The organism is Caulobacter sp. GW821-FHT10A10 (assembly GCF_059415745.1).
In genome coordinates, this window is the sequence record NZ_JBWKNV010000007.1 from 225,298 (window position 1) to 279,797 (window position 54,500).

The 54,500-nt window shown below is 69.1% G+C and carries 54 protein-coding genes, 3 tRNA genes and 1 pseudogene (2 of these 58 only partly in view); 29 read left to right on the top strand and 29 right to left on the bottom strand.

Translation table 11 applies throughout. The features are described from left to right. Positions 1–41: transfer RNA gene (locus AC07NS_RS20065), tRNA-Asn, on the bottom strand; it reaches 134 nt to the left of the window's first position. A gap of 165 nt (positions 42–206) precedes the next feature. Further along, positions 207–281, bottom strand: a tRNA-Asn gene (locus tag AC07NS_RS20070). Positions 282–617: 336 nt separating this feature from the next. Between AC07NS_RS20070 and AC07NS_RS20075 the strand changes: the two genes are divergently transcribed. Continuing rightward, positions 618–1,028 (top strand): hypothetical protein, encoded by a 411-nt coding sequence (locus AC07NS_RS20075; protein WP_494606094.1) that lies wholly within the window; start codon positions 618–620, stop codon positions 1,026–1,028. Here AC07NS_RS20075 and AC07NS_RS20080 read toward each other — a convergent pair. Next, positions 1,025–1,828 (bottom strand): hypothetical protein, encoded by an 804-nt coding sequence (locus AC07NS_RS20080; RefSeq protein ID WP_494606096.1) that lies wholly within the window; start codon positions 1,826–1,828, stop codon positions 1,025–1,027. The two genes, AC07NS_RS20075 and AC07NS_RS20080, sit on opposite strands and share 4 nt — an antisense overlap. Positions 1,829–2,067: 239 nt before the next feature. On the opposite strand from AC07NS_RS20080, the gene AC07NS_RS20085 reads away from it, so the two are divergent. Continuing rightward, complete coding sequence (locus AC07NS_RS20085) at positions 2,068–2,553, top strand: hypothetical protein (protein WP_494606098.1); 486 nt, start codon at positions 2,068–2,070, stop codon at positions 2,551–2,553. Between the two features lie 55 nt (positions 2,554–2,608). Beyond that, positions 2,609–3,187 (top strand): NUDIX domain-containing protein, encoded by a 579-nt coding sequence (locus AC07NS_RS20090; protein ID WP_494606099.1) that lies wholly within the window; start codon positions 2,609–2,611, stop codon positions 3,185–3,187. On the opposite strand, the gene AC07NS_RS20095 is transcribed toward AC07NS_RS20090, so the two are convergent. The 5 genes from AC07NS_RS20095 to AC07NS_RS20115 form a co-directional block, all read right to left on the bottom strand. Next, positions 3,184–3,999: an MBL fold metallo-hydrolase gene (locus AC07NS_RS20095; protein ID WP_494606101.1), complete on the bottom strand. Its 816-nt coding sequence runs from the start codon at positions 3,997–3,999 to the stop codon at positions 3,184–3,186. The genes AC07NS_RS20090 and AC07NS_RS20095 overlap by 4 nt on opposite strands. Beyond that, positions 3,996–4,775 carry a TatD family hydrolase gene (locus tag AC07NS_RS20100; RefSeq protein WP_494606103.1) on the bottom strand — a complete coding sequence of 260 codons (780 nt, stop codon included), beginning with the start codon at positions 4,773–4,775 and terminating at the stop codon, positions 3,996–3,998. The genes AC07NS_RS20095 and AC07NS_RS20100 overlap by 4 nt, the downstream gene beginning before the upstream one ends. 4 nt (positions 4,776–4,779) lie before the next feature. Continuing rightward, the gene (locus tag AC07NS_RS20105) at positions 4,780–5,787 is read right to left on the bottom strand and encodes a DNA polymerase III subunit delta' (RefSeq protein ID WP_494606104.1); all 1,008 of its coding nucleotides are present in this window, start codon (positions 5,785–5,787) and stop codon (positions 4,780–4,782) included. After that, a complete protein-coding gene (gene tmk, locus AC07NS_RS20110; protein WP_494606106.1) occupies positions 5,784–6,413 on the bottom strand; it encodes a dTMP kinase in 630 nt (209 codons plus the stop codon). The genes AC07NS_RS20105 and tmk overlap by 4 nt, the downstream gene beginning before the upstream one ends. Positions 6,414–6,588: 175 nt before the next feature. Continuing rightward, complete coding sequence (locus AC07NS_RS20115) at positions 6,589–7,521, bottom strand: septal ring lytic transglycosylase RlpA family protein (protein WP_494606108.1); 933 nt, start codon at positions 7,519–7,521, stop codon at positions 6,589–6,591. Between the two features lie 135 nt (positions 7,522–7,656). Here AC07NS_RS20115 and AC07NS_RS20120 point away from each other — a divergent pair. After that, positions 7,657–7,746, top strand: a tRNA-Ser gene (locus AC07NS_RS20120). A 23-nt stretch (positions 7,747–7,769) separates the two neighbouring features. Here AC07NS_RS20120 and AC07NS_RS20125 read toward each other — a convergent pair. Then, on the bottom strand, positions 7,770–8,321 hold the full coding sequence (locus AC07NS_RS20125; RefSeq protein WP_494606110.1) for a cysteine hydrolase family protein: 552 nt from the start codon (positions 8,319–8,321) through the stop codon (positions 7,770–7,772). Between the two features lie 41 nt (positions 8,322–8,362). Further along, entirely contained in the window at positions 8,363–8,890 is a 528-nt protein-coding gene (locus AC07NS_RS20130; protein ID WP_494606112.1) for a hypothetical protein, read from the bottom strand. Positions 8,891–9,023: 133 nt separating this feature from the next. Between AC07NS_RS20130 and AC07NS_RS20135 the strand changes: the two genes are divergently transcribed. From AC07NS_RS20135 to AC07NS_RS20145, 3 genes are read left to right on the top strand one after another with little or no spacing between them, the layout of a single operon-like run. Then, entirely contained in the window at positions 9,024–9,941 is a 918-nt protein-coding gene (locus AC07NS_RS20135) for a class I SAM-dependent methyltransferase (protein WP_494606114.1), read from the top strand. After that, complete coding sequence (locus AC07NS_RS20140) at positions 9,938–10,672, top strand: pseudouridine synthase (RefSeq protein ID WP_494606116.1); 735 nt, start codon at positions 9,938–9,940, stop codon at positions 10,670–10,672. Before AC07NS_RS20135 ends, AC07NS_RS20140 begins: the two co-directional genes overlap by 4 nt. Then, positions 10,669–10,899 carry a sulfurtransferase TusA family protein gene (locus tag AC07NS_RS20145; protein WP_488881164.1) on the top strand — a complete coding sequence of 77 codons (231 nt, stop codon included), beginning with the start codon at positions 10,669–10,671 and terminating at the stop codon, positions 10,897–10,899. The genes AC07NS_RS20140 and AC07NS_RS20145 overlap by 4 nt, the downstream gene beginning before the upstream one ends. On the opposite strand, the gene AC07NS_RS20150 is transcribed toward AC07NS_RS20145, so the two are convergent. After that, on the bottom strand, positions 10,871–11,821 hold the full coding sequence (locus AC07NS_RS20150) for a YihY/virulence factor BrkB family protein (protein WP_494606118.1): 951 nt from the start codon (positions 11,819–11,821) through the stop codon (positions 10,871–10,873). The genes AC07NS_RS20145 and AC07NS_RS20150 overlap by 29 nt on opposite strands. A 398-nt stretch (positions 11,822–12,219) precedes the next feature. Further along, positions 12,220–13,347: a CaiB/BaiF CoA transferase family protein gene (locus AC07NS_RS20155; protein WP_494606120.1), complete on the bottom strand. Its 1,128-nt coding sequence runs from the start codon at positions 13,345–13,347 to the stop codon at positions 12,220–12,222. 184 nt (positions 13,348–13,531) lie between these two features. Here AC07NS_RS20155 and AC07NS_RS20160 point away from each other — a divergent pair, with 184 nt between their 5' ends. Further along, positions 13,532–14,854: a diguanylate cyclase domain-containing protein gene (locus AC07NS_RS20160; protein ID WP_494606121.1), complete on the top strand. Its 1,323-nt coding sequence runs from the start codon at positions 13,532–13,534 to the stop codon at positions 14,852–14,854. A 69-nt stretch (positions 14,855–14,923) separates the two neighbouring features. Then, entirely contained in the window at positions 14,924–15,559 is a 636-nt protein-coding gene (locus tag AC07NS_RS20165) for a DsbA family oxidoreductase (protein WP_494606123.1), read from the top strand. 166 nt (positions 15,560–15,725) lie between these two features. On the opposite strand, the gene AC07NS_RS20170 is transcribed toward AC07NS_RS20165, so the two are convergent. Next, entirely contained in the window at positions 15,726–16,445 is a 720-nt protein-coding gene (locus AC07NS_RS20170) for an EcsC family protein (protein WP_494606291.1), read from the bottom strand. A 180-nt stretch (positions 16,446–16,625) separates the two neighbouring features. Here AC07NS_RS20170 and AC07NS_RS20175 point away from each other — a divergent pair, with 180 nt between their 5' ends. From AC07NS_RS20175 to AC07NS_RS20195, 5 genes are all read left to right on the top strand, one after another. Then, positions 16,626–17,390: a DUF2806 domain-containing protein gene (locus AC07NS_RS20175; RefSeq protein WP_494606125.1), complete on the top strand. Its 765-nt coding sequence runs from the start codon at positions 16,626–16,628 to the stop codon at positions 17,388–17,390. Positions 17,391–17,577: 187 nt separating this feature from the next. Then, positions 17,578–18,273, top strand: coding sequence for a DnaA regulatory inactivator HdaA (gene hdaA, locus AC07NS_RS20180; protein WP_494606127.1), 696 nt, complete (start codon positions 17,578–17,580; stop codon positions 18,271–18,273). A gap of 93 nt (positions 18,274–18,366) precedes the next feature. Continuing rightward, a complete protein-coding gene (locus AC07NS_RS20185) occupies positions 18,367–20,595 on the top strand; it encodes an RNA degradosome polyphosphate kinase (protein WP_110121258.1) in 2,229 nt (742 codons plus the stop codon). A 96-nt stretch (positions 20,596–20,691) separates the two neighbouring features. Further along, entirely contained in the window at positions 20,692–22,179 is a 1,488-nt protein-coding gene (locus AC07NS_RS20190; RefSeq protein ID WP_494606128.1) for a Ppx/GppA phosphatase family protein, read from the top strand. A 129-nt stretch (positions 22,180–22,308) separates the two neighbouring features. Continuing rightward, positions 22,309–22,578, top strand: a complete 270-nt coding sequence (locus tag AC07NS_RS20195) for a hypothetical protein (protein WP_494606130.1) — start codon at positions 22,309–22,311, stop codon at positions 22,576–22,578. 5 nt (positions 22,579–22,583) lie between these two features. Here AC07NS_RS20195 and AC07NS_RS20200 read toward each other — a convergent pair whose 3' ends face one another. Both AC07NS_RS20200 and rnd read right to left on the bottom strand, forming a co-directional pair. Further along, the gene (locus AC07NS_RS20200; RefSeq protein ID WP_494606132.1) at positions 22,584–24,317 is read right to left on the bottom strand and encodes a response regulator; all 1,734 of its coding nucleotides are present in this window, start codon (positions 24,315–24,317) and stop codon (positions 22,584–22,586) included. Between the two features lie 203 nt (positions 24,318–24,520). Further along, positions 24,521–25,690 carry a ribonuclease D gene (gene rnd, locus AC07NS_RS20205; protein WP_494606134.1) on the bottom strand — a complete coding sequence of 390 codons (1,170 nt, stop codon included), beginning with the start codon at positions 25,688–25,690 and terminating at the stop codon, positions 24,521–24,523. A 125-nt stretch (positions 25,691–25,815) separates the two neighbouring features. Here rnd and purM point away from each other — a divergent pair, with 125 nt between their 5' ends. From purM to AC07NS_RS20225, 4 genes are read left to right on the top strand one after another with little or no spacing between them, the layout of a single operon-like run. Continuing rightward, complete coding sequence (gene purM, locus AC07NS_RS20210) at positions 25,816–26,853, top strand: phosphoribosylformylglycinamidine cyclo-ligase (protein ID WP_494606292.1); 1,038 nt, start codon at positions 25,816–25,818, stop codon at positions 26,851–26,853. Continuing rightward, positions 26,853–27,434, top strand: a complete 582-nt coding sequence (purN, locus tag AC07NS_RS20215; protein ID WP_494606136.1) for a phosphoribosylglycinamide formyltransferase — start codon at positions 26,853–26,855, stop codon at positions 27,432–27,434. The genes purM and purN overlap by 1 nt, the downstream gene beginning before the upstream one ends. A gap of 42 nt (positions 27,435–27,476) precedes the next feature. Next, entirely contained in the window at positions 27,477–27,656 is a 180-nt protein-coding gene (locus AC07NS_RS20220; protein WP_494606138.1) for an antitoxin, read from the top strand. Next, complete coding sequence (locus AC07NS_RS20225; RefSeq protein ID WP_494606140.1) at positions 27,644–27,916, top strand: type II toxin-antitoxin system RelE/ParE family toxin; 273 nt, start codon at positions 27,644–27,646, stop codon at positions 27,914–27,916. The genes AC07NS_RS20220 and AC07NS_RS20225 overlap by 13 nt, the downstream gene beginning before the upstream one ends. 63 nt (positions 27,917–27,979) lie before the next feature. Here AC07NS_RS20225 and ndk read toward each other — a convergent pair whose 3' ends face one another. Beyond that, positions 27,980–28,399, bottom strand: a complete 420-nt coding sequence (ndk, locus tag AC07NS_RS20230; RefSeq protein ID WP_058350417.1) for a nucleoside-diphosphate kinase — start codon at positions 28,397–28,399, stop codon at positions 27,980–27,982. Positions 28,400–28,488: 89 nt separating this feature from the next. Here ndk and AC07NS_RS20235 point away from each other — a divergent pair, with 89 nt between their 5' ends. Together AC07NS_RS20235 and AC07NS_RS20240 are read left to right on the top strand one after the other, a co-directional pair. Next, a complete protein-coding gene (locus tag AC07NS_RS20235) occupies positions 28,489–30,363 on the top strand; it encodes an ABC-F family ATP-binding cassette domain-containing protein (protein WP_494606142.1) in 1,875 nt (624 codons plus the stop codon). A 238-nt stretch (positions 30,364–30,601) separates the two neighbouring features. Then, the gene (locus tag AC07NS_RS20240; protein WP_110121266.1) at positions 30,602–31,012 is read left to right on the top strand and encodes a hypothetical protein; all 411 of its coding nucleotides are present in this window, start codon (positions 30,602–30,604) and stop codon (positions 31,010–31,012) included. Here the strand turns inward: AC07NS_RS20240 and AC07NS_RS20245 are convergent. The 5 genes from AC07NS_RS20245 to AC07NS_RS20265 form a co-directional block, all read right to left on the bottom strand. Beyond that, positions 31,009–31,335 (bottom strand): hypothetical protein, encoded by a 327-nt coding sequence (locus AC07NS_RS20245; RefSeq protein WP_110121267.1) that lies wholly within the window; start codon positions 31,333–31,335, stop codon positions 31,009–31,011. The two genes, AC07NS_RS20240 and AC07NS_RS20245, sit on opposite strands and share 4 nt — an antisense overlap. A gap of 992 nt (positions 31,336–32,327) precedes the next feature. Further along, positions 32,328–34,052: a cellulase family glycosylhydrolase gene (locus AC07NS_RS20250; protein WP_494606144.1), complete on the bottom strand. Its 1,725-nt coding sequence runs from the start codon at positions 34,050–34,052 to the stop codon at positions 32,328–32,330. Between the two features lie 348 nt (positions 34,053–34,400). Beyond that, the gene (locus AC07NS_RS20255) at positions 34,401–34,739 is read right to left on the bottom strand and encodes a peptidase inhibitor I78 (RefSeq protein WP_494606146.1); all 339 of its coding nucleotides are present in this window, start codon (positions 34,737–34,739) and stop codon (positions 34,401–34,403) included. Beyond that, the gene (locus AC07NS_RS20260) at positions 34,736–35,194 is read right to left on the bottom strand and encodes a DNA polymerase III subunit chi (RefSeq protein ID WP_494606148.1); all 459 of its coding nucleotides are present in this window, start codon (positions 35,192–35,194) and stop codon (positions 34,736–34,738) included. The genes AC07NS_RS20255 and AC07NS_RS20260 overlap by 4 nt, the downstream gene beginning before the upstream one ends. Positions 35,195–35,202: 8 nt before the next feature. Next, positions 35,203–36,684 carry a leucyl aminopeptidase gene (locus tag AC07NS_RS20265; protein ID WP_494606150.1) on the bottom strand — a complete coding sequence of 494 codons (1,482 nt, stop codon included), beginning with the start codon at positions 36,682–36,684 and terminating at the stop codon, positions 35,203–35,205. Between the two features lie 249 nt (positions 36,685–36,933). Between AC07NS_RS20265 and lptF the strand changes: the two are divergent. The 8 genes and pseudogenes from lptF to AC07NS_RS20305 all read left to right on the top strand — a co-directional run. Beyond that, a pseudogene (gene lptF, locus AC07NS_RS20270) lies at positions 36,934–38,066 on the top strand (LPS export ABC transporter permease LptF); the annotation flags it as partial. 6 nt (positions 38,067–38,072) lie between these two features. Beyond that, entirely contained in the window at positions 38,073–39,179 is a 1,107-nt protein-coding gene (lptG, locus tag AC07NS_RS20275; protein ID WP_494606294.1) for an LPS export ABC transporter permease LptG, read from the top strand. A 28-nt stretch (positions 39,180–39,207) separates the two neighbouring features. Then, a complete protein-coding gene (locus tag AC07NS_RS20280) occupies positions 39,208–41,619 on the top strand; it encodes an LPS-assembly protein LptD (protein WP_494606151.1) in 2,412 nt (803 codons plus the stop codon). Between the two features lie 158 nt (positions 41,620–41,777). Further along, a complete protein-coding gene (locus AC07NS_RS20285; protein WP_494606152.1) occupies positions 41,778–43,127 on the top strand; it encodes a peptidylprolyl isomerase in 1,350 nt (449 codons plus the stop codon). After that, positions 43,124–44,128, top strand: a complete 1,005-nt coding sequence (gene pdxA, locus AC07NS_RS20290) for a 4-hydroxythreonine-4-phosphate dehydrogenase PdxA (RefSeq protein ID WP_494606154.1) — start codon at positions 43,124–43,126, stop codon at positions 44,126–44,128. Before AC07NS_RS20285 ends, pdxA begins: the two co-directional genes overlap by 4 nt. Positions 44,129–44,160: 32 nt before the next feature. After that, positions 44,161–44,994 carry a 16S rRNA (adenine(1518)-N(6)/adenine(1519)-N(6))-dimethyltransferase RsmA gene (rsmA, locus tag AC07NS_RS20295; protein WP_494606155.1) on the top strand — a complete coding sequence of 278 codons (834 nt, stop codon included), beginning with the start codon at positions 44,161–44,163 and terminating at the stop codon, positions 44,992–44,994. Positions 44,995–45,042: 48 nt separating this feature from the next. Next, a complete protein-coding gene (locus AC07NS_RS20300; RefSeq protein ID WP_110117838.1) occupies positions 45,043–45,447 on the top strand; it encodes a response regulator transcription factor in 405 nt (134 codons plus the stop codon). A gap of 22 nt (positions 45,448–45,469) precedes the next feature. Further along, positions 45,470–45,868, top strand: coding sequence for a response regulator (locus AC07NS_RS20305; protein WP_494606157.1), 399 nt, complete (start codon positions 45,470–45,472; stop codon positions 45,866–45,868). A 108-nt stretch (positions 45,869–45,976) separates the two neighbouring features. On the opposite strand, the gene gmk is transcribed toward AC07NS_RS20305, so the two are convergent. The 7 genes from gmk to fabD all read right to left on the bottom strand — a co-directional run bounded on the left by gmk (position 45,977) and on the right by fabD (position 52,237). Next, positions 45,977–46,633 (bottom strand): guanylate kinase, encoded by a 657-nt coding sequence (gmk, locus tag AC07NS_RS20310; protein WP_487288709.1) that lies wholly within the window; start codon positions 46,631–46,633, stop codon positions 45,977–45,979. Further along, positions 46,623–47,504, bottom strand: a complete 882-nt coding sequence (locus AC07NS_RS20315) for a YicC/YloC family endoribonuclease (RefSeq protein WP_494606159.1) — start codon at positions 47,502–47,504, stop codon at positions 46,623–46,625. The genes gmk and AC07NS_RS20315 overlap by 11 nt, the downstream gene beginning before the upstream one ends. 4 nt (positions 47,505–47,508) lie before the next feature. Then, positions 47,509–48,600: an endolytic transglycosylase MltG gene (mltG, locus tag AC07NS_RS20320; RefSeq protein WP_494606161.1), complete on the bottom strand. Its 1,092-nt coding sequence runs from the start codon at positions 48,598–48,600 to the stop codon at positions 47,509–47,511. A gap of 10 nt (positions 48,601–48,610) precedes the next feature. Then, complete coding sequence (gene fabF, locus AC07NS_RS20325) at positions 48,611–49,891, bottom strand: beta-ketoacyl-ACP synthase II (RefSeq protein ID WP_494606163.1); 1,281 nt, start codon at positions 49,889–49,891, stop codon at positions 48,611–48,613. A 177-nt stretch (positions 49,892–50,068) separates the two neighbouring features. Further along, positions 50,069–50,308, bottom strand: a complete 240-nt coding sequence (locus tag AC07NS_RS20330; protein WP_007672577.1) for an acyl carrier protein — start codon at positions 50,306–50,308, stop codon at positions 50,069–50,071. A 162-nt stretch (positions 50,309–50,470) separates the two neighbouring features. Further along, complete coding sequence (gene fabG / locus AC07NS_RS20335) at positions 50,471–51,211, bottom strand: 3-oxoacyl-[acyl-carrier-protein] reductase (RefSeq protein WP_494606165.1); 741 nt, start codon at positions 51,209–51,211, stop codon at positions 50,471–50,473. An 81-nt stretch (positions 51,212–51,292) separates the two neighbouring features. After that, positions 51,293–52,237, bottom strand: coding sequence for an ACP S-malonyltransferase (fabD, locus tag AC07NS_RS20340; RefSeq protein WP_494606167.1), 945 nt, complete (start codon positions 52,235–52,237; stop codon positions 51,293–51,295). 179 nt (positions 52,238–52,416) lie between these two features. Between fabD and AC07NS_RS20345 the strand changes: the two genes are divergently transcribed. Beyond that, complete coding sequence (locus tag AC07NS_RS20345; RefSeq protein ID WP_494606169.1) at positions 52,417–52,956, top strand: peroxiredoxin; 540 nt, start codon at positions 52,417–52,419, stop codon at positions 52,954–52,956. A 122-nt stretch (positions 52,957–53,078) separates the two neighbouring features. On the opposite strand, the gene AC07NS_RS20350 is transcribed toward AC07NS_RS20345, so the two are convergent. Continuing rightward, on the bottom strand, positions 53,079–54,500 hold the 3' portion of the coding sequence (locus AC07NS_RS20350; protein ID WP_494606170.1) for a TonB-dependent receptor. It continues 741 nt past the right edge of the window; the window shows 1,422 of its 2,163 coding nt (coding positions 742–2,163); its start codon lies off the right edge, out of view; the stop codon is at positions 53,079–53,081.

Here is a 54,500-nt window from a genome sequence, read left to right on the forward strand (position 1 = left end):
CCGGTTAACAGCCGGCTGCTCTACCACTGAGCTACCGCGGAACAGGTCGCTCTCAAGAGAGGGCGGTTGATAGCCGCCCCGGTGACTCGGCGCAAGCCGCACAATCGCGCTGCGGCGAGATGAGCCAGCAAAGCTTGTGGAGGAATTTGCGCACGACGAAACCGTCGCACAACGCAAAACCTGACGATGTCGGGGAAACTAGAGAGTGGCTCCGCGGGTAGGATTCGAACCTACGACCAGCCGGTTAACAGCCGGCTGCTCTACCACTGAGCTACCGCGGAACAGGTCGCTCTCAAGAGAGGGCGGTTGATAGCCGCCTCGGTGACTCGGCGCAAGCGCCTTCGAGATAAAAAACAGCCCGGTTCGAAAACCGGGCTGTGAAAAGTTGAGTGATGGTGGGGCGCCTTCAAAAAGAAGACGCTCACAATCTCACCAATCATGGTTAACCAGATCTTAATTTCGCGCCGCCCAGCCAAAAGGTCGCAGGGGTGAGGCGCAGGCGCCCTGCCCGGCGGCATCGATATGACGCCGCCCAGGCGGCCAAGGCTCGCGGCCATATGTAACAGCGATACGTCGGCATCTTCCCGCAGGCCGACTCGGCGGCTAAAGCGTTCACCATGAACGAACCCGACGACCAGTGGTCGGTCACGCTCCAGCGCGGCGTGGCCAGCCTCGATTTCCAGGTGGCGCGCGACCCGGCCGTGGCCGCGCCCGTCATGACCGGCCTGCTGGGCGACCTGCGCGGCGCGCGGGCGATGGTCCAGGCCGCCGCCATGGCCGCAGCCGAAGCCGACCGCTGGGTGGCCGCCGGGTCGGGCGACATTCCCATTCCCCGCGCCCTGGTGCTGACCCGCCGTGACCTGGCCAAGGCCAAGGCCGCCGAACCGCCCGGCAGCACGACCTCGCCGTTCACGGCCGGCTACGCCGCCGTCTATCGCCTGGAGCTGGCCCGCCTGCTGTGGGACGCGATCTCCGACGCCCCGGCCCGCCGGCTGGAGGAACTGGCCCGCCGGGTCCCCGCGAACTAGAATCGACGCCAAAGAGCCACGACCGCGCCGCGCTCGCGAAGGGCGTTGCGGCCGCTGGCCGTGCCTGTGAGCCCGGCCTGGGCCGACCAGCCGGCCGGCAGGGCGTAGACCGCCGAAAGCTCCAGATTCAGGTAGCGATAGGCCTCGTAGCCGCCCTGCCCGGCCCCGAGCGATGAGACGGCGTAGGCCTGCCCCATCAGCATGAATGACTTCTTGGGCCGCACGCCGAGCGTGGCCTCGAAGCGCCGCTCGTCGGGCGGATCGCCGTCGCGGCGGCGCAGGCCGCCCTGGACATCGGCGAAGACCTCGCGTCCGCCCAGGGTTCCGCTCCACCCCACCAGCAGGCGGCTGTCGTATTCGGCGTTGGGCGAACCCTTTTGCGCCGCGCCCGGATCGGCGTCGCCGCCCGGCAGACTCACCGAGGTCTGGTTCGACATCACCCAGCCGTCGCGCGCCAGCAGGCGATAGCGGATAGCGACCTCGACATGGCCCGGCTCGTCGGCGCGGCCGTTGGCGGTGCGCAGGCGGCGGACCGAGCCCTGGAGGCCAAGGGTGAGCCTGTCGGTCAGTCCGTACTCGGCGAAGGCCTGCAGTTCGGTCTTGCGGTAGTCGACGATGTCGACCGCGCCGCCGTCGGCGTCGAAGCCGTGGGTGCTGTCCTGGGCGCGCAGGCTGACGATCACCTCCCTGCCGCCCTTGGGCTGGGTCCAGGCCGCCGCCTCGGCCTGGCTCCACGACGCGGCCATCGCCACAGCCGCCAGCAGAGCGACGCCCCCGCGCCGCCTCACATCGAAGTCCATGCCGCCTCACCCCCTCCACGACCGGTGAGCGACGATAGAAACACGAACTATCGCTAAGGATGTATATGATTTTATGCGATTGACTCGCAACAACATGAGCCCTAGACCCTGTTGCGAACTAATCGCAAATCGATGTCGGGTTTTCCCTCCCCTCACCCATGACATCGCCTGCGTCCGGCGGGGCTCTCCTCCGCCGGACGCCCTTTGCGCCAAACTCGTCCGCCGACTTGGAGGTCTCAATGAGCTGCGCCTGCGGACTGGAGATGGACTTCGAGGACACCGGCCCCGAGGGCCTGGCGCGGGGCGAGCGCCTGCTGCTGTGGGGCGTGCGAACCTGGGCGGCGCTGCGCCTGCAGGGCCAGCCGGCCGACGCGGCGATCCGCGCGACCTTCGCCCGCAACGCCTCGCCGCGCACGGCGGCGCTGTTCATGCAGACCATGCTGCTGGTCGAGAGCGATCTCGTCAGGCCGTTGCAGATCCAGTGCCCGCACTGCGCCGGCTACGCCATGGACGAGCAGCGTCTGGTGACCGCCTGTGGCCTCGCCGCCGCCGCGCCGGGCCTGGCCGCCCGGCTGCTGGCCCCGCTGGTGACCCGGCCCGAGGTGGCCAGCACGTTCGCCCGCGCCCTCAACCACGCCCTGGCCCTGGACGGCTCGCCCCTGCCCGTGCGGATGGGCGAACCGGTGGAGGAAGCCCCGCCCCTGCGGATGGCGACGGTCCACTAGCGCCGGGCGCCGGAGACGGCTTGGCCGGACGGCGCGGCTCGCCTATCCAGGGTCAATGACCGCTCCCCGCATCGTCGCCCGCGACCTGGCCTATTCCGGCTGGCTGCGCCTGCACCTGCTGACCCTGGAGACCGAGGGCGGCGAGCGCTTCAAGCGCGTGGTCGAGGACCACGGCTCGGCCGTCGCGGTCCTGCCCTACGACCCGGAACGCAAGGTCGCCGTGGTGGTGCGCCTGACACGCGCGCCGCTGCTGATGAAGGGCGCCACGCCGATCATCGAGGCCCCGGCCGGTCTGGTCGACGCCGGCGAGACGGCGATCGAGGCCGCCCGCCGCGAAGCGGTGGAAGAGACCGGCCTCACCCTGCGCGAGATCAGTCCGGCCGGCGAGATCTGGAGCATGCCCGGCGTGTCGACCGAGCGCATGGCGCTGTTCCTGGCCGAGTACGTCGCCGGCGACCGCACCCACGACGGCGGCGGCCTGGCCGAGGAGCACGAGGACATCGAGGTGATCGAGCGCCCGCTCGACGCGCTCTGGGCCGAAACCAACGGTTCGGCACCCGCCGACGCCAAGACCCGGATCCTGTTGCAGGCCCTGCGCCTGAAACGCCCCGACCTCTTCGAAGGCCCGCTCTAGAGCGCGACCTCGAAGCGCATGCCGTCATAGGCCGGCTCGACGCCCGGCGGCAGCTGGCCGGCCAGGGCGTTGTAGTCGAGGTCGATGTGCAGGTTGGTCAGGATCGCCCGCTTGGGCCTGGCCCGCTCGATCCAGCCCAGCGCCCGCTCGACATTGGCGTGGGTGGGATGCGGGGTCCAGCGCAGGGCGTCGACGATCATGACGTCGAGGCCTTGCAAGTCCGGCCAGCTCTCCTCGGGAATCTGCACCACGTCGGGCATGTAGGCGACGCCGCCGATGCGGAAGCCGGCGGCGCGGATCTCGCCGTGATCGAGGTCGAAATTGACCACCGGAATGACGCCGCTGGGCCCCTCGACGCTCCAGGCCTGGCCGTGCGGCGGCAGATGACGCGCCTCGCAGATGGCCGGATAGGCGCCCTTGGTCTCGAAGACATAGCCGAACCGCATCAGCAGGCCGTCATAGGTCGCCGGATCCATGTAGGTCGGGATCCGGAAGCGGTGATTGAGGAAGAACGGCCGCACGTCGTCGATACCGTGGGCCTGGTCGGCGTGGTCGTGGGTGAACAGCACCGCGTCGATGCGGCCGGCGCCGGCCCGGGCGGTCTGCAGGCGCAGGTCCGGCGAGGTGTCGATCAGCACCGTGGTGTCGCCGCGCGGATCGCCGCCCGACAGCCGCCTCACCAGCATCGAGCAGCGGCTGCGGTGATTCTTCGGCTCGGCCGGATCGCAGTCGCCCCAGTTGCCGTCGGCGCGCGGCACCCCTCCGGAGGAACCGCTGCCGAGGATGGTGAACTCGAGCCGGTCGCCGGTCATGGGCGCGGAATCGCGTCGAACAGGGCGAAGAAGGCGTCTTCCGAGCGTTGCTCGGCTTCAGCACGGGTCCAGCCGCGGATCTCGGCCAGCTTGTCGACGATGTGCGGCAGGTGGGCCGGCTCGCAGCGGCGGCCGCGCATCGGCACGGGGGCCAGATAGGGACAGTCGGTCTCGACGATGATGCGGTCGGCCGGCATGTCGCGGATCACGGAACGCACGTCCTCGGCCTGCTTGAAGGTGGCGATGCCCGAGACCGAGAACCAGGCGCCCAGCGCCGCGGCCCGGCGGGCCAGGTCCGCGCCGCTGGTGTAGCAGTGCATCAGGATCTTGAAGGCGCCCTTGGCGTGCTCCTCCTCCAGGATCTGACCCATGACCTGGTCGGCCTCGCGGGTGTGGACCACCAGCGGCAGGCCCGTCTCGCGGGCGGCGGCGACATGTTCCTTGAACACGGCGGCCTGCACGTCGCGAGGCGACAGATCGTAGTGGAAGTCGAGACCCGTCTCGCCGATGCCGACGACCCGGGGCTTGCCGGCCAGCTCGACCAGGTGGGCGGTCGTCAGGTCGACGTGGTCCTTGGCCTCGTGCGGGTGGGCGCCGACCGTGCACCAGATGTCGGACTCCGCCATGGCGATGGCGTGGACGGCCGGGAAGTTGGGGATCTTGTCGCAGATGGTCAGCATCATCTCGATCCCCGCCTCGCGGGCGCGGGAGATGACGGCGTCGCGGTCCTCGGCGAACTGGGGCGCGTGCAGGTTTACATGGCTGTCGATGAGCATGCGGTCAGATGGCGGCCTTGGCGGCGGCGCGCAAGTCCGCAATCGCCGTCCAGAACACGTCGGCGCGGTCGAGGTTCACCGCCTCGGCCTCGATCGGCCAGCGGATCAGCCGCTCCCAGGCGCCGGCCCAGCGGTCGAGGCCCGCCGGAGTGCGATCGCCGGCCATGCCCACGGCCATGGCGTGGATCTGGTCGGCCAGGCGCTCGAACAGCAGTTCGAAGCGGGCCTGGCCCTCGGCGCCCTTGAAGGTGTCGGCCAGGGCCAGCAGCGCGGCCTCGTCGATCTCGGGCAGCTTGCGCAGGATCTCGCCGGCGGTGTCGTCGGCCTCCAGGGCCTTGGCGGCGGCCAGTTGCAGGGCCTTGCCCGGCGCGCCGTGGGCCATGCGGCCCAGGCGCTCGGCCTGGCGGCGATCGAGACCCAGGCGGTGCTCGACCATGTCGGCGGCGCGTTCGACGCCGGGCGCGGGCACGGCCAGGCGCCGGCAGCGCGAGCGGATGGTCGGCAAAAGCTTGCCCGGCGAGTGGCTGATCAACAGGATGATCCCGCGCGCCGGCGGCTCTTCCAGCGTCTTCAGCACGGCGTTGGCGGCGTTGACGTTGAGATCGTCGGCGGCGTCGATGATCGCCACGCGATAAGGCGAGGTCGCCGGCGAATTGGCGAAGAAGCCCGGCAGCAGGCGGGCCTCGTCGACGGGAATCGACTTGCGGGCCTTGCCGTCGTCGGTGGCGCGCTCCAGCACCATCAGGTCGGTATGCGAGCGGGCCGCCACTTGGCGGCTGACGAAATCGGACGGCGCCGAGCCCAGCAGGCCGAACGACGGATCGGGCCGCGCGCCCAGCAGCCGGCGGGCCATGCGGTAGGCCAGGGTCGCCTTGCCGACGCCCTCGGGGCCGGTCAGCAGCCAGGCGTGGTGCAGGCGGCCACGGCCCAAGGCGTCGATGAACGCGGCCTCGGCCTTGTCCTGACCGTCGAGCGAGAAGACGTCGCGCGGATGCGGAGGCGCGTCGCTCATGCCAGGTCCAGCCGCTCGGACACGGCCTCCCAGACGGCCTGAGAGACCTCTTCGATGGTGGCGGTGGCGTCGACCACCGCGCAGCGGTCCCGTTCGCGGCGGGCGATCTCGAGGAAACCGGCCCGCAGGCGCTCATGGAAATCCAAGCCCTTGGATTCGAAGCGCGCCGCCCCGCCCCGCGCCGAGGCGCGCTCCAGGCCGACGCTCGCGGGCAGGTCGAAGACCAGGGTCAGGGTCGGGATCGTGGCGCCCAGCACATGCTCTTCCAGGCTGGCGATCAGCGAGGCCGGCGCATCGCCGCCAGCGCCCTGATAGGCGCGGGTCGAATCGGCGAAGCGGTCGCAGACGACCACCGCACCGCGATCCAGGGCGGGACGGATCACCCGCTCCACGTGGTCGCGGCGGGCGGCGTACATCAGCAGAGTCTCGGTGACCGGCGACCAGCGGTCGGCCGCGCCGTGCACCAGCAGTTCGCGGATCGCCTCGCCGCCGGGGCTGCCGCCAGGCTCACGGGTGACGACGACCTCGTGGCCGAGCGCCTCCAGCCGCTGCGCCAGGAGGCGCACCTGAGTGGATTTGCCGGCGCCTTCGCCGCCTTCGAAGCTGATGAAAATTCCGCGGGTCACCGGCCTCAAATCGGCTGGAACGCGGGGCTTGTCCAGACCTGGTTGGGCGGGTTCCACACCGAACCGTAAAACCCCCGCAAAAGCGGGGGCCTAGGTGTTTTATCGTCGAGCGCCGTGGGTGGCGGAAAAAGCCTGGGTCCCCGCTTTCGCGGGGATTTTACGGGGAGAAGGTTCTCTAGGGCCGCAGCACCGTGGCGTCGTTGAAGCCCAGCGAGGCGACGCGGTCGCGGATCCCCCAGGCTTCGCCCTCGTCGGCGCCGCAGTTGACGACGACGCGGTAGAGCGTGCCGCCGCCGCGATCCATCGGCTCGACGGTGACGCGGCCGGCAGAGGCCAGGCGGTCGGCGGCGCGCTGGGCGTTTTCGCGATTGGCGAAGCTGCCGGCCTGGACGCGATAGGCGCCGCTGGACGGGGCGTCGACCTTCACCACGCGCGACGGGACGGCCGGCTGGTCATAGAGATTTGCAGCCGTCTCACGCGGGATTTCGCGATAGGCCGGCTGCGAGGGCGGCGGGGTGGCCGGAATGGCGGCGAAGCGGCGGGGCTGGTCGACGGCGCTCTTGGGGGCCGGGCCGATATAGCGCACCCGCACCCGGGCCAGGCCCTTGCCCTTGTAGCCCAGTTCATCGGCCGCGGCCTTGGAGAGATCGATCAGGCGGTCGCCGACGAACGGCCCGCGGTCGTTGACCCGAACCTTCATCTTCTTGCCGTTGTCGAGATTGGTCACCTCGACGATGGACGGCAGGGGCAGCGTCTTGTGGGCGGCCGACGGCAGGTCCATGTCGAACAGCTCGCCGTTGGCGGTGCGGCGGTTGTGGAACTGCTCGCCGTACCAGGAGCCGGTCCCGACCACGTCGTAGTCAGGGTCCGCCTTCGGATAGTACCAGATGCCCTTGATCTGATAGGGCTTCTCGGTGCCGCGCAGGCCCTGGCCGTAACCGGGCGGCGGCGGGCCATGATATTCGCGGTCGGGCGAGCTGCTGGCGACCGGCTTGTTGATCGGCAGGCGTGGCGACGGCGTCGCGCAGGCGGCCAGGCCCGCGGCGCCCAGCGCCGTCAGCCCGAGGACCTTCAACGCGCGGATTTCATTCGTGTAGGTGCGCCGCATGCGTCGCCAAAACTCCGGATGGTCGTCCCCCATCGTGGTTTCAGCTTCGTTCAGATGTTTTTAGGCTTGGTTAAGGATGCCTGCGACAGATCGTTCTGGAGCCGAAGCACAAGCGCTGATATAGCCGCCCGCTCCGGACAGGTGGCCGAGTGGTTTAAGGCAGCGGTCTTGAAAACCGCCGTAGGTGGAAGCCTACCGTGGGTTCGAATCCCACCCTGTCCGCCACCCCTTCTTCAGACGCGTCGCTCTCACGACGCCGAGGCCAGCACCTGCGCGGTCGTCGTGACCACCGCGTATTCGCCGTGCAGGTTCGACAGGCTGAAGAGGCTCCAGTCCACGGCAGAGCGCATCCGGCCGTGCAGGTCGGCTTTGTCGAAGGTGAAGCAGGCGTCGCCTGGCACGGTGACGTCGAAGCCCTGGCAGGCTGCGGCGCGGACCGTGGCCTCGACGGAGTTGCTGGTGCTGACTCCCACGATCACCAGCCGGGACAGATCCCGCGCCTTCAACCAGGGCCCCAGTTCCCCGCCGGCGAAGGCGTCAGGGACGGTCTTTTCCAGGCGATGCTCGGACGGCAGGGGCTCGAACCTGGGCTGAAACTCCGATGACGGCTCGCCCCGCTGGAAGGCCCCGTCGGGCGAGCGGCTGAAGTGGCGCACATGCACGACCGGCAAGCCGCGTTCGCGCCAGACGGCCAGCAGACGGGCGATGTTGTCCTCGGCGCCGGGATTGTCCCGGGGGCCGGTGTTCTGCGGCAGCATGGCGCGCTGCAGGTCGATCAGGATCAGGGCCGGCGTGGTCATTCCGCCAGCTTGATGGTCGAGCTCGCCCCCGGCAACAGGCGCTAGTCGCCTCCGGCGGCGCGATAGGCGCGCTTCTCCGCGCTCACCACCGCCTCGACCTTCCTGCGTTCGGCGCGCCAGCGGCGGCGCGCGGCTTCGGACTCCCTGTCGAGGGCGGCCTGGCGTCGGTCGAGTTCGATCTTCTCCTCCCGATGACCAGCTTCGAGCGCCGCCAGATGCGCCTCGGCCGAGTCGAGCGCGGATCGGTCGGGCGGCGGCGGAGGATCGGCCGGCCTCGAAGCCTTGGCCTTGTGGCGTTTCGGCGTGTCCGGCATCTCAGGCAGGTTCGGGGCTTGGCCATAGGCGTCGGTGGAACCGATAGCGCGACGCAGGGGCGTTTCCGGATGGGCCAGGGCGGCTTTCACCGCCGCCTCGTCGGTGGAGACCTTGGCCACGCCCTCGGCGAACAGGTTCTGACGCACGCCCCAGGCGTCGAGGGCCGCCTGCCGGTTGGGCGCGGCGACGACGGAATCATGGAAGCCGAAGCGGGCTTCGAAGACCTTCAGGCGGCGTGCGCGGGCCTTGGCCATGCCGACGTTCTCCCTCCCCCGCCAACCCGCTGGGCGGGGCGCGGTTCCTGAAAGTCTGGCTTCCGAGGCCCCGGCGGGGTAACCAACGCCCCTTTCCGACCTTTCCCCTCCCCAGCCCAAGATCCCCGCTCCTATGACCGATACGACCTCCGCCGCCGTCTATGGCTTTCCCCCGCGCGAGGTGATCGAGACGCCGCGCGGCGCGATCCAGACGGCCCCGACCGTGCCGGGCGCCGAGCCGCTGGAAAGCCTGGCCGACGGTTCGCTGGATGCTTTCGTGGCTCTTGCCCCGGCCGGCGCCGTGGAGCGCCGCTATGTGCTGGCCCAGATGCTGAGGGCGCTGAAACCTGGCGGCCGACTGACCGTGGCCGCGCCCAAGGATCGCGGCGGCCTGCGGCTGAAGAAGGAGCTGGAGGCGTTCGGCTGCAAGATCGGCGAGGACGCCCGCCGTCACCACCGCATCTGCGTGACCCTGCGCCCCGACGCGCCGACGGGCCTGGTCGAAGCCCTGGCCGAGGGCGCGCCGCGCCGCATCGACGGCGAGGGCCTGTGGACCCAGCCCGGCGTGTTCAGCTGGGATCGCCTCGACACCGGCACGGCCCTGCTGATGAGCGCCCTGCCCGCCTTTTCCGGCGTCGGCGCGGATCTGGGCTGCGGCATCGGCGTGCTAGCCCACCAGGTGCTGGCTTCGCCCAAGGTCACGAAGCTGGCCCTCATCGACATCGACCGCCGGGCGCTGGACGCGGCGCGGCGCAATGTCGCCGACGACCGGGTCAGTTTCTCGCACGCCGATGTGCGCCTGGGCCTGCCGGAGCTGTCGGGCTTGGACTTCGTGGTCTCGAACCCGCCGTTCCATGAGGGCGGCGGCGAGGACAAGGCGCTGGGCCAGGCCTTCATCCGCGGCGCGGCGGCCCTGCTGAAGAAGGGCGGCGCGCTGTGGCTCGTGGCCAATCGTCACCTGCCCTACGAGGCGGTGCTGGGCGAGCACTTCGCCCGCGTACGCCCGGTGATCGACCAGAATGGCTTCAAGGTGTTCGAGGCCGTCAAATGAGCAAGCCGCTGATGGCGCGCCTGGATCGGCTGCTGGCCAATCTGGGCTATGGCGCGCGGCGCGAGGTGCAGGCCCTGGTGGCGGCCGGCAAGGTGACCTTCGACGGCGTTCCGCTGAAGGACGCCGGCAAGCGCATCGCAGTCACCGCCGACCTGCCCCAGCACCTGATGATCCGTGGCGTTCCGGTGGATCCGCCGGCGCCGCTGGTGCTGCTGATGAACAAGCCCCTGGGCGTGGTGTGCTCACATCGCGAGGACGGGGCCAAGATCTACGACCTCTTGCCGCGCCGCTGGCAGGTGCGCGATCCGGCGCTGTCGAGCGTCGGGCGGCTGGACAAGGACACCTCGGGCCTGCTGCTGATCACCGACGACGGCGACTTCCTGCACCGAGTGATCTCGCCCAAGCGGCATGTGGCCAAGACCTATCTGGCGCAACTCGACCGGCCGCTGTCGGGCAAGGAGGGTGAGGCCTTCGCCAGCGGGACGCTGATGCTGGAGGGCGAGGAAAAGCCGCTGCTGCCGGCGCAGCTGGACGTGGTCGACGAGACCACCGCGCGCCTGACCATCACCGAGGGTCGGTATCATCAGGTGCGCCGGATGTTCGCGGCCATGGGCAACCATGTCGTGGCCCTGCATCGCGAACGGATCGGCGGGATCACGCTTCCGGCCGAGCTGGACCCCGGCAAGTATCGGATCCTCAGCGCCGAAGAGGCCGAGCAGGTGTTTTCGTGAGCGACATCGAGGTCGACGCCCGGGGCCATCGCTGCCCCGTGCCGACCTTGCGGCTGCGCCGGGCGCTGGAGCACGCGCCGGCCGGGGCGACGGTGCGGCTGCTGGCCGACGACCCGCTGGCGCGCATCGACGTGCCGCATTTCGCTCGCCAACTGGGCGCTACGCTGGAGGGGGTCGAGGACCTGCCTTCCGGTGTAATCAGCTTTCGGGTGACGAAGGCGCCTTGAGGCCGATGGCCTTGGGGCCGTCGAGCAAGGCCTGGGGCCGCTCGTCGAGCGCGATCTCGACCTCGGTGGCCAGGGCCCCGCCAAAGAATACGGCGTTCACGCTCCACGACAGCCAAATGAGAAAGATGATCACGGCCGAGATCGAGCCGTAGGTCGCGCCCAGGTGCGCCACCTTCTCGACGTAGAAGGCGCTGGCCCACGACATGAAGACGCAGAACAGGGCCGCGGCGACGCCGCCGGTGACCGAGGCGCGCCAGCCGACCGGGGCGCGCGACATGGCGTAGCGATAGATCAGGGTCATGCCGACCACGAGGCCGAAGGTCGCCCAGCTCCACTCGCTCTGGATCCATGAGACGCCCTGCAGCGGCCGCAGATCCAGGGTGCTGGAGAGCAGCCGGAAGGTCAGGAAGATACCGGACATGGCGAACAGCAGGCCGAAGGCCGCGATCAGCACGAACAGCGCCATCAGGTTGAAGCCGAAGAAGCCGCGCTGGTCCTCCTCGTCATGGATGAACGACAGGCCGGCCAGCAGGGCCTTGAAGCCGCGATGGGCGGCGTAGACGCCGATGACCAGGATCACGAGGCTCTGCAGCGAGACGGTGTAGACCGGCGCATGGGCCAGGCGCTGCATCTCGCTCTGGAAGATCGGCCGGGCGCCGGTCGGCATCATGAACGCCAGGGCGTCGGCTTGGCGGGCGGCGGTGCTGGGGTCCAGCAGCAGGCTGTAGAGCCCGATCAGGATGGCCAGGCCGGGAAACACCGCCAGCAGGGCGAAGAACGAGACGCCCCCGACATAGAGCATGACGTCGCGCCCCCACAACCGGGACAGGGCCAGGCCGAGGACGCGGAGGATTTCCTGGATCCAGTGGATCGGGTCGAGATCGAGGTCTCGCCAGCGGATGGGGGCCTTGGGGGGCTGCATCCGCCGGAAACTGCCTGCGGCCGCCCGGTGAAGCAACCCTGGAAGGCTCTGCTTGTCGCCAAACAGTCAAAGACGCGCCGCCTCAGGGAAAGCGACGCGTCTCCGCAGGACTTGCCTGAACCGGACGCCACATCGAGGGACGGGTTGGCGCAGCGGCCGGTCACAGTTCGAAATTAGGATTCGCCGCCTGAACCGCATCTGAACGCGGTTGTCAGTTTGGCGGGGGCAGGAATTTCATCGTCTGCCGGGCCGAAAATGACCGATAGTTCCCCGCGAAGGCGGGGACCCAAGCTGACGTCCAGGATAGGACGCAGTCCGAAGCAAGCCCTCAGATGCAGCTTGGATCCCCGCCTGCGCGGGGATGCACGGAGAAGGGGCGGATGTCCGGGTACTGGACCTCAGAGCGCTCCCGAAGCCTCCAACTCCGCGATCGCCCCCGCGTCGAAGCCCCAGTCCGACAGCGCCTGGGCGTTGTCGGCCCCGATCTTCGGCGGCGGACCCTGGATGACGCCCGGGGTGGCCGAAAAGCGCGGCGCGGGCGCGGGCTGGATCACGCCCGCCACCTCGACGAAGGTCTCGCGGGCCTTGTTGTGGGCGTGGGCGGGCGCTTCGTCCATGGAGAGGACCGGAGCGAAGCAGACGTCGGTGGCGTCCATCAGCTCGCACCACGCGTCGCGGGTCTTGGTGGCGATCACGGCGGCCAGCTTCTCGCGCAGGGCCGGCCAGTCGTCGCGGCTCATCTGGGCCTGGAAGTGCGGGTCGGTGATCCCGGTCTTCTCCAGCAGCAGCAGATAGAACTGCGGCTCGATCGAACCGATCGACACCCACTTGCCGTCCGAGCACTGGTAGGTGTCGTAGAAGTGAGCCCCGCCGTCGAGCAGGTTGCCGCGCCGGCCTTCGCGCCACATCCCCATGGCCTTGAAGCCGTAGAACATCGCCATCAGCGAGGCCGCGCCGTCGCTCATGGCGCAGTCGATGACCTGGCCCTGGCCGATCTCGCGCGCATGGATCACGCCCGCCAGCAGGCCGAAGGCCAGATAGAGCGCCCCGCCCCCGAAGTCGCCGACCAGGTTCAGCGGCGGGATCGGCTTGTCTTCCGTCCCGATGGCGTCGAGAGCGCCGGTGATGGCGATGTAGTTCATGTCGTGGCCGGCGGCCTTGGCGTAGGGGCCGGTCTGGCCCCAGCCGGTCATGCGGCCGTAGACGAGCTTGGGATTACGGGCCAGGGCGACGTCGGGGCCTAGGCCCAGCCGCTCCATCACCCCGGGGCGGAAGCCCTCGAACACCGCGTCGGCGGTCTCCATCAGCTTCAGGCAGGTCTCGACGGCGGCGGGCTGCTTGAGGTCCAGCGCCACCGAGCGACGGCCGCGGGCGGTGACGTCGGCGGGCGAGGAGCGGCCCGAGCCCTTGCGGTCGATGCGCACGACGTCGGCGCCGAGGTCCGACAGCAGCATGCCGCAGAACGGCCCCGGGCCGATCCCCGCGAACTCCAGCACCTTCAGCCCCGATAGCGGTCCCTGGCCCATGCGTTCCTCCCGTTTTCTGTTCTGTTGACGCCAGTAGGACCCGGCTGACGCTCGGTCAGGCAAGCCCGGCCGCAAACCACCTGTCGACAAGGTAAAGCCTGCGACCTTGCATCCCTTTGCCGCACCCCCGCCTCTGCTATGTTGGCTCGCGAATCGACGGCCCTGCGCCAGCGGAGAGACGAATTTGGCGGTGAACGCCCGGATCCTGATCGTGGCGCGTGACGACACGCGGGCCGGTCCCCTGTCCGAGGGGCTGGACCGTCTGGGCTGGCGCACCATCACCGCCCGCGGCCCCTATGCGGCCCTGGCGGCGCTGGGCGATCTGCAGATCGAGGCCGTGATCGTCGACATCGACGCCGCCGGTCCCGACAGCCAGACCCTCGCTCGCCGCCTCAAGGCCGCCGTGGCCCCGCGCCGCCTGCCGGTGATCGCCATCGGCGAGCCGGGCACGGACGCCGGCCAGGCCGCCTTCGACCTGACCCTGTCGCCGCCCCTGCACCCGTCGCAGGCGGTGCTGCGCCTGGAATCCCTGGTCCGCACGGCCATCGCCGAGGAAGAGTTCGAGCTTCGCCTGACCACCTTCGGCGATCGCGGCCGTCGCCTTGATCTGCCCGAGCCCACGGCCACGCCCTACCGCGTGCTGGCCATCGGCGAGCCCGCCCCGCAGTTCCTGGCCCTGTCCAACGCCCTGACCCGGGGCGGCGCGGACGTGGTCGGCGCGTTCACGGCTTACACCGCCTTCGACTACCTGCACGAGCGGGCCTTCGACGCGGTGGTGCTGTGGGCCGGCGAGAACCAGCAGGAGGCGATGTCGATCGCCGCCGGCATGCGCCGCAACACCCGGCTCTTCCACATCCCGGCGCTGCTCTACATGAACGCCGAGAGCTACGTGACGATGTCCGAGGCGTTCCATCGCGGCGTGTCGGACGTGGCCTCGCCCCAGACGCCGGAAGGCGACACCGCCCGCCGGGTCATCGAGCTGGCCCGCAACTACCGTCGCGGCGAAGCCATTCGCGGCGCGCTGGAGAAGGCCCGCAGCTCGGGCCTGATGGACGCGGCCACCGGCCTCTTCACCCGCGACCTGTTCGCCGCCCACCTGGCGCGGCTGGCCGGCGCGGCGCGCGAGCGTGGCCGGCCGCTGTCGATCGGCGTGCTGCGCGTCGCCGACAAGCCCGAGGTCGTCTGGGCGCGGCAGAACGGCTGGCTGGACCGGGCCATCCCGCAGATCGGCTCGATGGTCGGCCGCCTGGTGCGCGTCGAGGACACCGCCGCCCGCCTGGCGCCGGAAGTCTTCGCCCTGGCCCTGCCGGCCACGAACCTGGCCGCCGCCAAGGCCGCCGCCGAGCGCATCGCCGCCGTCATCGGCTGCACCGCTTTCGACGCCGGCGAGGACCGCAGCCCGTTCGTCTGCGAGTTCGACATCGGCGTGGCCCAGATCGAGCCGGGCGAAACCGCCATCCACGCGCTGGAACGCGCCGCCTCCCAGGCGCTCCAGAAAGCCGTTTAACAAGACGCGTGACGGGCGCCGAAACCGCCCACACTTTCGGCTGTCACGCTTTAGTCTCAGGAGCTTCCGATGGGTCAGCCGATCACCGTCGACGTCGTCGCCGACGTCGTCTGTCCGTGGTGCTATCTGGGCTGGCGTCGGGTGAAGAGCGCCCTGGCCGCGCGACCGGACCTAGAGCCGATCGTCGTCTGGCGTCCCTACCAGCTGGATCCCAGCCTGCCGGAAGAAGGCGTCGACCGCGCCGCCTACATGGCCGGCAAGTTCAAGGACCCAGTGCGGCTGAAGGCCGTGCACAAGGCGCTGCAGGAAGCCGGGGCCGAGGAAGGCATCGACTTCGCTTTCGACAAGATCGCCCTGTCGCCCAACACCAGCGCCGCCCACCGCCTGATCCGCTGGGCCCGCGGCGCGGCCGTGCAGGACGAGGTGGTCGAGGCTCTTTTCGCGGCCTATTTCGAGCAGGGCCGCGACATCGGCGACCCGGTCGTGCTGGCCGACATCGCCAAGAGCGCCGGCATGGACGAGGTGGCGGTGCTGCAACTGCTGTCGGACGGCGCCGACAAGGACGTGATCGTCCAGCAGCACGCCATGGCCGTGCGCGGCGGCGTCACCGGCGTGCCGGTGGCGATCTTCGCCGGCAAGGTGGCGGTGGTCGGGGCGGAGAGCCCCGAGAACCTGCAGAAGGCGATCGACCAGGCGCTGGCTTAATTCCTTCTCCCCTTGCGGGAGAAGGTGTCGGCGACAGCCGACGGATGAGGGGTCGCGCCGCCGCCGGACGCTTCGTGCGGCTGAACCACCGTCGTGGCGGAGGGTTCTGAGAGACCCCTCACCCGACCTGCTTCGCAGGCCCCCCTCTCCCGCAAGGGGAGAGGGATCAGGTTAGCGCCGGCTGCGCCTCGAGCCGCATCCGGTACGCCATCACCGCCGTGTGGCCGAGCTTCTCCACGAGCCGCCAGTTGACGATGGCCCCGACCGGCGCGCCGACGACGGGCAGGAGCTGGGCGAGTTTCGCCAGGTCGATGTGGTCGCGGTACTGCTGCTGGAAGGCGCGCCAGTCGAAGCCGGAGAGGTCGGTGGGGTGCTGGCGCTGGTCCCAGCCGTCCATGGCCTCGAACACCCGGGCGCGGTGCCCGGAATCCGAAAAGGCCAACTCGAAGATGTGCAGGATGTAGAGCCGCTCGGAGAGCTGCGCCCCGTCGTGACCGAAGGCGGCGGCGATCTCGAACAGGAGCTTGATCTTGAAGCTCATCAAAAGCGGGAAATCGGCGGCGGCCAGAACAAAGCCCCCTGCCCCGGCGATCCCGCCCTCGGCGGCGGCCGCCTTCTTCCAGCCGTCGATCGAAGCCCGCACGCGGTCCAGCCGCTCGTCGAGCGTGGCTTGAACCAGCGGCGCGCCGGTGGCGAAGTCCGAGCCGGTGAGAATGGCCCGGGTCATGCCCTGCATGGCGGCGGTGATCGCCGCATGGACCTTTTCCGGGATGATCTTGTTGACCTTCAGCTGCACGGCACGGGCGGCCAGGCCCAGGGCGCCGGGCGGCTTGGTCATCTCGGCGCGCCAGGCGGCGAGGTCGGTGGTGGCGGCGGTCTGGGCCAGGAGGCTCTCCGGAATGGCGCGAGCCTTGCCTGAAGGTCGCTGAGAATCACGGCGGCGGGCCGATTTGACACGCCGGCCGCCGGATCATGACGCATTCCGCGCGAGGCCAAGAGTCCGTTGTACCTGTCGATTGAAACGCCGACCTCGTCGCCCGTCCGACCAGCCATTCGTCCCGCCATTTTGGGACGCCTCGTCGCCGGCCCCGAGGGCCACGACGCCCCGCCCGCCTTCGCGACCGGCCTGATGGGCGCGGCGACGGCTTCCGACGCCTTGCTGTCGCGCGCGGTCTCGACCCAGCTTCGCGAATTCGCCCGCCGCCAGGCGGCGCGCGAGACGGTGGCCCGCATCGCCGAGCACGCCACGCGCGGCCGGACCCAGGCCACGGTCGATCCGGCCTGGATGAACGCCTTCGTCGATCACGTCGAGCGCGCCCACGGCGACCGGTCCCTGACCCTGTGGGGCATGGTGCTGGCCGGCGAGATGCTGTCGCCCGCCAGCTTCTCGGTGCACGCCATGCGACTGCTGGCCGAACTGCCGTCGCGGACCATCGGCCTCTTCGCCACGGCCGCCGCCCATTCGCTGAACGACGTGGTGTTCCAGGAGGCCTGCGGCTTCAGCAAGCCCGAAGCCGTGGCCCTGGAGGCGGCCGGCCTGATCTCCGGCGGCGGCGACACCTTCAACCTGCCGATGGCGGCCACTTCGCTGGCGACGGTGACGATGGAGGGCGAACACGGTCTGGGCGCCTCGCTGCCCGCCCCGACCTCGTTCGGCGTCTATGTGCTGTCGCCGGTCGGACTGGAGTGGCGGCGGCTGGCCTCGAACGAGCCGGCCCTGACTCGCGCCCGGCGCATCGCTCAGGCGTTGGCGGATCGACGCCCCGAGGCCCGCTTCCACGTGCTGCACGCCGTGGCGCCGGACGGCGCGACGGTGCTGGAAACCATCTGACCACAGCCTTCCACACGGGCGTCCACACAGGCGTCCACCGAACGTCCACACGGGCGTCCACACCCTCGCCCAGCGTCCACACCTATCGCCCGCTCTATCCCCAAGCGCGCCGGTTCGCCGTCTCGCTGTCGGAGTCTCAGCCGCCTATAGCTTGCGAACCCATTCACCATGTGACTTCGCCCCGACCTTGAGCCAGCTGAAATTGCCGTTGGAACGCCCGCCCAGCTTCGAGCGGGACGACTTCGCCGTCTCGCCGGCCAACGAGGACGCCGTGCGCGCCGTCGACGCCTGGCCGGAGTGGCCGAACGGCCGCCTGGCCCTGGTCGGTCCGTCGGGCAGCGGCAAGACGCACCTTGCGCGCGCCTGGGCCGCCCAGGCCGGCGCGGTGATCATCGACGCCGCCGATCCCAACCTCGCGCCGCTGGACCTGCCCGCCCTGCGCGGCCGCCCGATCCTGGTCGAGGACGCCGACCGCCGCGCCCTGGGCGGCGTGGTCTCGGACGAGGACCTGTTCCACCTGCTGAACATGGCCGGGGTGGACGGCGGCAGCCTGCTGCTGACGGCCCAGACCGCGCCGCTGGAATGGCGGACGGTGGTGCCGGACCTGCGCTCGCGCCTCAACGCCCTGACCGCCGCCCTCATCGACGAGCCCGACGACGTGGTGCTGGAGGCCGTGCTGCGCCGCGCCTTCGCCGACCGCCTGATCCGCCCTGCCGACGACGTCTACGCCTTCCTGCTGCGCCGCATCCCGCGCAGCGCGCCCGAGGCCGTGGCCCTGGTGGCGCTGCTGGACGAGGCGGCCTCGGAAAGCGGTCGCGGAATCACCCGCGCCTTCGCCGCCCAGATCCTGGCCTTCGGCGACGAGGAGGGCTTCGAGGACTGAACCGAACGCTTCGATTCACTTGAACAAACGGCGTTTGTCTTGCGGCTGTCATCAGGCTCGGTCACGATACGGACCGTTGCCCTGGAGTAGACGATGACCGACGCCGCCGCCCTCGCGCCCGCCCCTCACAAGGTGGAGACCGCGCCCGAGGATCGCGCGCGCCTCGTGCTCGACGAAGACCTGCTGGCCGCGCCGGAGCGGTTCTTCAACCGGGAACTCTCGTGGCTGGCCTTCAACCAGCGCGTCCTCGAGGAAAGCGCCAACCCGCGCCACCCGCTGCTGGAACGCCTGCGGTTCCTGTCGATCAGCGCCAACAACCTCGACGAATTCTACATGGTCCGCGTGGCCGGCCTGAAGGGCCAGGTTCGTGAAGGCGTGCGCGTGGTCAGCCAGGACGGCCTGACGCCCGGCGAACAGCTGACACGCATCAACGCCTCGGCCTTCGAGCTGATGAGCGAACAGCAGAAGATCTGGCGCGAGGTGCGCGCCGAGCTGTGGGCCGAGGGCCTGAAGCTGCTGGACGCCAAGGACATCGTCGGCGCCGACCGCGAGCGGGCCGAGGAGATCTTCAAGTCGCGCATCTTCCCGGTGCTGACGCCGCTGGCCGTGGATCCGGCCCACCCGTTCCCGTTCATCCCGAACCTGGGCTTCTGCTTGGCGCTGAAGCTGCGCCGGATCTCGGACGACAAGCACCTCTACGCCCTGGCCCCGATCCCCAACCAGGTGCAACGCTTCTGGGAGCTTTCGGCCGGCCCGCTGAAGGGGCGCAAGCGCGAACGCAAGATCGTGGCGCTGGAAAGCTTCATCATCCTGTTCCTCGACCACCTGTTCCCCGGCTACGAGGTCGAGGGCCGCGGCCTGTTCCGCCTGATCCGCGACAGCGACCTGGAGATCGAGGAAGAGGCCGAAGACCTGGTGCGCGAGTTCGAGGCGCGCCTGAAGAAGCGCCGCCTGGGCCGCGTGGTGCGGGTGAAGATCCAGACCACCATGCCCGCCGACCTGCGCGAGTTCATCACCGAGGGCCTGCGCGCCCAGCCCGAGGACGTGGTGCTGGTCGACGGCAAGCTGGGCCTGGCCCAGATGAGCGAGCTGATCCCGCCCGACCGTCCGGACCTGAAGTTCAAGCCCTACAACGCCCGCTTCCCCGAGCGGGTGCGCGACCACGGCGGCGACTGCTTCGCGGCGATCCGCGAGAAGGACATCCTGGTCCACCACCCGTTCGAGAGCTTCGACGTGGTGGTGCAGTTCATCCGCCAGGCCGCCCGCGATCCCAACGTGCTGGCGATCAAGCAGACCCTGTACCGCACCTCCAAGGACAGCCCGATCGTGGCGGCCCTGATCGAGGCGGCCGACAACGGCAAGAACGTCACCGCCCTGGTCGAGATCAAGGCGCGCTTCGACGAGGAAAATAACCTGAAGTGGGCGCGCGACCTGGAACGGGCCGGCGTGCACGTGGTGTTCGGCTTCGTCGACTGGAAGACCCACGCCAAGCTGTCGGTCGTCGTGCGGCGCGAGGGCGAGTCCCTGCGCACCTACTGCCACTTCGGCACCGGCAACTATCACCCGCAGACGGCGAGGGTTTACACCGACCTTTCCCTCTTCACCTGCGATCCGGCCATGGGCCGCGACGGCGGCAAGCTGTTCAACTTCATCACCGGCTACGCCCAGCCCGGCGCGCTGGAGAAGCTGTCGTTCTCGCCCCAGACGCTGAAGCCCGACCTGCTGGCCATGATCGCCGCCGAGGCCGCCAACGCCCGGGCCGGCAAGCCGGCCGGGATCTGGGCCAAGATGAACGCCGTGGTCGATCCGCAGATCATCGACGCCCTCTACGCCGCCAGCCAGGACGGCGTGCAGATCGATCTGGTGGTGCGCGGCATCTGCTGCCTGCGCCCTGGCATCCCGGGGCTTTCGGAGAATATCCGGGTCAAGTCGATCGTCGGCCGCTTCCTGGAGCACAGCCGCGTCGTGGCCTTCGCCAACGGCGCCGACATGCCCAGCGCCCAGACCCGGGCCTTCATCAGCTCGGCCGACTGGATGCCGCGCAACCTCGACCGCCGGGTGGAAAGCCTGGTGCCGGTCGAGACCCCCACCGTGCATCAGCAGGTGCTGAGCCAGATCATGGTCGCCAACCTCAACGACGAGGCCCAGAGCTGGCGCCTCGACAGCGAGGGTCACTACGCCCGCGATCCGGCCTGGGAGAGCAAGGGCGCCTTCTCGGCCCACGAATACTTCATGACCAATCCCAGCCTGTCGGGCCGCGGGCATCACGTGCAGGACCTGCCGCGGGCCTTCGACCACGTGGGCCCCAAGCGCAAGCGCTAGGATCCGGCGCCCAAAACCTGGGGAGCGACGGCTTTCGTGACGGTTTCGTCCAAGGCCGCCGCTTCCCCTGAGCGCCGAATGCGTTAAACCAGCCTCATGCCCCTCCCGGCGCCGCGCGACGCGGCCGTGATCGATATCGGCTCGAACTCGGTGCGCCTGGTGGTGTACCGGCTGGAAGGCCGCGCCATCTGGACCGTGTTCAACGAGAAGGTGCTCGCCGGCCTCGGCCGTGAGCTCGGCTCCAAGAACCGCCTGGCCCCCGAAGGCGTCACCCAGACCCTGGCGGCGCTGAAGCGCTTCAAGGCGGTGCTGAAGGCCGTGCAGCCGGCCGAGACCTTCGTCGCCGCCACCGCCGCCGTGCGCGAGGCCTCCGACGGCCCGGTCTTCGTCAAGCGCGTGCTGGAAGAGACCGGCCTTTCGATCCGTATCCTGTCGGGCGAGGAAGAAGCCCGCTACGCCGCGCTCGGCGTGCTGGCCGGAACGCCGGACGCCACGGGCGTGGTCGGCGACCTGGGCGGCGCGAGCCTGGAGCTGGTGCGGCTGGAGACGACCGGCGCCGGCCAGGGCGTGACCCTGCCGCTGGGGCCGTTCAGCCTGGGCCTGACCGAAGGCTTCGACGCCGACCGCGTGCGCCGGCTGGCCGCCCAGCGCCTGGCCCCCGTGGCCGAGGCCTTCAAGGCCGACACCTTCCACGCCGTCGGCGGCGCCTGGCGGAACCTGGCTTTGCTGCATATGCGGCTATCCGGCTATCCGCTGCAGGTGGTGCACCAGTACGAGATCGGCCGCGCCGAAGCGCTGGAGGCCGCACGCCTGGTGTCGCACCAGTCGAAAAGCTCGCTCGAACGCATCGAGGGCATGTCCAAGAAGCGTATCGAGACCCTGCCCTACGCCGCCATCGTGCTGGAGAGCCTGATCGAGCGCCTGGATCTCAAGCGCATCGAGATCTCGGCCTTCGGCGTGCGCGAGGGCCTGCTGTTCGAGGCCATGCCGCCGCGCGTGCGGGGCCTGGACCCGCTGATCGAGGGCTGCGCCTCGCTGACGGCCCGCCAGGGCGTGGCCGACGACCTGGGCGTGGCGCTGCAGACCTGGTTGACGCAGGCCTTCGACAAGCTGGAGCCGCTGTTCGACGGTCGCGACGCGGTGCTGACGGCCGCCGCCTGCCGCCTGGCCGACCTCGGCGCGCGGCTGCACCCGGACCATCGCGCCGATCTGGTGTTCGAGCAAGTGCTGCGCGCCCCGATCGCCGGCCAGACCCACGCCGAGCGCGCCTTCCTGGCCGCCGCCGCCTTCGCCCGCCACGCCACGGCCTTCACCCCGCCGGAGCTGGACGTGCTGGAGCGCCTGCTCAGCCCCGCCCGCATCAAGCGCGCCCGGGCCCTGGGCGCGGCCATCCGCCTGGGCTGCGATCTTTCGGGCCGCAGTCCCGCCCTGCTGTCGCGCTCGCGGCTGACGATCGACAAGAGCGACGTCCAGCTTTCGGCCGAGGAAGGCTACGCGGCCATGCTGCTGGGCGAACAGACCGCCAAGCGCGCCACCACCCTGGCCCAGGTGCTGGGCCTGAAGCTGAAGATCGCGCCGCTCTAGGCGTTTCCGCCAGACCTTTCGTTGCAAGGGCCGCGACAGCGCGCCGCAGGTGGAACGGCGTTCCGCGAGCATGGTTTGTTAGCCACGCCAAGCTGAAGCTCCTCGTCTCAGCACGGGGAGAAAGTCGGCATGCAGAAGCAAGTCGCCTACGAACATCAGAACCAGATCCAAGCGCCTTCGAGCCCACCGCGCGGCGACGTCGTCCGATTGGCCAATGCCGGCTCGAAAGCCGTCGAAAGCCCTGCCAGGCGATTGCAGCAGGACGTGGCGACCGCGTTCGGGGCCAAGGAAGGCTGGTCGGTGAAGCGAACGGTGCTGCTCGGCGCGGCCTATCACCTGGCGGTGCTGGGCGCCCTGGGGCTGGCGGCCAGTCAGGCCGTGGTCCACCTCGTGGGCTGACGCGCCTAGGCCGCGCCCAGCACCCGCACCAGAACGGCGTGCAGGGCGGCGACCTCGAACGGCTTCTCGACGAAATCCTGCATGCCCGCCGCGCGGCAGGCGGCCATTTCGGCCGGGCTGACCGCGCCGGTCACCGCCACCACCGGCGTCTGTTGGTTGAGGCCGTCGGCGCGCAGCCGGCGGGTGGTGTCCAGGCCGTCGAGGCCGGGCATGTTGACGTCCATCAGCACAACGTCGAAGCGCGTCTCGCCGGCCAGGACCAGCGCGCTTTCGCCGTCGGCCGCCAGGGTGACCGCGAGACCGAAGGCCTCCAGCACCTGGGCCAGGGTGCGGCGGTTGATCTCGTGATCATCGACCACCAGAACGGCCGGCGCGTCGTCGAAGCCGTCGGCGGGCGCGTCCAGCGGCTCTGGCGTCGGCGGCTCCTCGCCGACCGGAGCCGGCAAGGTGAGCACGAAGCGCGCCCCGGGTCCCTCGACCGGCTCGGCGGCGAGATCGCCGCCCATGAGGCGTGCCAAATCGCGGCTGATGGCCAGGCCCAGCCCCGTGCCGCCGAAGGTGCGGGCCGTGTCGGCGCCCAGTTGGTCGTAGGCGGTGAACAGGCGGGCCAGATGCTCAGGGCCCAGGCCCGGCCCGGTGTCGGTGACGGCCAGGGTCAGCAGCAGCCCGCCCTCGGCGCGCGGGGTCATCTCCAGCGCGACGCAGATCCGGCCCTCGGGCGTGAACTTGATGGCGTTGGACAGCAGGTTATTGAGCACCTGGCGCAGGCGCACCGGGTCGCCCTTGATCCAGCGCGGCAGGTGGCGACCGCCGGTGAAGCGCAGCGCCAGGCCCTTGGCCCGGGCCTCGGCGCGCCAGAAGCGCAGGGTGTCGCAGATCACGGTGCGCGGGGCGAAGTCGATCGACTCCACGGTCATGCGCCCAGCCTCGATCTTCGACAGGTCGAGCAGGTCGTTGAGTAGAGCCCGCATCATCACGCCGGCGTCGGCGATCAGGCCGGCCTTGCCCCGGGCCTGGCCGCGCGAGGTGCGGGCGATCTCGCCGGCCCCGGCCAAGATGGCGCTGAGCGGCGTGCGCAGTTCGTGGCTGACCATGGCGACGAAGGCGCTCTTGGCGGCGTCGGCGGCCACGGCCTGTTCGCGGCGGATCTCCGCCGCCGCCCTCGCCTCGCGCTCCGCCAGCAGGGTCTGGCGCGACCAGCCGAAGACCAGCGATGTGACCAGAACCATCAGTCCGCTGCCGATCAGGAAGGCCTTCACCCCCACGTCCTCGTGGTTGGCGGCCAGGACCGGCGAGATGAAGAGATAGGCCAGATGGGGCGTGGCGGTGACCGCGAAGGCCATTCGCGACCCCTTGGCCCCCATCAGAGCGGTCATCACCGAGCCGGCCAGAAGCAGAGCGCCGCCTGCCGCGCCGGCGGGCAGGCCCGTTCGCCACAGCGGCACCGCCAGCCAGCCGAACGCAACGGCCAGCAGGAAGTCGGCGGCCAAGCAGGCGAGAACCCAGCGGCTCGGACTTCCCTCGAAGCCGCGCAGGGCCACGGCCTGGAGACCTTGCGCCGCGAGACAGGCGAACGCCCAAGGCAGCATGAAGGAAAAGCGCGGCGCCAGGCCGATCGCCGCACAGACCATCGCGATGACGAAGAGACGCAGAGGAATCTGCTGCCGCAGGGCCTTTGCCGGCCTTGCATAACTACGCGCGGCCCTGACCAGCCACGGATCCTGTTCCGCGTACGCCAACTCGACCTAAATCCCCAGTCTTCGGCCGTCCCCACGGCCGACATCTCCGCGACGCTCTTATAGCGCCCGGAGGTCACGATGATTTTGTCAAAACATGTCGACCAAATGGCCGCTGTGCCGTCTTGCACAAAAGCAGCGCTTGCTCTTCGCGCCGGGTCGGCGGCGGCGCAACCCCTTTTGAGTCGCGCCGCGAGATCGACCGATCAGGCCGGGCGCGGAGCCCGGCGAACCTCGACGACGCGGACCTTGGTCCCGTCGAGCACCAGGGCCAACTCGCCCCGCTTGATCTTCAGGGCGTCCGTGCCGAAGGCGTCGCGACGCCAGCCTTGCAGGGCCGGGGTGTCGGCCTCGTCGTCGGCGGCGATCTTTTCCAGATCCGAGACGGTGGCGATCAGCTTGGACGCCACGCCGGCTTCTTCGGCGCGAGCCTTGAGCAGCACCTTCAGCAGCTCGACCACGGCGCCGGCCGAAGGCGGCGGCGGCGGGCCGGGCTTATCGACCACGGGGGCGTAGCCCTCGGGATCGGCCAGAGCCGCCTTGATCGCGGCGATCAGGTCGGGACCGAACTTGCTGCCGCCGAAGCCCTTAGGCACGCCGCGCAGAGTGTTGAGCCCGTCCAGTGAGATCGGGGCCTGGGTGGCCAGTTCGTCGATGGCCTCGTCCTTGAGGATGCGGCCACGCGGCTGGTCACGTTGCTGGGCGGTGCGCTCGCGCCACGCCGAGACCGCCTTGAATACGGCCAGGTACTTGGCTTGCGTCTTGCGCGGACGCAGGCGGCGCCAGGCCTTTTCCGGATCGACGTCGTAGGCGGCCGGATCGCTGAGCGCCTTCATCTCCTCCTCGACCCAGGCCAGGCGGCCCGATTCCTGGAGGCGATCGCGCAGCACCGGGAACAGGCGCGCCAGGTGCGTCACGTCGGCCAGGGCGTAGGCCAGCTGGGCGTCGGTCAGCGGGCGGCGAGCCCAGTCGGTGAAGCGGCTCGACTTGTCGATCTCGATCTTCAGCATCTGACGCACCAGGGCGTCATAGGCGATCTGCTCGCCGAAACCCGCGGCCATGCCGGCCACCTGGGTGTCGAACAGAGGCGTTGGCATCGCTTTGAGATTGTTGAAGATCTCGACGTCCTGACGGGCGGCGTGGAACACCTTGAGCAGGGTTTCGTCGCGCATCAGTTCGAGCAGCGGCTCGAGGTCGAGGCCGTCCGCCAGCGGGTCGATCACGGCGTCCGAAGACGGCGAAGCGACCTGAATCAAGCAGAGCTTGGGCCAATAGGTGGTCTCGCGCATGAACTCGGTGTCCACGGCGATGAAGGGCTGCCCCTTCAAACCATTACAGAACTCCGCCAGCGCGGCGGTGGTGGTGATCGGCGTCATCGGCTGCTAATAGCCTCGCGCACCCCCGAGTCTGCAAGCGTCAAGCGTTGCGGAGCAGCCACTTTTCTGTCCCAAAGCGCCCGAGACGGGTCGCAGAGGGCCTGGAACCACAGATGAGCGACCCGATGAGCGATCCGAAGACCGACCAAGCCGGCGGCCTGACCTACGCCCAGGCGGGCGTCGACATCGATGCCGGCAACGCCCTTGTGGACGCCATCAAGCCGCTGGCGAAAGCGACCCGCCGCCCCGGCGCGGAAGCCAGTCTCGGCGGCTTTGGCGCCCTGTTCGACCTGAAGGCGGCCGGCTACGAGGACGCCCTGCTGGTGACGACCACCGACGGCGTCGGCACCAAGCTGCGCATCGCCATCGACGCGGGCATGCACGCCACGGTCGGCATCGACCTGGTGGCCATGTGCGTCAACGACCTGCTGGCGCAGGGCGCCGAGCCGCTGATGTTCCTGGACTACTTCGCCACCGGCAAGCTCGACGTCGAGACCGCCAAGAGCGTGGTCGCCGGCATCGCCGAGGGCTGCAAGCTGGCCGGCGCGGCCCTGGTGGGCGGCGAAACCGCCGAGATGCCGGGCATGTACAATGACGGCGAATACGACCTGGCCGGCTTCTCGGTCGGCGCGGTCGAGCGCGACGGCGTGCTGCCCAAGCTGGACAAGCAACGGGCCGGCGACGTGATCATCGGCATCGGCTCGTCGGGTCCGCACTCGAACGGCTATTCGCTGGTGCGCCGCGTGGTCGAGCGCTCGGGCCTGGCCTGGGACGCCCCCTGCCCCTTCGAGGAAGGCAAGACGCTGGCCGAGGCCCTGATGGCCCCGACCCGCATCTATGTGAAGTCGCTCCTGCCGCTGCTTCAGTCGGGCCGCGTCAAGGGCGGCGCCCACATCACCGGCGGCGGCCTGATCGAGAACCCGCCGCGCTGCATCGCCGATGGCCTGGTTCCCGAGTTCGACTGGAACGCCTGGCCGCTGCCGCCCGTGTTCGAGTGGCTGCAAGAAGTGGGTCAGATCGACGCCCACGAACTGCGCCGCACCTTCAACTGCGGCGTCGGCTTCATCCTGATCGTCGCGCAAGCCGACGTCGAGCCGGTGCTGGCTGCCCTGCTCAACGCCGGCGAAGACGCGTTCGTTTGCGGCCAATTGGCCGCTGCTTGATGACTGCAAGGACCAAGGTCGCCGCCCTGATCTCGGGCCGGGGCTCCAACATGGAGGCCCTGGTCCGCGCCGCCCAGGCCCCGGACTGCCCGTTCGAGATCGCCCTCGTTTTGGCCAACAAGGCTGACGCCGGGGGCCTCGCCACCGCTGAGGCGGCCGGGATCGAGGCGCTGTGCGTGCCGAGCAAGCCGTTCGGCAAGGACCGCGAGGCCCACGAGCGCGCGGTCGACGCGGCCCTGCGCGAGCGTGGGATCGAGGTCATCGCCCTGGCCGGCTACATGCGGGTCCTGACGCCCTTCCTGGTCGACGCCTGGGAAGGCCGGATGCTGAACATCCACCCGTCCCTGCTGCCCAAGTATCCGGGCCTCGACACCCACGCCCGCGCCATCGCGGCGAGGGATGCGGAGGCCGGCTGCACGGTGCATCTGGTCACCGCCGGGGTGGACGAAGGTCCGATCCTGGGTCAGGCGCGGGTGGCGATCGAGGCCAGCGACGACGATCATGCGCTGGCCGCGCGGGTGCTGAAGGAAGAGCACAGGCTCTATCCGACGGTGCTGGCGGAATTCGTGCGGGGGCTTTGAGGGCGGTTTTCGCTCGTTGGCTCCTCGTGTTAGACTCGATGTATGAAGTCAGAGCCCTCCATCTTCGACGAGATCGATGAAGACGCGGATGCTCGTCGCCATGCTGAGGCGATGGAAGACATCGCGGCTGGCCGCCTGATTCCGAACGACGAGGTCTGCGCCTGGCTTGAAAGCTGGGGCACGCCGGATGAAAAGCCGACCCCGGCCTCGTGGTTCAAGTAGTCTGGACGCGCAGCGCAGCCGCAGACCTGCGCGCGATTCAAGCCTATGTCGCCGAATTCAAGCCGCTGGCCGCTCAGCGCCTTGCTGCGCGGCTCGTCGGCGCCGCCCGTAGTCTGGAAACAACGCCGGATCGCGGCCGGACGATCAGCCGAGGACGACGGGAGCTCACGGTCATCCCGCCCTATCTGATCCGATACGTGGTCCAGACCGACCGCGTCGTGATCCTGGAAATCCGCCACGGCGCTCGCGAGCCGGACTGACCCAAACAAAAAGGCCGGCGGGTCGCCCCGCCGGCCTTTTCGTAGTTCTAAAGCTCGAAAGCCTTAGCCGACGATGTCGGCGTCGGTGAAGAACTGGGCGATTTCGATACCCGCGTTCTCGAGGCTGTCCGAACCGTGGACCGAGTTTTCGCCGATCGACAGGGCGAACAGCTTGCGGATGGTGCCTTCGGCGGCGTTGTCCGGGTTGGTGGCGCCCATGACTTCGCGGTACTTGGCCACGGCGCCTTCGGCTTCCAGGACCTGCACGACGACCGGCTCGGCGGTCATCTGGGCGACGAGTTCACCGTAGAACGGGCGCTCGGCGTGCACTTCGTAGAACTTCTTGGCCTGAGCTTCGGTCAGGTGGACGCGGCGTTGAGCGACGATGCGCAGGCCGGCTTCCTCGATCACGGCGTTGATCTTGCCGGTGATGTTGCGGCGGGTCGCGTCGGGCTTCAGGATCGAGAAGGTGCGTTCGGTCATTCCGAAAATCTCACAGAGAAAGTTTGTGAATTGGGAGGTTGCGGGCTTATAGCCGGGCGCCTCCTCCCCGCCAACCCCGCGTTCCCAACATGCTTCAGATCAACGAACTTACTTTCGACGCCTGGGGACGCCGGTTCTTCGACAAGGCGACCGTCAGCCTGCCTCCCGGCGCGAAAGTCGGCCTGATCGGCCGCAACGGCGTGGGCAAGTCGACGCTGTTCAAGTTGATCCTCGGCCAGCTGGTCGCCGCCGGCGACGAGATCAGCCTGCCCAAGAACGCCCGCATCGGTTCGGTGGACCAGGAGCACCCGGCCACGCCGGTGACCCTGCTCGACACCGTGCTGGAGGCCGACGAGGAGCGTCACGGCCTGCTGACCCGGCTGGAGACCGCCGATCCCGAGGAGATGGGCGAGATCTGGAGCCGGCTGATCGAAATCGACGCCGATTCCGCGCCGTCGCGAGCCTCGGAAATCCTGGCGGGCCTGGGCTTCACCCAGGAAGACCTGCAGCGGCCAATGAGCGAGTTCTCGGGCGGCTGGCGGATGCGCGTGGCCCTGGCCGCGGCGCTGTTCGCCGAGCCCGACATGCTGCTGCTCGACGAGCCGACCAACTATCTCGACCTCGAAGGCGCCCTGTGGCTGGAAGCGCGCCTGAAGAAGTATCCGCACACCGCCCTGATCGTCAGCCACGATCGGGAACTGCTCAACAACAGCTGCACGCACATGCTGCACCTGGCCGGCGGCAAGCTGGAGCTCTACACCGGCGGCTACGACGACTTCGAGAAGCGCCGCGCCGAGAAGGCCCGTCTGCAACTGTCGGCCAAGGCCAAGCAGGACGCCGAGCGCGCCCACCTGCAATCCTTCGTCGACCGCTTCAAGGCCAAGGCCTCCAAGGCCGCCCAGGCTCAGTCGCGGATGAAGCGCCTGGCCAAGATGGAGCCGGTGTCCACCACGATCGAGGAGCGCGTCGCGCCCTTCACCCTGCCCTCGCCGCCGCGCCCGCTGCCCCCGCCGCTGATCCGGCTGGAGAAGGCCAATGTGGGCTATGAGCAGGGCCGCGCGATCCTCAAGAACCTCAACCTGCGCATGGACCTGGACGACCGCATCGGCCTGCTGGGCGTCAACGGCGCCGGCAAGTCGACCTTCGCCAAGATGATCGCCGGGGCCCTGACCGTTCAGTCGGGCGAGCTGCACCGCGACAAGAAGATGAAGGTCGGCTGGTTCCACCAGCACCAGATCGAGGCGATGGATCCCAACGATACGCCGCTGGAGATCGTCCGCCGGGCCATGCCGGACGCCAGCGAATCCTCGCGCCGTTCTCGTCTCGCCCAATGGGGTCTGACCTTCGAAAAGCAGGACACCACGGTCGCCAACCTGTCGGGCGGCGAGCGCGCGCGCCTGCTGCTGAACCTGGTGGCCATGGACGCCCCGCACGTCCTGATCCTCGACGAGCCGACCAACCACCTCGACATCGACAGCCGCCGGGCCCTGCTCGACGCGCTGAACGACTACGAGGGCGCGGTGCTGCTGATCACCCACGACCGCTCGCTGATGGAGCTGGTGGCCGACCGCCTGTGGCTGGCGGCCGACGGCAAGGTCGTGCCGTTCGACGGCGACATGGACGACTACGCCAAGTTCGTGCTCGACCGCGCCAAGCAGGCGGTGAAGCCGACCCAGGTGGCGCGCGAGCCGGCCAAGGCCGAAGCCGCGTCCGCCCCGGCCGCCAAGAAGGTCGCCATCGAGCCGCTGCGCCGCAAGGTCGAGGCGGCCGAACAGGTGATGAACCGCAAGACCAGGGATCTCGCCGAACTGGAAGCCCAGCTGGCCGACCCGCAGCTCTATGTGAAGACGCCGGCCAAGGTTCCCGAACTGGAAAAGCGCCGCGACAACGCCAAGGCCAAGCTCGACGAGGCCGAGGCCGCGTGGATGGAGTTGGCCGAGCAGCTGGCCGAAGCCGAGGGTTGAAATACCTCTCCGCCCCCAAAACACCTCTCCTGTAAGGAGAGGGAGGGGCCCGCGCCGCAGGCGTGGGAGGGTGAGGTGTTTCGCCGTCAACCGTCCGATCCCCTCACCCTCCCACCGCTTCGCGGCGGGCCCCTCCCTCTCCCCTTGGGAGAGGTTGAAAACGGCTCACTCGCGGTAAACGTCAATAAACCAAGAGATTTAGCCGTTCCGACAGACCTGCGGTCGTATCCCTTGCGACATGACCGCAGCCCTCGCCAGCCGCAATCACGTCGTCGCCAATCCGGAAGGATTGTCGGCCGGCTGCGTGCTGGAGGCCTTCGCCGCCTGGCTCGACCAGCGCCTGGCCGAGGCCACGCGGCTGGAGATGGACCTGGCCTTCCGCGACCGTCCGTTCGACGTCGAGATCGGCCGCGTCCCGGCCCTGGTCGGCTGGGAGCATCGCTATCTCGCCCCCGGCGCCGAGGCGCCCAAGGGCAAGATGTGGACGGTCTACCGCCTGCACGACCAGACCGGCCGCCCCAGCGAGCTGGCGACCGCCCGGGCCAGCGCCGACAAGCTGGAAGACCTGACGCCTCTGCTGGGCGAGCTGGGCTATCTGGGCGTGTTCGACGGCGACGCGGCGATGTTCCCGGGCGTCGGCAAGCGCTAGCGGCGCTTCAGCTCGGTGATGCCGGCCCGCCTCAGGGCCTTTTCGATACCGGGCCATGTCGGCTCACTGGGCCGCTGCATCGCATCCAGGTGCATGTTCCTCACGCTGGTCCAGCAGCGCACGCCTTCCTCCATTTCCTGACGAAAGCTGGCCAGCTCTTCGGCCGGCGCGTCGTGAGCGACGCTCTCGACGTCGCGTAGGGTTCTCTGGATCAGGCCGATGTTCTGCTCGCAGGCGGCGATGACGCCGCGATAGGCCGCGTCGAGCTTGGGGTTGCGGGAGGTTCGGCGCAGGCGGCGGCGCGGCGGCTTGGACTTGGGCATGGTTGATCCGTTCTTTCAGGAACCTCCCCCTGTGGGGGAGGCGATCGCGCAGCGATCGGTGGGGGGAGTTGATGCGAGGACGGCCGACGTGGAGGCGGCTGAAACCGTCCCCCCACCGGCCTTCGGCCGCCTCCCCCACAGGGGGAGGTTCCTTGGGATGCGGACACGGCTTCCCAGGCTCCCGCGCGAAGGCGCGTTAGGTCGGGGAGGCGCGGAGCGGCCGGGCGGAGCCCGGAGACCGTATGGTTTGTTTGCGTTTCGGCTTCGTCTGACCGCTCCGCCGCATCATTGGCTCGAAGGACCGGGGGCGCGGGTGCTTTTTCAACCCTGGACCCGGTTGTCCCTCGGACGGGCAGGACCAATAGCCCCGCGGTGATCCGGCGGCGGCCTCGGCTGATCCTGTTAGGCCGGTTTGAAACGATCCCGGCCCTGTCGACCCGCCTGTTTCGTCACGGAACGGCTGGCGGCCCAATCACGCCTTCTGAGCGATCCTGCAAACCCGCCCTTCCCATGACGCAACAAGCGGCCCCGCTCGATGCGATCCACAGCCGCTAACTCGGGCCGGTACCAAGAGCCCTCCCCATGGCTGGGATGGGGATGATTATGGGGCGGCTCGAGAAGGTGGGGGTAAGTTGGGGTTATAAAGTTTTATGGCGTTGAATTTGCTTAACTCTTTCCCAAGTTCGCCGTGTGAGTGGTGTGCGTATCACCCGATCCTTCTCCCCTTGCGGGAGAAGGTGGCGGCCAAAGGCCGACGGATGAGGGGTTTCTCAGATGGGAGACGCACCGCCCGGCCTGACCGCTGCACGCGGCTTTGAGTTTTGAGAGACCCCTCACCCGACCTCCCTCCGGGAGGCCACCCTCTCCCGCAGGGGGAGAGGGACGAGTTGTGCAGCTTTCGCGGGGATTTTACGGGAGGAGAGGATCGGGATGGGACCGTTGGCGGTGTAACCCCTCACCCTCCCACGCTTCGCGTGGGCCCCTCCCTCTCCCTATGGGAGAGGTTTTGGAGTGGTGGGTTTGAGCGTGATCGAGGTCACGGCCGCCGCGCCCTCGGAGCGGAGGATCAGGCTGTTGGTCCCGGCCTCCAGCGCCACCGTTCCGCCCGACCGAACCGCCCTGCCGCCATTGGCCGAAACCCTCATCGGCCCCTGCCCCGCGATCGTAACGGCATAGACCCCTGCCTGGTCCGCCGTCACCGTGTAGCGCAGCCATTCGCCGGTGGTGAAGTCGGTGACGCTCTTGCCGTCGGGGGAGATATCGACGCCGTCGTTGCGGGCGGTGCGGCCGTTGTTCCAGAGGGTGCGGTCGGCGCCGGTGGAGACGTGGTAGTTGGCGGCGTCCTGGTCCCAATAGGCCTTGCCGATGACGCCGAGGTCGTAGTCGACGGCGGCGATCGATCCGCCCTTGGCGCCGATGCGATGGGGCTTGAACGGACGGACGCTGTCGTCGTGCGGCTGGCGCAGCATGGCGTCGAGCACGTCGGGGTGCTGGAGGTTGCTCTCGAAGCGCACGTCGTGGGCGGCCAGCTTCATCAGCACCGCATAGGCCTGGTCGGCCGAGACCGGGGTCTTGGCCTCGCCCGTGAGCGTGGCGACGACGGCGTCGTAGTTGGGGCCGACCTGGACCTCCAGCGGCTGGTTGAAGCCAATTTTCTTCAGCGGCCAGAAGGCCCAGCCGATCCCGTGGCCCTCGACCAGGCGGATGGCGTCGGCGAACCAGACGTTGGAGTTCTCGCCCGACTCCCCAAGCCACACCGGCAGGCCGGTGTCGGCCCGCAGCTTGAGGATCGGCTCGACCGAGGCCTGGTCGTTGCGGTTCCAGTATTTGTGGAACGACAGGGCCAGATTGCCGTCCCAGGGCTTTCCCAATCCCCTGTAGTTGTTGCCCCAGCAGTTGCCCTCGATGATGACGAGGTGGCGCTGGTCGACCTCGCGGATCGCCGCGGTGATGCGGCGCTGGAAATCCCAGAGCAGGTCCTGCTTCTCGTCGGCGCAACCGGCGCCCGACGCCTTCCTGTCGAAGTCCCAGTTGGGTTCGTTCAGCACGTCGTAGGCGGCGATGGCCGGCTCGTCCTTGTAGCGTTCGGCCAGCTTCTTCCAGAGGGCGATGGTCTTGCGCTGGTTCTCGGGGCTGTCCCACAGCGACGGCTTGGCCGGATCGCGGTCGGAGATGGCCAGATCATTGCCCTGCCCGCCCGGCGCGGCGTGTAAATCCAGGATCAGGTGCATGCCGGCGGCCTTGGTCCAGGCCAGCAGGTCGTCGATGCGGCGGAAGCCGTCTTCCTTCCAGGTGTCGGCGCCAGGCACGGGCTCTTGGTCGGCCGGCAGGGTCAGCAGGCCGTAGTGCATGGGCAGGCGCACCGAGTTGAAGCCGGCGGCGGCCATGAAGTCGATGTCGGCCTTGGTGGTGTGGTTGTCGAGCCAGGCGGTGTGGATCGCGGCCTCGCGCTCGGCCCCGACCAGGGCCGCGATGCGGGCGCGGATGACGTGCTCCTGGCCCAGCTTGGACAGGCGCAGCATGTAGCCCTCCTGCAGCATCCAGCCGCCCAGGCCCATGCCGCGCAGGATGACGGGCGCGCCGGTCTCGTCGACGATGCGGTCGCCCTTGGCCTTCAGCCACTGCGGGCCGGGAGACGGCGGGGATGCAGGCTGGGCGAGCGTGGTGGAAACGGCCAGCAGCGAGGCGGCGGCGGCCAGGACGGCGGCGAACTTCATGGACGAACTCCCCAGCGCGCGCGGCTGGTTGAGAGGTCGCCGCTGCGTCGCGGGCGGAGTTGGCCCGGGGACTTGAGATTTGTCCAGATGGACGGGTCATTTGTCCATGAGGACAAATGGTTAGGGGGAATTCTGGAGGTGGGCGGCGCCAGTTCTTCAAGCAGCAAAATCGCCCGTCATCCCGGCCGTAGCGAAGCGAAGAGCCGGGACCCAGGGGCGGCGCGCAATGAGGCGGCGACCGCTGGCAGCGCGAACCTTATCGCGGCGCCCAGTCCCCTGGGTCCCGGATAAGCGCTTCGCGCTTTCCGGGATGACGATCTTCTTGAGAGCTGTGAGGGAGGAAGCCCCTCAGCCGCACTTCACCTGCTGCACCACGCCGGTGTCCGGGTTGAACAGGATGTTCAGGCGGTCGGCGCGGTAGTCCATGGTCACCGGGCAGGTGGTGCAGGCCACGCGCCAGCGGGAGGGATCGACCGGGGCCGGCAGTTCGGTGCGGTTCTTGCCGACGAAGGCCTGGGCGTCCTTCAGGCCGCACTGGTCCTTCTCGGGCTCGGGGGGCTTGGGTAAGGCGATGGCCGGCGGGGCCACCGGGGTCTCGGGCGGCGGCGGCGGGGCGGGCTCGGGCGCGCCGGTCGAGCAGGCCGCCAGGATCATCGCCGCGCCCAGGATCACGCCAAGCCGCTTCATGCCTTCTTCTCCCATCCGCGTTCGGCCTGCTGCCAGTAGGACACCGGGTGGCCGGCCGCCTTGAACGCCTTCCAGCGGCCCCGCGCCAGCCGCAGGGCCTCTTCGTCACGACCGTCGAACAGCAGGATGCAGCGCGTGAAGTCGCTCAGTTCCCCCGGCTCGGCGCCGTCGAGCAGGAACAACGCGTCCCCGCCGTTCGGGTTGTCGAGGCCGGCGCTGAGCAGCACCGGCTGGCGTTCGGCCAGCGGCTCCTCGGCCATGCCGTGCGGCAGGAAGCTGTCGTCGCGAAAGGTCCAGAGGTGGGCGTCCAGCGCGTTGAGGCGCGCCGGGTCCCCGCCCCGGACCAGAGCCTTCCAGCCGCGCCCCAGGGTCTTTTCCAGCAGCTCGGGCAGCACCTGTTCGGCGCTGCTTCGCTCCAGATGGTAGAACCAGATCTCGCAGGGCGCAGCGGACATGCGTGACGTCAGCCTTCGTAGGCGTCGGCGACGAGGCGGTTGAGCAGGCGCACGCCGAAGCCGGCCGCGCCGTCGGGCACGGTCGGATCGGTCGAGCCCTTGCGCCAGGCGGTCGAGGCGATGTCGAGGTGGGCCCACGGCACGCCATTGACGAAGCGCTGCAGGAACAGGCCCGCCGTGATCGAGCCGGCCGGGCGGCCGCCGATGTTCTTCATGTCGGCGATCGGGCTTTCGATCTGCTTCTCGTAGGCCTTGGGCAGCGGCAGGCGCCACAGGGGCTCGCGCTCGGACTCGCCGGCAGCCAGCAGCTTCTCCGACAGGCCGTCGTTGTTGCTGAACAGGCCGGCATAGTCGTTGCCCAGCGAGATGATGATCGCGCCGGTCAGGGTGGCCAGGTCGATCATGAACTTCGGCTTGAAGCGCTCCTGAGTGTACCAGAGGGCGTCGGCCAGGACGAGGCGGCCCTCGGCGTCGGTGTTGATGACCTCGATGGTCTGGCCCGACATCGAGGTGACCACGTCGCCGGGGCGCTGGGCGTTACCGTCGGGCATGTTTTCGACCAGGCCCAGCACGCCGATGGCGTTGACCTTGGCCTTGCGGCCGGCCAGGGCGTGCATGACGCCGGCCACGGCGGCCGCGCCGCCCATGTCCCACTTCATGTCTTCCATGCCCTCGGCGGGCTTGATCGAGATGCCGCCGGTGTCGAAGCAGACGCCCTTGCCGACGAAGGCGATCGGCTGGGCCGACTTGTCGGCCGCGCCGTTCCACTTGGCGATGACCAGCTGGCTCTCGCGGACGCTGCCCTGGCCGACGCCGAGGAGCGAGCCCATGCCGAGCTTGGCCATTTCGGCTTCGCCGAGGATCTCGACCTCCAGGCCCAGGCTTTCGAGCCCCTTCACGCGGGCGGCGAACTCTTCCGGATGCAGGATGTTGGCCGGCTCGGAGACCAGGTCGCGGCTGAACAGGATGGCGTCGGCCAGCGGCTCCAGGGCGGCGAAGGCCTTCTGGGCCTTGGCCGGGTCGGCGGCGGCGACCTTCACCGTGGCGACCGACGGCTTCTTCTCGGCCTTCTCGGTGGTGCGGTACTTGTCGAAGCGGTAGGCGGCCAGCTTGACGCCGAAGGCGACGCGGGCGGCGGTCTCGGCGTCACCGCCGAGCTTGAGCAGCAGCTCGGTGACGCCCGAGGTCTTGACCGCGCCATAGGCGTGGGCGGCGGCGATCTCGACGGTCTCCGGCTCGACCACGCCCGAACCGTCGACGCCGATCACCACCACGCGGGCGGCGTCGAGGCCGGCCGGGGCGACGATGTCGAGCACCTGACCCTTAGCGCCGATGAAGCGGCCGCCGGCCGCGGCGCGGACGATGGCGCCGCCGGCGGCGTCGTTGACCGCCTTGGCCTCGGGCGAAAGGGCGGCGGCCTCGTAGGCGAGGACGGCGATGGCGGCGTTGGCGCCGGCCTGGCTGTCGGCGGGGACGAACTCGATACGCATGGAGCGCTCCTGGGAAGCGGAAAGCCCGGTCGCGGCGCGGCCTCAAGAAGGCCGCGATCCGACGCGACAGGACGTGAACGCCCGGCATAGTCCATGCCGATCCTTGGGAAAAGACCGTCGCCGTTCACAGCCCCGTCACGCCGTCCCACATCATGTCTTCGGTTGTGCCAAGCCGAGCCAGACGTGTAGAACACGCCAACGCCGGGGTTCGCCGCGCGAATCCGTGAAGCCCCCGAAACCACCCCCCGCATGCGCCTGATCGAACGCTATCTTTTCCGACAGCTGGTCGGGCCGACCCTCCTGGCCATCGCGGCCCTGGCGGCGCTGGCCCTGCTCGCCCGAAGCCTGTCGGAATTCGACATCCTGGTCGAGCAGCGCCAGACCGCGCTGATCTTCGCCAAGATGATCCTGCTGGCCCTGCCCCAGCTGCTGAACATCATCATGCCGATCGCGCTGTTCGTGGCCGCCCTGGTGGCCCTGAACCGTCTGCATACCGAGCAGGAGATCGTCGTCTGCTTCGCCGGCGGCATGAGTCGCTGGCGGGTGATCTCGCCGGCCATGCGGCTGGCGGTCGGCGCGGCCCTGGTGTCGCTGGCGCTGGGGCTCTGGGCCCAGCCGTGGTCGTCGCGGCTGATCCGCGAAACGGCCTACGACATGAAGACGGACCTGGCCTCGACCCTGGTGCGGCCCGGCGAGTTCACCGAGCCCGGCCCCGGCCTGACGGTCTACGCCCAGTCGATCGACCGCGACAACCTGATCAAGAACCTGTTCATCCACCAGGAAAAGCCCAACGGCGGCTCGGTGACCTACACGGCCCGCGAAGGCGTCATCGCCAAGCGCAACGGCCTGCCGGTGCTGATCATGCGCAAAGGCTCGAACCAGGAGTTCGCCAGCAACGGCGTGCTGAACTACCTGTCGTTCGAGGAGTATGTGTTCGACCTGTCGAGCCTGTTCCAGAGCGACGAGCTGCTGCACTACAAGATCGCCGACCGCTATCCGCACGAGTTGTTCTTTCCCGACCTGACCCAGGAGTGGGAGCAGCACAACCGGGTGAAACTGATCGCCGAGGGCCATTCGCGTCTGTCCAGCCCGCTCTACAACATCGCCATGATGGCCATGGCCCTGGCGGCCGTGATCGGCGGCTCGTTCAGCCGCATGGGCTACGCCAAGCGGATCGCCGCCGTCGGCGCGGCCGCGACCGTGGTGCGCATCCTCGGCTTCGGCGTGCAGGCGGCCTGCGACGACTCCGTGTGGCTGAACGTGCTGCAATACGCCGTGCCGATCGCCGCCACCTGGTGGGGCCTGGCCCAGATCTTCCGCCAGAAGATCATGCGCTACGTGCCGATCGGCCCGCATCGCGACGGCCTGCAGCCGATGGGAGCCGCCTCGTGATCGGCCCGGGGATGATCGAGCGCTACGTCCTGCGCAAGACGCTGGCCTCGCTGGGCGCGGCCCTGGCCGTGCTGGGCGCGCTGGTGATGCTGATCGCCTTCGTCGACATCAGCCGCAACGTCGGCACGCGTTCCGAGGACGCGGGATTCGGCCAGCTGCTGTACCTGACCATCCTGCAGGCTCCGGCCACCCTGCTGACCCTGACGCCGTTCATCTTCCTGTTCGGCACGCTGGGCGCGTTCGTCGGCCTCAACCGCCGCAGCGAGCTGATCGCCATGCGCGCGGCCGGCGTCTCGGCCTGGCGGTTCATCCTGCCAGCGGCCTTCGCGGCCTTCGCGATGGGCGTGGTGACCGTCACCCTGCTCAACCCGCTGACCGCGGCGATGAGCGCCCGCTTCGAGACCGAGCGCGACGCCCTGCTGGCGGGCTACCTCAAGGAAGCGCCGAAGGGCGCCTGGCTGCGCCAGGGCGACACCAAGCGTCAGATCGTCATCCGCGCCCGCATGCGCGACAGCGTGGGCGGCACGGTGCGCCTGCGTGGCGTGTCGTTCTTCGTCTACGACGTCCAGCCCAACGACACCCTGATCTTCAAGGAACGCTACGAGGCTGCCGAAGCGCGGCTGGAGCCGGGCTTCTGGCGCCTGACCGGCGTCAGCGTCGCCACACCGGGCGTCGGCGCCATGCGAACCGAAAGCGTCACCGTGCCGTCCGACCTGGACGAGCGCACGGCGGCCGACCGATTCAAGAACCCGCAGGCCGTGGCCTTCTGGCGCCTGCCCGAGACCATCGCCCGCACCGAGGCCGCTGGCTTCTCGGCGACGCCGTTCAAGCTGCGCCTGCAGCAGATTCTGGCCACGCCGCTGCTGTTCGCGGCGATGTCGGTGCTGGCCGCGGCCTTTTCGCTGCGCCTGATGCGCCTGGGGGGCCTGGCGGCCCTGGCCGGCTCTGGCGTCGCGCTCGGTTTCGGCTTCTTCTTCTTCAATGAACTCTGCGGCGCGCTCGGCAAGGCCGATCTCCTGGGGCCGATCCTGGCCGCCTGGACCCCGCCGGCCGCGGCGCTTTTGGCGGGGCTGACCCTGCTTTGCTATACCGAGGATGGTTGAGTCTGTGACGCCGGCATCGAGGCCCCTGATGATCGATCTAAGCCCAGCGCCGGGCACGGCGGTTCGCAAGCTGCTGATGGCCGGCGTCGCGTGGCTGGCGTTCGCCGCCAGCGGCGCGCACGCGGCCCAGCCGTCCCTGGCGACCGTGCCCGAAATTCCGGCCAAGCCGGCCGCGGCCGACGACGGCCTCGGCGACGACGGCTACTATCTGGAATCCGACCTGCTGATCCGCGACGACGTGGCCCAGACCATGACCGCCCAGGGATCGGTGGAGGTGCGCTACCAGGGCCGCGTGCTGCGCGCCCAGGAAGTGATCTACGACACCAAGACCGGGGTGGTCACCGCCCACGGCAAGGTGCAGTTGATCAACGCCGACGGCACGGCCCAGTTCGCCGACGACCTGACGCTGGACAAGGACATGCGCGCCGGCTTCGCGCGCAACTTCTCCACGCGCCTGGACAAGAACGTGAAGATCGCGGCCGCCACCGCCATCCGTCGCAACGAACAGGTCACCGAACTCAACCAGGCGATCTACACGCCTTGCGACGTCTGCGCCGAGAAGCCGACCCCCACCTGGTCGATCGAGGCCGACAAGGTCGTGCAGGATAAGGCCAAGAAGATCGTCTACTACCACGGGGCGCGCATCCGCCTGTGGGGCGCGCCGCTGCTCTATCTGCCGCTGTTCTGGCACCCGGATCCGCAGGCCGAGCGGAGCTCCGGCTTCCTGACGCCGAAGGTCGGCCTGTCGAAGAAGCGCGGCCTGTCCTATCAGCAGCCCTATCTGCAGGTGATCTCGCCGTCTTCGGATGTCGTGCTAAGCCCTCAAATCAACACGAAAATTAACCCGTTCCTCAACGTCAATTATCGCAAGCGCTTCTACTCGGGCATGCTCGAGGCGCGCATCGGCGGGACGTACGAGAAAGAGTTCGACAACAAGGGCAACCGCTTCGGCGACGCGACCACCCGCAGCTACATCCTGGCCAAGGGCGCTTTCGACATCGACGACAAGTGGAAGTGGGGCTTCAGCGCCGAGCGCGCCTCCGACGCCCTTCTGTTCGACAAGTACGACATCAACGACGTCTACGAACAGCGCGGCCTGTTCACGAGCGAGGATCACCGCCTGACCTCGCAGATCTACGCCTCGCGGCAGGACACGCGGTCGTGGTTCTCGGTCTCGGCCGTCTCGGTGCAGGGCCTGCGGGTGGTGGGCACCGATTCCACCACGGGTCTGGGCAACAAGTTCGAGAACAGCGGGGCCTTCCCGTTCATCGGCCCGTTGGTCGAAGGTCGTTGGGAGCCGGAATCGCCGGTGCTGTTCGGCCGCCTGCGCCTGCAAGGCTCGGGCGTGGTGCTGAACCGCTCCGAATCGCAATTCGGCGAGTCGCCCTACTCCTCGGCCATGCAGACCGCCTATCGCGGCCAGAACGGCGTCGACAGCGCCCGCGGCAGCTTCCAGGCCGACTGGCGCGCCAGCGCCGTGGTCGGTCCCGGCCTGCGGATCCAACCCTTCGCCCAGGCCCGCGCCGACGCCTACAACATCAAGGGCGTCTACCTGACGACCGCGGCCCTGGCGGCCGGCGATGACGCCGAGATCAGCTATTCGCGCACCCTGGGCGTGGCCGGTGTCGACTTGAGCCTGCCGCTCTACAAGGGCCTGAAGAACGGCGGCAGCGTCATCATCGAGCCCATCGTGCAGTTGGCGACGGGTTCGGACAGTTCGCGCGTGCCGGTCGTCGTCGCCCGCGACGGAACCACGACCTACCTCTACAACGAGGACAGTTCGGCCTTCGAATTCGACGAGACCAACCTGTTCCGCACCAACAAGTCGCCAGGCTTCGACCTCTACGAGGGCGGCACCCGGGCCAATGTGGGCGGTCGCGCGACCTTCACCACGGCCGACGGCCGCGGCGGCAGCATCCTGATCGGCCGCAGCTTCCGCACCGAGTACGACCCGCTGCTGCCCGAACGGACCGGCCTGCAGGAAAAGTCGTCCGACTGGATCGTGGCGGCCACGATCACTCCGGTGAAGGGCATCAACGCCTATGTCCGCACCCGCCTGGATTCGGACACCACCGAGATCAACCGCATCGAAACCGGCATGGACGCCTCCACCACGCGCCTGCAGGGCTCGTTCCGCTATCTGAAGGACACGGTCGACTCCAACGGCGAGCGGCAGGAGAACTTCGAGACGCGGGGCCAGCTGAAGCTGACCGACAAGTGGGCCCTGACGGCCTTCGGCCAGCTCGACCTGGTGGCCGAAACCTGGCGCCGCCGCGACCTGGGCGTCGCCTACACGGACGATTGCATCCGCATCGACATCATCTACCAACACGAAGACCGCTATAGCTCGACGGTGACGGGCCTGAAGCTCCAGCCCGACGAGTCGATCGTGGTCCGCCTAACCCTCGCCACATTGGGTGATACAGGGTACAGCGACTGATTATTCCATCGCGCCGGGGGGCGTGCGGGGGTCCGCACGCGTCCTTGTGGCGTATCGAGGCGCGACCACCGACAGGCAGCTGGAAGGTCGTTGCGTCTCAACGGTTTGAAATCGAGGTCGATCGGCGACGGTCGGGCTCCAGAGGAACGACACTACCCATGCGGGCTGCGCGTAGCGTGACGACTTTTGCGGCCAGCGCCGCGTCCATCCTCGCCCTGACCGTGGCGGCCATGCCGGCCCACGCACGTCAGGCCGCGCCCACCATCGACGCCCCCGCGGCGGCTCAGCCGGAAGCCCAGGCTCGCGCCAATCCGCTGTCGGAAAGCGTCGCGGCCGTGGTCAACGACGACATCATCTCGTCCTACGACCTGATGCAGCGCATGCGCCTGCTGATGATCACCTCGGGCCTGCAGCCGACCCAGGAGAACCTGCCCCAGCTGGAGCAGGAAGCCCTGCGCTCGCTGATCGACGAGCGCGTCCAGCTCCAGGAGCTGCGCCGCGTCGAGAAGGAACAGAAGATCACGATCATCTCGACCGACAAGGAAGTCGACGAGGAGATCGCCAGCATCGCCCAGGGCAACAAGATGACGGCCCAGCAGCTGCTGGACCAGCTGGCCGCCCAGGGCGTCAGCGCCGACACTTGGCGCTCGCAGATCCGCGCCGAGTCGAGCTGGCAGAACTGGATCAGCGGCCGCTACGGCTCGCGCCTGCGCATCGGCGAAGACCAGATCAAGGCCTTCCAGCGCCGCCTGGCCGAGTCGGCCAGCAAGCCGCAGTACCAGGTCAGCGAAGTGTTCATCGACGCCACCCGCGTCGGCGGCCCGGACGTGGCCCTGAACGGCGCCCGCCAGCTGGTGACCCAGATCCAGCAGGGCGCGCCCTTCCCGGCCGTGGCCCGCCAGTTCTCGGCCGCCGCGACCGCGGCCAACGGCGGCGACGCCGGCTGGGTCAGCCCCGGCGAAATGCCGGCCGAGGTCGACGCGGCCCTGGAACAGCTGCGCCCCGGCCAGCTGTCGGCCCCGATCTCGGTCAAGGACGGCGTCTACATCGTCTATCTGCGCGACAAGCGCTCGGGCGCCAAGGCGACCCTGGTCGACCTGAAGCAGGTGGCCGTGGCGCTAGCCAAGGACGCCCCGGAAGCCGACGTGCAGTCGGCCACCGCCCTGCTGGCCGGCCTGAAGCCCAAGCTGACCAGCTGCCAGACCCTCGAGGCCGAAGCCGGCAAGGTGGACGGCGTCGTGGCCGGCGACCTGGGCGAAGCCGAGATCGGCGATCTGGCCCCGGCCTTCCAGGAGGCCGCCAACGCCCTCAACGTCGGCCAGATCTCGGATCCGATCCGTACCGACGCCGGCCTGCACCTGATCGCGGTCTGCGGCAAGCGCCAGTCGGGCGCCGCGGCTCCGTCGCATGACCAGATCGAGAATCGCCTGCGAGGTCAGCAACTTGCGCTGATCTCCAAACGTTACCTGCGAGACCTGCGCAACTCCGCCACCATCGAGACCCGGTGAAGACAGACACCCTGGCCCTGAGCGTCGGCGATCCCGCCGGCGTCGGGCCCGAGATCATCGCCAAGGCCTGGGCGGCCCTCCGGGAGACCGGACCCGTGTTCATGGCTGTCGGTGATCTGCAGAGCCTGGCCGCGGCAGGCGGCGGGGTGAAGGTTCGCCCCGTGACCGGCCCGGTCGAGGCCGCCAGGGTCTTCGCCGAGGCGCTGCCTGTGCTGGACCTGCCGCTGCAGGCCCCCGTGGTGGCAGGCAAGCCCTCCAGCGCCCATGCCGCCCAGATCATCCGCTGCATCGAGACCGGCGCGGGCCTGGCCCTGTCGGGCGCGGTGGCGGGCCTGGTCACGGCCCCGATCGCCAAGGCCCCGCTGTACGAGGCGGGCTTCAAGTTTCCCGGCCATACCGAGTTCCTGGCCGAACTAACCGCGCCGGCGCCCTACGACGGGGCGCGGGGCCCGGTGATGATGCTGACCGCCGGCGGTCTACGCGCCACCCTGGTGACGATCCACCAGTCGGTCGGCTCGGTGCCGGGCGCGCTCAGCGTCGAACGCATCGTCGAGGCGGGGTTGGTCACCGCCCAGGCCCTGAAGACCGATTTCGGCATCGCCGCGCCGCGTCTGGCGGTGGCCGCGCTCAACCCGCACGCCGGTGAAGGCGGCGCCCTGGGCCGCGAGGAGATCGACGTGATCATCCCGGCGGTGGAGGCCCTGCGCGCCCGCGGCGTCGACGCGCGCGGCCCGTCTCCGGCCGACAGCCTGTTCCACCCCGACGCCCGGGCGACCTATGACGGGGTGCTGTGCATGTACCACGACCAGGCCCTGATCCCGGTGAAGATGCTCGACTTCTGGGGCGGGGTGAACGTGACCCTGGGCCTGCCGATCGTGCGCACCTCGCCCGACCACGGCACCGGCTTCGACATCGCCGGCCGGGGGATCGCCCGCCCCGACAGCCTGATCGCCGCCATCCACCTGGCCGCGCAGATCGCCGCTCGGCGTAGCGCCAGCTAGGCTTTCGCGGCGTTTCGATCTAGACGGGGACCATGACGTCCCCTTCCCTCGCCGACCTGCCGCCGCTGCGTGAAGCGCTGGAGCGCCACGGCCTGCTGGCCCGCAAGAGCTTCGGCCAGCACTTCCTGCTCGACCTCAACATCACCCGCAAGATCGCGCGCCTGGCCGAGGTGGGCGAAGGCGACACGGTGATCGAGGTGGGCCCCGGCCCCGGCGGCCTGACGCGGGCCCTGCTGGAGACCGGCGCGCGGGTGATCGCGGTCGAAAAGGACAGCCGCTTCCTGCCGCTGCTGGGCGAGCTGTCCGAAGCCGCCGAAGGCCGCCTGACCCTGGTCGAGGGCGACGCCCTGCGGGCCGACATGGCCGTCCTGGCCGGCGGTCCGGCGCACATGGTCTCGAACCTCCCCTACAACGTCGGCACCCAGCTGCTGATCGACTGGCTGACGGGGCCTTTCCGGCCGCTGTCGATGACGCTGATGTTCCAGAAGGAGGTCGCCGACCGCATCGCCGCCCAGGACGGCGACGACGCCTATGGGCGGCTGGCGGTGATCTCGCAAACCGTCTGCGCGGCCAAGGTGGTCATGGACCTGCCGGCCCGCGCCTTCACGCCGCCTCCCAAGGTCGCTTCGGCCGTGGTGCGGCTGGTCCCGCTGGCGCCCGCGCCGGACAAGGCGATGGTCTCGGCGCTGGAACGGGTGACCGCCGCGGCCTTCGGCCAGCGCCGCAAGATGCTGCGCTCCAGCCTCAAGCCCCTGGGCGGCGGCGCCCTGTGCGAAGCGGCCGGGATCGATCCGGACGCCCGGGCCGAGACCATCCCCGTCGACGGCTTTCAAGATCTGGCGCGGGCGCTGATCGCGAACAGCTGAGCCTTAGGACCCTTGCCAACCGGCGCTAGCGGGGGAATCAATCTCGTCATGCAGGCCTCGCCCGAGCAGCAGCACCTTGTCCTGGTCGTCGACGACGACGAGCTGGTGACCGAATTCGTCCGGTTCCGGCTGGAGACCGAGGGATTCGCCGTCGAGGTGGCGCACAACGCCGAGGACGCCCTGGCCGCGGCCGTGCGCCGCCCACCGCACCTTCTGCTGCTCGATGTCGGCCTGCCGGAGATCAACGGCCTGACACTGTTGCGCCGGCTGCGGGTGGAAAAGCGGCTCAAGGACGTGCCGGCGATCATGATCACCGCCTCGGCCGCGGGCGCCAACGTCAAGGCCGCCATGGAGGCCGGCGCCGTCGGCTACGTGCTCAAGCCGTTTTCAGCCGACGACCTGTTGCAAAGGGTGCGCGCGGCGACCAAGAACCAGTCTCGCGTCTGGTTGTGACGCAACGCGTACGGAGCCCCGCATGACGTCCCGTCCCCTGGCCCTGGTGATCGACGACGACACCCTGATGCTGGAGTTCGTGTCGGGCGCGCTGACCGAAGGCGGGTTCGACGTGCGGACGGCCGAGGACGCCCAGAGCCTGCTGACCGACGTGCACGACCGCAAGCCGGCCATCGTCTTCCTGGACGTGCGCATGCCCGGCGAGACGGGCATCGAGGTGCTGCGCCGCCTGCGGGTCAGCGACTGGGGCCGCGAGGTGCCGGTGGTGATCATGACCGGCGAACGGCGGCTGGACCGCGTGGTCGAGGCCATGAGCGCCGGCGCCACCACCTACATGATGAAGCCGTTCACGCCCGCCCAGATCGTCATGCGGGCCAAGGAACTGATCCAGCCGCGCGAGAGCGGCAGCTTCCATTACTGACTTGATGGGATCCGCTTTCCGGGAAGCCCTTGATCCACCACTGAACCTCAGCCCCAACCCGCTTAATCCCCGCCTGCGCGGGGATGCTCGGAGAATGGGGCTAGGGCCTCAGATATCCTCGGCCAGCAGGTCGCCGACCAGGTTGCCGATCCAGGGGTTGCGCGAGCGCTTCTGGCGTTCGGCGTGGTAGATGTGGGCGAGATCCGCATAGGCCTTGTCGAAGTCGTCGTTGAGCACGACGTAGTCGAACTTCTCCCAGGCGGCGACCTCGTCCTTGGCGCGCGACAGGCGACGGGCGATGACTTCCTCGCTGTCCTGGCTGCGGGCGTGCAGGCGGCGGCTCATCTCGGCCAGGGACGGCGGCAGGATGTAGACCAGCACGCTGTCGGGACCGGCCTGGGCGTGCACCTTCATGGCGCCCTGGAAGTCGATGTCGAACAGCACGCTTTCTCCCTCGTCGAGCGCGGCAAGGATCGGGGCCTTGGGGCTGCCGTAGTAGTTGCCGTAGACCTCGGCCCACTCGAAGAAGGCGTCCTGGGCGATCATCTCCTGGAACTTGTCCTTGGAGACGAAGTGGTAGTCGCGGCCGTCGTGCTCGCCGGGGCGCGGCTCGCGGGTGGTGGCGCTGATCGACAGGTGCAGGTCGCCGTGGTCGGCCACCAGGCGGCGGGTCAGCGAGGTCTTGCCGACACCGGAGGGGGCCACCACCATCAGGAGGAGGCCGCGGTGCTTGCCCCCGTGCTTCTGGGCCGGGTTATTCGACATTCTGAACCTGTTCGCGAAACTGTTCGATCGTGGCCTTGAGTTCCAGGCCATGGGCGGTCAGCGCGGTCAGCGCCGACTTGCTGCAGAGGGTGTTGGCCTCGCGCATGAATTCCTGGGACAGGAAGTCGAGGCGGCGGCCAGAAGCGCCGTCGCTGGACAGCAGAGTGCGGGCGGCGGCGACGTGGCCGGCCAGGCGGTCGAGCTCCTCGCGGACATCGGCCTTGACCGCCAGGGCGGCGGCTTCCTGGACGATGCGGTCCTGAGGGGCGCTCTCGCCGAGCAGTTCGGTCATGCGGCGCTCGAAGCGCTGCTTGAGGATCGAGGGCTGGCCCTCGGCCTCCGCGGCGGCGAGGCCCGTCAGGGTCTCGATGCGGTCGACGAGGCCGGCCAGCACGGGAGCGAGCGAAGCCCCCTCCTCCTGGCGCGCGACCTTCAGGCCGTCGAGGGCCTGGGCCAGGCTCGTGGCCATGGCGGCCTCCAGGGCGGTGCGGGCCTCGGCGTCCTCGTCGTCCTCGCGGACCTCGATGACGCCGCGCAGGGCCAGCATGCCGTCGAGTGTGGGCTTGGCGACCATGCCGGTGGCGACATAGGGGCCGCCAGCCTTCAGATAGCGCTCCAGCACCTCGACATTGACCTGCGGAGCGGCCGAGGCCTCGGCCTTGCGGGCCTGGACGTTGACCGTGAGCTGGCCGCGCTGGAAGCGGGCCTGGGCGCCGTCGCGGGCGGCGCGGTCGAGGCCTTCGAAGCCCGGCGGGCCGCGAAAGCGGGTCTCGAGGTTGCGGCCGTTGACGCTGCGGGCCTCGACGGCCCAGCTCCAGTCGCCCAGAGCGCCTTCGACACGCGAAAAACCGGTCATGCCCGACAGCGCCATGCGATCAGCCTCCCGCCAGCGGGGTCGCGGCCTTGGCCTCCCGCTCGATGCGCCGCCACTGGGCGACGTTGCGCTCGTGCTCCTCGTACGTCTTGGCGAAGACGTGGCCGCCGGTGCCGTCGGCGACGAAATAGAGCTCGTCGGTCTTGGGCGGGTTCATGACGGCCGCCAGGGCCGCGCGGCCCGGATTGGCGATCGGCGTCGGCGGCAGGCCGGGGATCTTGTAGGTGTTGTAGGGCGTGAACGTATCGAGTTCCGACCGGCGCAGGCCCCGGCCCAGCGGCCGGCCGCGAGTGATGCCGTAGATCACGGTCGGGTCGGTATCGAGCCGCATGCCCAGGCGCAGGCGGTTGATGAACAGGGCCGCGACGCGCGGACGCTCGCTGGCCAAGCCCGTCTCCTTCTCGACGATCGAGGCCAGGGTGACGGCCTCGTCCTTGGTCTGGAACGGCAGGCCCGCCTTGCGCTCGGCCCAGAGAGCGTTCAGCACCTTGTCGCGATCGTCCATCATGCGCTGCAAGACGGCGGCCCGCTCCTCGCCGCGCTCGACCTGGTAGGTCTCGGGCAGGACGGCGCCTTCCGGCGGGGTCGGCACGTCGCCAACCAGCACGTCGGAGCGCTGCAGGATCTCGACGACCATGTCCGAGGTCATGCCCTCGGGGATGGTCACCTGGTGGCGCACCACCTTGCCGTCGCGGACCATGGCCAGCACGGTCGACAGCGAGGCGCCGGAGGGGAATTCGTACTCGCCGGCCTTCAGCTTGCGGGCCGCGCGGGTGATCTGGGCGGCGGTCAGGAACAGCGAGGACGAGCGGATCGCCCCGCCGGCTTCCAGAGCGCCGGCGATCTCGGAGACGCTGGCGCCGCGGCGCAGGACCACCGAGGTGTATTCGCCGTTCTTGGCCTTGGGGCCCGGTCCGCCATAGACGAACACCGCCCCGCCGACGACGACCAGCGCCGCGACCGCGGCGACCACCAGGCCGCCGCCGGCCATGGCGGCCAGGCGACGTCCCAGGGACGCGGTTTCCCGCTTGCGGGCGCTCGACGTCCGCTTGGACGCCGGAGCCTTCTTCTGCGGACGCGGCGCCTTGCTCACGAGATCTGGCTCACGAGATCTTACGGAACACGACGGAGGCGTTGGTGCCGCCGAAGCCGAAGCTGTTGGACACGGCCACGTCGATCTTCTTCGGCACGGCCTTGTTGGGCGCGAGATTCATCGGCACGTCGACGTCGGGATTGTCGAGGTTGATGGTCGGCGGGCAGATCTGGTCGCGGATGGCCAGGATCGAGAAGATCGACTCGATGGCGCCGGCCGCGCCGAGCAGGTGGCCGGTCATCGACTTGGTCGAGGACATCACCACGTTCTTGGCGTGATCGCCGAGGAAGCGGGCGACGGCGCCGGCTTCCAGGCCGTCGGCCATGGTCGAGGTGCCGTGGGCGTTGATGTAGTCGATGTCCGAGGGCTGGAGGCCCGCGTCCTTGACCGCCGCCGCCAGGGCGCGACCGCCGCCTTCGCCGTCCTCGGCCGGGGCGGTGATGTGATAGGCGTCGCCCGACAGGCCGTAGCCGACCACTTCGGCGTAAATCTTGGCCCCGCGCGCCTTGGCGTGCTCGTACTCTTCGAGAACCACGACGCCGGCGCCCTCGCCCATGACGAAGCCGTCACGGTCCTTGTCGTAAGGGCGCGAGGCCTTTTCCGGGGTCTCGTTGAAGGCGGTGGCCACGGCGCGGCAGGCGATGAAGCCGGCGATGCCGATCTTGCAGACGGCCGCTTCCGCGCCGCCGGCGATCATCACGTCGGCGTCGCCGTACTTGATCAGGCGCGCGGCGTCACCGATGGCGTGGGCGCCGGTGGCGCAGGCCGTCACGACCGCGTGGTTGGGGCCCTTGAAGCCGTACTTGATCGAGACCTGGCCCGAGATCAGGTTGATCAGGGCCGAGGAGATGAAGAACGGGCTGACGCGGCGCGGGCCCTTGGCTTCCAACTCCAGCGCGGTGTCGGCGATCGTCGACAGGCCGCCGATGCCCGAACCCAGGATGACGCCCGTGCGCCACTTCTGCTCGTCGGTCTCGGGCACCCAGCCCGAATCCTTCACGGCTTCGTCCGCGGCGGCGATGCCGTAGAGGATGAAGTCGTCGACGCGCTTCTGGTCGCGCGGGCTCATGGTCAGGTCAGGGTTGAACGAGCCCTCGACGTCCGGACCGCCGCCGCCGCGACCATCGACCCGCGGCACCTCGCAGGCGACCTGGCAGGCATAGTCGGTCGGGTCGAAAGCTGTGATGCGGCCCGCGCCCGATTTACCGGCCACGATGTTCTTCCAGGACACTTCGACGCCCTGGCCCAGAGGAGTCAGCAGGCCCAGCCCGGTGACGACGACTCTACGCATGGATTGCTCCCAACCTTCCGACGCGCCGTTCCCGGACGATAAGGCGAACCCCTACCGGCCGGTTGCGGCGCGAATCTTGGCCACATACGAAAACCGCCGCGCGCACGATGGCAAGAGCCCGTGCTGCGCGGCGGCTGATAGTCCTGTTCGTTCCGCGAGGGTACGAACCCGACGCCCTTAGGCGCCGGTCTTTTCCGTGATGAACTTCACGGCGTCGCCAACCGTCTGGATGTGCTCGGCGGCGTCGTCCGGAATTTCGATGTCGAATTCTTCTTCGAACGCCATCACCAGCTCAACGTTGTCGAGGCTGTCGGCGCCCAGGTCGTCGATGAAGCTAGCCTTCTCGGTGACCTTCTCGGGATCGGCATCCAGGTGTTCGATGACGATCTTACGCACGCGCTCGAGAATGTCGGACATTCTGTTAGTCCCTCGTTTTGAAATCTGTTTGTCCCGCGGCCGGTTTGAAAACTATTCACCGTCCGCGAGATGTCGGGTCACCGCCTATCACGTTCCTTTTCGGGTGACCAGCGGGTCAGCCGCGAAGAAGCGGGGCCATTGCAAGCCCAAGGCGGCGTTCGCCTAGATCATGGCCATGCCGCCGTTGACGTGCAAGGTCTGACCGGTGACGTAACCGCCCTGATCGCTCGCCAGGTAAACGCAGGCGGCGGCGATATCGCTCCCTTCGCCCAGCTTTCCGGCCGGAATGGTCGACAGGATGCCGGCCTTCTGGGCGTCGTTGAGGGCGTCGGTCATCGGGCTGGCGATGAAGCCGGGGGCGACGCAGTTGACGGTCACGCCGCGGCTGGCCAGTTCCTGGGCCAAGGCCTTGGAAAACCCGATCATTCCGGCCTTCGAGGCCGCGTAGTTGGTCTGGCCGGGGTTACCGGTGACGCCGACGACCGAGGTGATGCCGATGATGCGGCCGGCGCGGCGCTTCATCATGCCCTTGGCGGCGGCGCGGGCCAGGCGGAAGTAGCCTTCCAGGTTCACCTTGATGACGGTTTCCCAGTCCTCGTCCTTCATCCGCACGATCAGGCCGTCGCGGGTGATGCCGGCGTTGGCGATGACGATGTCGAGCGGGGTGCCGGCGGCTTCCTCGGCCTTGGCGACCAGGCCGTCCACAGCTTCCGCGTCCGACAGATTCGCCACGACGAACGAGGCGCGCTCGCCCAGCTCGTTCTTCAGCTCGGTCAGGGCCGATTCGCGGGTGCCCGAGAGCACGACGTGGGCGCCCTGGCCGTGCAGGGCCCGGGCGATGGCGCCGCCGATGCCGCCGGTGGCGCCGGTGACGAGGGCGGTCTTGCCGGTGAGATCAAACATTCGAGGTTTCTCCGTTCGGAGGGATTGCGTGGTGGGGGTTCCTCGCCCTTCGACAGGCTCAGGATGAGGAACCCGAAGGGCTCAGAGCGACTGGGCGAAGGCTTCCAGGTCGGCCGGGGTGTTCAGCGGCGTCGCCTCGGCGTCCGGGGCGATGCGCTTGGCCATGCCCGACAGCACCTTGCCGGCGCCGGCTTCGGCGAAGCGGGTGACGCCGCCCTCGCCGGCCAGCCAGGTCATGCTCTCGCGCCAGCGGACGCGGCCGGTGACCTGCTCGACCAGCAGCTTGCGGATGACGTCCGGGTCGTGCACCGGCGAGGCGGTGACGTTGGCCAGCAGCGGAGCCTTCGGCGCCAGGATGGTGGTGGCGGCCAGGGCGGCGGCCATCTCGTCGGCGGCCGGCTGCATCAGCGGGCAGTGGAACGGCGCCGAGACGTTCAGCGGAATGGCCCGGGCGCCCAGTTCCTTGGCCTTCTCGATGGCCTTGTCGACGGCGGCCTTGGCGCCGGAGATCACGACGTTGCCGTTGTTGTTGTCGTTGGCGACGACGCAGACGCCGACTTCCGAACCGGCGGCGGCGGCGGCTTCAGCGAGAGCCAGGTCGGTCTTGGGACCGATCAGCGAGGCCATGGCTCCCTCGCCCACCGGCACGGCGCGCTGCATGGCCTGGCCGCGCAGCTTCAGCAGGCGGGCGGTGTCCGACAGGCTGATGGCGCCGGCGGCGGCCAGGGCCGAGTATTCACCGAGCGAGTGGCCGGCCACGAAGGCGGCGCGCTCGATGCCGATCCCGAACTCCTTCTCCAGGGTGCGGGTCACGGCCAGGCTGACGGCCATCAGGGCCGGCTGGGCGTTCTCGGTCAGGGTGAGATCACCCTCGGGACCTTCGCGCATCAGTTGCGACAGCTTCTGGCCCAGGGCGTCGTCGACTTCCTGGAACACCTCGCGAGCGGACGCGAAGGCCTCCGCCAGCTCGACGCCCATGCCGACCGATTGGCTGCCCTGCCCCGGGAAGATGAAGGCGATGCTCATGGCGGCCCGCTCCTCTGTAATTCAATGTCTTGGGGGCGGAGGGTTAGGGGAAACCCAGGGCCTGGGCAAGCCGGACCGATGTTTTGCCTGTGCTTGCTTTCCGCAGGGGCACGTCCACATTGCTCGCCGTTCCGTATCTGAAACGCCACGCCCTCCCCCGACCTATCGGAGTCGCCAAGATGAAACGCCTCGCCCTCGCCGCTTCCCTGGCCGCGTTCAGCCTGCTGGCCGCCGCCCCCGCCCTGGCGGCGCTGAAGCCCGGCGACAAGGCTCCCGACTTCACCGCCCCGGCGGCCCTGGCCGGCAAGGACTTCGAGTTCAAGCTCAGCAAGGCCCTGAAGAAGGGTCCGGTGGTGCTATACTTCTTCCCGGCCGCCTACACCTCGGGCTGCACCGCCGAGGCGCACGAGTTCGCCGAGGCCACCCCCGAGTTCGAAAAGCTGGGCGCGACGGTGATCGGCGTCACCGGCGGCAATGTCGAGCGGATCAAGGAGTTCTCGAAGGAACACTGCCGCGACAAGTTCGCGGTCGCCGCCGCCAGCCCGACCCTGATCAAGGACTACGACGTCAAGCTGCCGATGAAGGACAACCTGTCCAACCGCACCTCGTACGTGATCGCGCCGGGCGGCAAGATCCTGCTGGCCTACAGCGACCTCAACTTCCAGGGTCACGTGACCCAGACCATGGACGCCGTGAAGGCTTACAAGAAAAAGAAGTAGGAGCGCATGACGCCGCATCTCTGAACCTTTCGAGTGAGCTTTGCCTTCGGAGGGCAACGCTCCATCCAGTCGATGCGCCGTGGAAACGGGGCCGGTCACAGAGGACCGGCCCGGACCACTCTTTAGAACTTCACCTTCACCCCGGCGCTCCACATCGCCGGTTCGTCGGCCAGGCGGTAGACGATCAGGCCGGGGATGAAGACCGCGCCCGAGACGTAGTCCTTGGCGTCGAGGACGTTGCGGCCCTGGACGAACACCCGCCAGGCGGCCGAGGGCGATTCCCAGGCGACGCCGGCGTTGACGCGGTCGACCGCGTCGATGCGGCCGGCCTGGGCGTTGGTCGCCTCGGCGTAGCGCGGGCCGCGGTGGCTGTAGTCGGCCGAGACGATGATCGCCCCGCCCTTCAGCACCTCAGGCTCGATCCGCCAGGTTCCGCCGACCTGGGCCTGGACCTTGGAGACCAGCGGCAGGGTCTTGGCGCCGGCCTGGGCGGCGGCGGTGGAAGGATCGAGCTTCTCGTACTCGGCGTCGGTCAGGGCCAGAGAGGCGAAGAGGTCCAGCCCCTTCACCGGCGTGGCGGCGGCCTCGAGCTCCAGGCCGGCGATGCGGGCCTCGGCGGCGTTTTGGGTCAGGATCGAGCCGTTGCTGATGACGTTCTGCTGCAGGTCCTTTAGCTGTTCGACATAGGCGGCGAGGTTGAGGCGGGCGCGATGCTCGAAGGCCTCGATCTTGGCGCCGGCCTCGTAGGACCAGACGGTCTCGGGGTCATAGGCCTTGGTGAAGATCGACGGCTCGGCGATCGACAGGGCGACGAACCCGCCGGCGCGGTAGCCGCGAGCGATCGTGCCGTAGACCATGACGTCGTCGCTGACGTCGTACTGAAGATTGAACTTCGGGGTCCAGACCTTCCACTCGCCTTCGTTGGAGCGGCTGGTCAGGCTGGCCGGATAGGCGGCCAGGCCGTTCTGGATCGTGCCGGCGATGGTCTTTTCGTCCTTGGTCCAGCGCAGGCCGGCCGAGCCCTTCAGGCGGTCGGTGAAGCGCCATTCCAGCTGGCCGTAGGCGGCGACGCTTTCCGAGGTGGCGTGGATCGTCGTCGGCAGCAGCGGCACGGCGTAGGACCCGTAGATGCCCGCGCCGATGGTGTCGGACAGCACCTGGCCGCCGGTCTCCTTGAACCAGAACAGGCCGCCGATCCATTGCAGGCGGCCGTCGAAGGATTCGCCCAGGGCCTGGAATTCCTGGCTGGATTGCTCCTGCTCGGTCTGGCTGCCGCGCAGGAAGCCGGCGACGAGGCCGGCGCCGGCCACCAGCCCGCCCGAGAAGTCGAGCGTCCAGCGGTCGTCGAGGCGCTGATAGGCGGTGATCGATTTCAGCTGCACCGCGCCCAGGTCGTAGCCGAGGTGAAGGGCGAGGCTCTTCTGCTCGGTCTTGGTGTCGGTGTTGATCGGCGAACGGGTCGAGCCGAAATCGCCGCCGGCCAGGGGCTTCAGCGTGACGGGGTCGAGCGGCGAGAAATGCTGGCCGTCGGTGTCGGTGCGGGC

Excerpts from the sequence above, each read along its gene's own strand:
- AC07NS_RS20255 (WP_494606146.1), bottom strand. The coding sequence starts at position 34,739 with ATGAAGCGGCTTGGCGTGATCCTGGGCGCGGCGATGATCCTGGCGGCC.
- AC07NS_RS20235 (WP_494606142.1), top strand. The coding sequence starts at position 28,489 with ATGCTTCAGATCAACGAACTTACTTTCGACGCCTGGGGACGCCGGTTC.
- AC07NS_RS20130 (WP_494606112.1), bottom strand. The coding sequence starts at position 8,890 with ATGGCCAAGGCCCGCGCACGCCGCCTGAAGGTCTTCGAAGCCCGCTTC.
- AC07NS_RS20140 (WP_494606116.1), top strand. The coding sequence starts at position 9,938 with ATGAGCAAGCCGCTGATGGCGCGCCTGGATCGGCTGCTGGCCAATCTG.
- AC07NS_RS20100 (WP_494606103.1), bottom strand. The coding sequence starts at position 4,775 with ATGCTCATCGACAGCCATGTAAACCTGCACGCGCCCCAGTTCGCCGAG.
- AC07NS_RS20075 (WP_494606094.1), top strand. The coding sequence starts at position 618 with ATGAACGAACCCGACGACCAGTGGTCGGTCACGCTCCAGCGCGGCGTG.
- AC07NS_RS20115 (WP_494606108.1), bottom strand. The coding sequence starts at position 7,521 with ATGCGGCGCACCTACACGAATGAAATCCGCGCGTTGAAGGTCCTCGGG.
- fabD (WP_494606167.1), bottom strand. The coding sequence starts at position 52,237 with ATGAGCATCGCCTTCATCTTCCCGGGGCAGGGCAGCCAATCGGTCGGC.
- AC07NS_RS20155 (WP_494606120.1), bottom strand. The coding sequence starts at position 13,347 with ATGGGCCAGGGACCGCTATCGGGGCTGAAGGTGCTGGAGTTCGCGGGG.
- AC07NS_RS20280 (WP_494606151.1), top strand. The coding sequence starts at position 39,208 with ATGATCGATCTAAGCCCAGCGCCGGGCACGGCGGTTCGCAAGCTGCTG.
- AC07NS_RS20165 (WP_494606123.1), top strand. The coding sequence starts at position 14,924 with ATGGGTCAGCCGATCACCGTCGACGTCGTCGCCGACGTCGTCTGTCCG.
- AC07NS_RS20240 (WP_110121266.1), top strand. The coding sequence starts at position 30,602 with ATGACCGCAGCCCTCGCCAGCCGCAATCACGTCGTCGCCAATCCGGAA.
- AC07NS_RS20080 (WP_494606096.1), bottom strand. The coding sequence starts at position 1,828 with ATGGACTTCGATGTGAGGCGGCGCGGGGGCGTCGCTCTGCTGGCGGCT.
- AC07NS_RS20185 (WP_110121258.1), top strand. The coding sequence starts at position 18,367 with ATGACCGACGCCGCCGCCCTCGCGCCCGCCCCTCACAAGGTGGAGACC.
- AC07NS_RS20190 (WP_494606128.1), top strand. The coding sequence starts at position 20,692 with ATGCCCCTCCCGGCGCCGCGCGACGCGGCCGTGATCGATATCGGCTCG.
- AC07NS_RS20315 (WP_494606159.1), bottom strand. The coding sequence starts at position 47,504 with ATGGCGCTGTCGGGCATGACCGGTTTTTCGCGTGTCGAAGGCGCTCTG.
- purM (WP_494606292.1), top strand. The coding sequence starts at position 25,816 with ATGAGCGATCCGAAGACCGACCAAGCCGGCGGCCTGACCTACGCCCAG.
- AC07NS_RS20245 (WP_110121267.1), bottom strand. The coding sequence starts at position 31,335 with ATGCCCAAGTCCAAGCCGCCGCGCCGCCGCCTGCGCCGAACCTCCCGC.
- AC07NS_RS20260 (WP_494606148.1), bottom strand. The coding sequence starts at position 35,194 with ATGTCCGCTGCGCCCTGCGAGATCTGGTTCTACCATCTGGAGCGAAGC.
- AC07NS_RS20095 (WP_494606101.1), bottom strand. The coding sequence starts at position 3,999 with ATGACCGGCGACCGGCTCGAGTTCACCATCCTCGGCAGCGGTTCCTCC.
- gmk (WP_487288709.1), bottom strand. The coding sequence starts at position 46,633 with ATGTCGAATAACCCGGCCCAGAAGCACGGGGGCAAGCACCGCGGCCTC.
- AC07NS_RS20085 (WP_494606098.1), top strand. The coding sequence starts at position 2,068 with ATGAGCTGCGCCTGCGGACTGGAGATGGACTTCGAGGACACCGGCCCC.
- AC07NS_RS20220 (WP_494606138.1), top strand. The coding sequence starts at position 27,477 with ATGAAGTCAGAGCCCTCCATCTTCGACGAGATCGATGAAGACGCGGAT.
- rsmA (WP_494606155.1), top strand. The coding sequence starts at position 44,161 with ATGACGTCCCCTTCCCTCGCCGACCTGCCGCCGCTGCGTGAAGCGCTG.
- AC07NS_RS20090 (WP_494606099.1), top strand. The coding sequence starts at position 2,609 with ATGACCGCTCCCCGCATCGTCGCCCGCGACCTGGCCTATTCCGGCTGG.
- fabF (WP_494606163.1), bottom strand. The coding sequence starts at position 49,891 with ATGCGTAGAGTCGTCGTCACCGGGCTGGGCCTGCTGACTCCTCTGGGC.
- AC07NS_RS20195 (WP_494606130.1), top strand. The coding sequence starts at position 22,309 with ATGCAGAAGCAAGTCGCCTACGAACATCAGAACCAGATCCAAGCGCCT.
- AC07NS_RS20125 (WP_494606110.1), bottom strand. The coding sequence starts at position 8,321 with ATGACCACGCCGGCCCTGATCCTGATCGACCTGCAGCGCGCCATGCTG.
- AC07NS_RS20135 (WP_494606114.1), top strand. The coding sequence starts at position 9,024 with ATGACCGATACGACCTCCGCCGCCGTCTATGGCTTTCCCCCGCGCGAG.
- ndk (WP_058350417.1), bottom strand. The coding sequence starts at position 28,399 with ATGACCGAACGCACCTTCTCGATCCTGAAGCCCGACGCGACCCGCCGC.
- AC07NS_RS20345 (WP_494606169.1), top strand. The coding sequence starts at position 52,417 with ATGAAACGCCTCGCCCTCGCCGCTTCCCTGGCCGCGTTCAGCCTGCTG.
- AC07NS_RS20150 (WP_494606118.1), bottom strand. The coding sequence starts at position 11,821 with ATGCAGCCCCCCAAGGCCCCCATCCGCTGGCGAGACCTCGATCTCGAC.
- AC07NS_RS20105 (WP_494606104.1), bottom strand. The coding sequence starts at position 5,787 with ATGAGCGACGCGCCTCCGCATCCGCGCGACGTCTTCTCGCTCGACGGT.
- fabG (WP_494606165.1), bottom strand. The coding sequence starts at position 51,211 with ATGTTTGATCTCACCGGCAAGACCGCCCTCGTCACCGGCGCCACCGGC.
- purN (WP_494606136.1), top strand. The coding sequence starts at position 26,853 with ATGACTGCAAGGACCAAGGTCGCCGCCCTGATCTCGGGCCGGGGCTCC.
- AC07NS_RS20300 (WP_110117838.1), top strand. The coding sequence starts at position 45,043 with ATGCAGGCCTCGCCCGAGCAGCAGCACCTTGTCCTGGTCGTCGACGAC.
- AC07NS_RS20250 (WP_494606144.1), bottom strand. The coding sequence starts at position 34,052 with ATGAAGTTCGCCGCCGTCCTGGCCGCCGCCGCCTCGCTGCTGGCCGTT.
- AC07NS_RS20330 (WP_007672577.1), bottom strand. The coding sequence starts at position 50,308 with ATGTCCGACATTCTCGAGCGCGTGCGTAAGATCGTCATCGAACACCTG.
- rnd (WP_494606134.1), bottom strand. The coding sequence starts at position 25,690 with ATGACGCCGATCACCACCACCGCCGCGCTGGCGGAGTTCTGTAATGGT.
- AC07NS_RS20305 (WP_494606157.1), top strand. The coding sequence starts at position 45,470 with ATGACGTCCCGTCCCCTGGCCCTGGTGATCGACGACGACACCCTGATG.
- AC07NS_RS20265 (WP_494606150.1), bottom strand. The coding sequence starts at position 36,684 with ATGCGTATCGAGTTCGTCCCCGCCGACAGCCAGGCCGGCGCCAACGCC.
- AC07NS_RS20285 (WP_494606152.1), top strand. The coding sequence starts at position 41,778 with ATGCGGGCTGCGCGTAGCGTGACGACTTTTGCGGCCAGCGCCGCGTCC.